54 protein-coding genes and 2 pseudogenes (2 of these 56 running past the window's edge) are annotated in these 54,599 nt (G+C 74.7%); 31 read left to right on the top strand and 25 right to left on the bottom strand.

What is annotated here, in order from left to right; translation table 11 throughout:
• Positions 1-1,290, bottom strand: the 5' portion of a protein-coding gene (locus tag ACFVS0_RS09920; protein WP_430587842.1) for an AMP-dependent synthetase/ligase. Its footprint begins 504 nt before the window's first position; 1,290 of the gene's 1,794 nt are visible here — the first part of the coding sequence; its start codon is at positions 1,288-1,290; its stop codon lies beyond the left edge, outside the window.
• Between the two features lie 153 nt (positions 1,291-1,443).
• Between ACFVS0_RS09920 and ACFVS0_RS09915 the strand changes: the two genes are divergently transcribed.
• Together ACFVS0_RS09915 and ACFVS0_RS09910 are read left to right on the top strand one after the other, a co-directional pair.
• Positions 1,444-1,833: a chorismate mutase gene (locus ACFVS0_RS09915; protein WP_430549821.1), complete on the top strand. Its 390-nt coding sequence runs from the start codon at positions 1,444-1,446 to the stop codon at positions 1,831-1,833.
• Between the two features lie 119 nt (positions 1,834-1,952).
• A complete protein-coding gene (locus ACFVS0_RS09910; protein WP_430587841.1) occupies positions 1,953-3,200 on the top strand; it encodes a hypothetical protein in 1,248 nt (415 codons plus the stop codon).
• A 149-nt stretch (positions 3,201-3,349) separates the two neighbouring features.
• On the opposite strand, the gene valS is transcribed toward ACFVS0_RS09910, so the two are convergent.
• Positions 3,350-6,136 carry a valine--tRNA ligase gene (gene valS, locus ACFVS0_RS09905; protein WP_430587840.1) on the bottom strand — a complete coding sequence of 929 codons (2,787 nt, stop codon included), beginning with the start codon at positions 6,134-6,136 and terminating at the stop codon, positions 3,350-3,352.
• A 103-nt stretch (positions 6,137-6,239) separates the two neighbouring features.
• Here valS and ACFVS0_RS09900 point away from each other — a divergent pair, with 103 nt between their 5' ends.
• The 4 genes from ACFVS0_RS09900 to ACFVS0_RS09885 all read left to right on the top strand — a co-directional run bounded on the left by ACFVS0_RS09900 (position 6,240) and on the right by ACFVS0_RS09885 (position 9,675).
• On the top strand, positions 6,240-7,205 hold the full coding sequence (locus ACFVS0_RS09900) for a GNAT family N-acetyltransferase (RefSeq protein WP_430587839.1): 966 nt from the start codon (positions 6,240-6,242) through the stop codon (positions 7,203-7,205).
• 76 nt (positions 7,206-7,281) lie between these two features.
• Entirely contained in the window at positions 7,282-8,292 is a 1,011-nt protein-coding gene (locus ACFVS0_RS09895; RefSeq protein WP_430587838.1) for a TIGR03557 family F420-dependent LLM class oxidoreductase, read from the top strand.
• Entirely contained in the window at positions 8,289-9,101 is an 813-nt protein-coding gene (gene cofE, locus ACFVS0_RS09890; RefSeq protein WP_430585431.1) for a coenzyme F420-0:L-glutamate ligase, read from the top strand. Before ACFVS0_RS09895 ends, cofE begins: the two co-directional genes overlap by 4 nt.
• A gap of 169 nt (positions 9,102-9,270) precedes the next feature.
• On the top strand, positions 9,271-9,675 hold the full coding sequence (locus ACFVS0_RS09885; RefSeq protein WP_430587837.1) for a hypothetical protein: 405 nt from the start codon (positions 9,271-9,273) through the stop codon (positions 9,673-9,675).
• A gap of 27 nt (positions 9,676-9,702) precedes the next feature.
• On the opposite strand, the gene ACFVS0_RS09880 is transcribed toward ACFVS0_RS09885, so the two are convergent.
• The gene (locus tag ACFVS0_RS09880) at positions 9,703-10,068 is read right to left on the bottom strand and encodes a VOC family protein (protein ID WP_430585430.1); all 366 of its coding nucleotides are present in this window, start codon (positions 10,066-10,068) and stop codon (positions 9,703-9,705) included.
• A gap of 216 nt (positions 10,069-10,284) precedes the next feature.
• Between ACFVS0_RS09880 and ACFVS0_RS09875 the strand changes: the two genes are divergently transcribed.
• On the top strand, positions 10,285-11,163 hold the full coding sequence (locus ACFVS0_RS09875) for an SGNH/GDSL hydrolase family protein (protein ID WP_430587836.1): 879 nt from the start codon (positions 10,285-10,287) through the stop codon (positions 11,161-11,163).
• Between the two features lie 28 nt (positions 11,164-11,191).
• On the opposite strand, the gene ACFVS0_RS09870 is transcribed toward ACFVS0_RS09875, so the two are convergent.
• The 5 genes and pseudogenes from ACFVS0_RS09870 to ACFVS0_RS09850 form a co-directional block, all read right to left on the bottom strand.
• Positions 11,192-11,707, bottom strand: coding sequence for a YbaK/EbsC family protein (locus tag ACFVS0_RS09870; protein WP_430587852.1), 516 nt, complete (start codon positions 11,705-11,707; stop codon positions 11,192-11,194).
• 96 nt (positions 11,708-11,803) lie between these two features.
• Positions 11,804-12,805, bottom strand: a pseudogene (locus tag ACFVS0_RS09865) (AI-2E family transporter); the annotation flags it as partial.
• A 74-nt stretch (positions 12,806-12,879) separates the two neighbouring features.
• Positions 12,880-14,067 (bottom strand): magnesium/cobalt transporter CorA, encoded by a 1,188-nt coding sequence (gene corA, locus ACFVS0_RS09860; protein WP_430549830.1) that lies wholly within the window; start codon positions 14,065-14,067, stop codon positions 12,880-12,882.
• Between the two features lie 387 nt (positions 14,068-14,454).
• Positions 14,455-15,498, bottom strand: a complete 1,044-nt coding sequence (locus ACFVS0_RS09855; RefSeq protein WP_430587835.1) for an alcohol dehydrogenase catalytic domain-containing protein — start codon at positions 15,496-15,498, stop codon at positions 14,455-14,457.
• A 116-nt stretch (positions 15,499-15,614) separates the two neighbouring features.
• Entirely contained in the window at positions 15,615-15,962 is a 348-nt protein-coding gene (locus ACFVS0_RS09850; protein WP_430587834.1) for a hypothetical protein, read from the bottom strand.
• On the opposite strand from ACFVS0_RS09850, the pseudogene ACFVS0_RS09845 reads away from it, so the two are divergent.
• A pseudogene (locus ACFVS0_RS09845) lies at positions 15,850-16,461 on the top strand (M28 family peptidase); the annotation flags it as partial. The gene ACFVS0_RS09850 and the pseudogene ACFVS0_RS09845 overlap by 113 nt on opposite strands.
• A 244-nt stretch (positions 16,462-16,705) precedes the next feature.
• Positions 16,706-17,947, top strand: a complete 1,242-nt coding sequence (locus tag ACFVS0_RS09840) for a hypothetical protein (RefSeq protein ID WP_430587833.1) — start codon at positions 16,706-16,708, stop codon at positions 17,945-17,947.
• 6 nt (positions 17,948-17,953) lie between these two features.
• On the opposite strand, the gene ACFVS0_RS09835 is transcribed toward ACFVS0_RS09840, so the two are convergent.
• Positions 17,954-18,349 carry an MmcQ/YjbR family DNA-binding protein gene (locus ACFVS0_RS09835; protein WP_430563287.1) on the bottom strand — a complete coding sequence of 132 codons (396 nt, stop codon included), beginning with the start codon at positions 18,347-18,349 and terminating at the stop codon, positions 17,954-17,956.
• 82 nt (positions 18,350-18,431) lie between these two features.
• On the opposite strand from ACFVS0_RS09835, the gene ACFVS0_RS09830 reads away from it, so the two are divergent.
• A complete protein-coding gene (locus ACFVS0_RS09830) occupies positions 18,432-18,788 on the top strand; it encodes a YybH family protein (RefSeq protein WP_430587832.1) in 357 nt (118 codons plus the stop codon).
• Positions 18,789-18,807: 19 nt separating this feature from the next.
• Here the strand turns inward: ACFVS0_RS09830 and ACFVS0_RS09825 are convergent, their stop codons facing one another.
• Genes ACFVS0_RS09825 through ACFVS0_RS09815 form a run of 3 tightly spaced genes read right to left on the bottom strand, consistent with a single transcriptional unit; the run spans position 18,808 to position 21,311 of the window.
• Positions 18,808-19,656 carry a hypothetical protein gene (locus ACFVS0_RS09825; protein ID WP_430563289.1) on the bottom strand — a complete coding sequence of 283 codons (849 nt, stop codon included), beginning with the start codon at positions 19,654-19,656 and terminating at the stop codon, positions 18,808-18,810.
• A 9-nt stretch (positions 19,657-19,665) separates the two neighbouring features.
• Positions 19,666-20,316: a histidine phosphatase family protein gene (locus ACFVS0_RS09820; RefSeq protein WP_430587831.1), complete on the bottom strand. Its 651-nt coding sequence runs from the start codon at positions 20,314-20,316 to the stop codon at positions 19,666-19,668.
• A 38-nt stretch (positions 20,317-20,354) separates the two neighbouring features.
• Complete coding sequence (locus tag ACFVS0_RS09815) at positions 20,355-21,311, bottom strand: NAD(P)/FAD-dependent oxidoreductase (protein WP_430587830.1); 957 nt, start codon at positions 21,309-21,311, stop codon at positions 20,355-20,357.
• A gap of 71 nt (positions 21,312-21,382) precedes the next feature.
• Here ACFVS0_RS09815 and ACFVS0_RS09810 point away from each other — a divergent pair, with 71 nt between their 5' ends.
• The 3 genes from ACFVS0_RS09810 (at position 21,383) to ACFVS0_RS09800 (ending at position 24,078) form a co-directional block, all read left to right on the top strand.
• On the top strand, positions 21,383-21,859 hold the full coding sequence (locus ACFVS0_RS09810) for a MerR family transcriptional regulator (RefSeq protein ID WP_430563292.1): 477 nt from the start codon (positions 21,383-21,385) through the stop codon (positions 21,857-21,859).
• Entirely contained in the window at positions 21,856-22,989 is a 1,134-nt protein-coding gene (locus ACFVS0_RS09805) for a P1 family peptidase (protein WP_430587829.1), read from the top strand. Before ACFVS0_RS09810 ends, ACFVS0_RS09805 begins: the two co-directional genes overlap by 4 nt.
• Before the next feature lie 93 nt (positions 22,990-23,082).
• Positions 23,083-24,078, top strand: coding sequence for a ScyD/ScyE family protein (locus ACFVS0_RS09800; RefSeq protein ID WP_430587828.1), 996 nt, complete (start codon positions 23,083-23,085; stop codon positions 24,076-24,078).
• Positions 24,079-24,108: 30 nt separating this feature from the next.
• Here ACFVS0_RS09800 and ACFVS0_RS09795 read toward each other — a convergent pair whose 3' ends face one another.
• Positions 24,109-24,705, bottom strand: a complete 597-nt coding sequence (locus ACFVS0_RS09795; protein WP_430563294.1) for an HhH-GPD-type base excision DNA repair protein — start codon at positions 24,703-24,705, stop codon at positions 24,109-24,111.
• A gap of 213 nt (positions 24,706-24,918) precedes the next feature.
• Here ACFVS0_RS09795 and ACFVS0_RS09790 point away from each other — a divergent pair, with 213 nt between their 5' ends.
• From ACFVS0_RS09790 to ACFVS0_RS09770, 5 genes are all read left to right on the top strand, one after another.
• Positions 24,919-25,995 carry a LacI family DNA-binding transcriptional regulator gene (locus ACFVS0_RS09790; protein WP_430587827.1) on the top strand — a complete coding sequence of 359 codons (1,077 nt, stop codon included), beginning with the start codon at positions 24,919-24,921 and terminating at the stop codon, positions 25,993-25,995.
• A gap of 81 nt (positions 25,996-26,076) precedes the next feature.
• A complete protein-coding gene (locus tag ACFVS0_RS09785) occupies positions 26,077-27,330 on the top strand; it encodes an extracellular solute-binding protein (RefSeq protein ID WP_430587826.1) in 1,254 nt (417 codons plus the stop codon).
• A 7-nt stretch (positions 27,331-27,337) separates the two neighbouring features.
• Positions 27,338-28,462 carry an ABC transporter ATP-binding protein gene (locus ACFVS0_RS09780; RefSeq protein WP_430587825.1) on the top strand — a complete coding sequence of 375 codons (1,125 nt, stop codon included), beginning with the start codon at positions 27,338-27,340 and terminating at the stop codon, positions 28,460-28,462.
• Complete coding sequence (locus ACFVS0_RS09775; protein WP_430585417.1) at positions 28,459-29,385, top strand: ABC transporter permease; 927 nt, start codon at positions 28,459-28,461, stop codon at positions 29,383-29,385. Before ACFVS0_RS09780 ends, ACFVS0_RS09775 begins: the two co-directional genes overlap by 4 nt.
• Positions 29,382-30,308: an ABC transporter permease gene (locus tag ACFVS0_RS09770; protein ID WP_430587824.1), complete on the top strand. Its 927-nt coding sequence runs from the start codon at positions 29,382-29,384 to the stop codon at positions 30,306-30,308. Before ACFVS0_RS09775 ends, ACFVS0_RS09770 begins: the two co-directional genes overlap by 4 nt.
• Before the next feature lie 18 nt (positions 30,309-30,326).
• Here the strand turns inward: ACFVS0_RS09770 and ACFVS0_RS09765 are convergent, their stop codons facing one another.
• The 3 genes from ACFVS0_RS09765 to ACFVS0_RS09755 form a co-directional block, all read right to left on the bottom strand.
• A complete protein-coding gene (locus ACFVS0_RS09765; RefSeq protein WP_430587823.1) occupies positions 30,327-31,184 on the bottom strand; it encodes an ABC transporter permease subunit in 858 nt (285 codons plus the stop codon).
• Positions 31,181-32,146 carry an ABC transporter ATP-binding protein gene (locus ACFVS0_RS09760; protein ID WP_430587822.1) on the bottom strand — a complete coding sequence of 322 codons (966 nt, stop codon included), beginning with the start codon at positions 32,144-32,146 and terminating at the stop codon, positions 31,181-31,183. The genes ACFVS0_RS09765 and ACFVS0_RS09760 overlap by 4 nt, the downstream gene beginning before the upstream one ends.
• 93 nt (positions 32,147-32,239) lie before the next feature.
• Positions 32,240-33,142, bottom strand: a complete 903-nt coding sequence (locus ACFVS0_RS09755) for an alpha/beta fold hydrolase (RefSeq protein ID WP_430563301.1) — start codon at positions 33,140-33,142, stop codon at positions 32,240-32,242.
• A 61-nt stretch (positions 33,143-33,203) separates the two neighbouring features.
• Here ACFVS0_RS09755 and ACFVS0_RS09750 point away from each other — a divergent pair, with 61 nt between their 5' ends.
• The gene (locus tag ACFVS0_RS09750; protein ID WP_430587821.1) at positions 33,204-33,902 is read left to right on the top strand and encodes a TetR/AcrR family transcriptional regulator C-terminal domain-containing protein; all 699 of its coding nucleotides are present in this window, start codon (positions 33,204-33,206) and stop codon (positions 33,900-33,902) included.
• A 114-nt stretch (positions 33,903-34,016) separates the two neighbouring features.
• Here the strand turns inward: ACFVS0_RS09750 and ACFVS0_RS09745 are convergent, their stop codons facing one another.
• Positions 34,017-34,487, bottom strand: a complete 471-nt coding sequence (locus tag ACFVS0_RS09745; protein WP_430563303.1) for a hypothetical protein — start codon at positions 34,485-34,487, stop codon at positions 34,017-34,019.
• Positions 34,488-34,536: 49 nt separating this feature from the next.
• Here ACFVS0_RS09745 and ACFVS0_RS09740 point away from each other — a divergent pair, with 49 nt between their 5' ends.
• Complete coding sequence (locus ACFVS0_RS09740) at positions 34,537-34,998, top strand: anthrone oxygenase family protein (RefSeq protein WP_430585411.1); 462 nt, start codon at positions 34,537-34,539, stop codon at positions 34,996-34,998.
• Positions 34,999-35,104: 106 nt separating this feature from the next.
• Complete coding sequence (locus ACFVS0_RS09735; RefSeq protein ID WP_430549851.1) at positions 35,105-35,542, top strand: CoA-binding protein; 438 nt, start codon at positions 35,105-35,107, stop codon at positions 35,540-35,542.
• A 9-nt stretch (positions 35,543-35,551) separates the two neighbouring features.
• Here the strand turns inward: ACFVS0_RS09735 and ACFVS0_RS09730 are convergent, their stop codons facing one another.
• Genes ACFVS0_RS09730 through ACFVS0_RS09720 form a run of 3 tightly spaced genes read right to left on the bottom strand, consistent with a single transcriptional unit; the run spans position 35,552 to position 38,516 of the window.
• Positions 35,552-36,427 (bottom strand): putative F420-0 ABC transporter ATP-binding protein, encoded by an 876-nt coding sequence (locus tag ACFVS0_RS09730; protein ID WP_430587820.1) that lies wholly within the window; start codon positions 36,425-36,427, stop codon positions 35,552-35,554.
• Positions 36,424-37,494, bottom strand: a complete 1,071-nt coding sequence (locus tag ACFVS0_RS09725) for a putative F420-0 ABC transporter permease subunit (protein ID WP_430563305.1) — start codon at positions 37,492-37,494, stop codon at positions 36,424-36,426. Before ACFVS0_RS09725 ends, ACFVS0_RS09730 begins: the two co-directional genes overlap by 4 nt.
• Entirely contained in the window at positions 37,491-38,516 is a 1,026-nt protein-coding gene (locus tag ACFVS0_RS09720; RefSeq protein ID WP_430587819.1) for a putative F420-0 ABC transporter substrate-binding protein, read from the bottom strand. The genes ACFVS0_RS09725 and ACFVS0_RS09720 overlap by 4 nt, the downstream gene beginning before the upstream one ends.
• 168 nt (positions 38,517-38,684) lie before the next feature.
• Here ACFVS0_RS09720 and ACFVS0_RS09715 point away from each other — a divergent pair, with 168 nt between their 5' ends.
• Positions 38,685-39,449, top strand: a complete 765-nt coding sequence (locus ACFVS0_RS09715; RefSeq protein ID WP_430585408.1) for a tyrosine-protein phosphatase — start codon at positions 38,685-38,687, stop codon at positions 39,447-39,449.
• A gap of 10 nt (positions 39,450-39,459) precedes the next feature.
• On the opposite strand, the gene ACFVS0_RS09710 is transcribed toward ACFVS0_RS09715, so the two are convergent.
• The gene (locus ACFVS0_RS09710) at positions 39,460-40,299 is read right to left on the bottom strand and encodes a class I SAM-dependent methyltransferase (protein WP_430587818.1); all 840 of its coding nucleotides are present in this window, start codon (positions 40,297-40,299) and stop codon (positions 39,460-39,462) included.
• 154 nt (positions 40,300-40,453) lie between these two features.
• On the opposite strand from ACFVS0_RS09710, the gene ACFVS0_RS09705 reads away from it, so the two are divergent.
• The 3 genes from ACFVS0_RS09705 to ACFVS0_RS09695 are packed head-to-tail and all read left to right on the top strand — an operon-like array spanning position 40,454 to position 43,370.
• Entirely contained in the window at positions 40,454-41,146 is a 693-nt protein-coding gene (locus ACFVS0_RS09705) for a winged helix-turn-helix transcriptional regulator (RefSeq protein WP_430549857.1), read from the top strand.
• 45 nt (positions 41,147-41,191) lie between these two features.
• Complete coding sequence (locus tag ACFVS0_RS09700) at positions 41,192-41,758, top strand: hypothetical protein (RefSeq protein ID WP_430585406.1); 567 nt, start codon at positions 41,192-41,194, stop codon at positions 41,756-41,758.
• Between the two features lie 4 nt (positions 41,759-41,762).
• The gene (locus tag ACFVS0_RS09695; protein ID WP_430563310.1) at positions 41,763-43,370 is read left to right on the top strand and encodes a molybdopterin-dependent oxidoreductase; all 1,608 of its coding nucleotides are present in this window, start codon (positions 41,763-41,765) and stop codon (positions 43,368-43,370) included.
• Positions 43,371-43,397: 27 nt separating this feature from the next.
• On the opposite strand, the gene ACFVS0_RS09690 is transcribed toward ACFVS0_RS09695, so the two are convergent.
• The 3 genes from ACFVS0_RS09690 to ACFVS0_RS09680 all read right to left on the bottom strand — a co-directional run bounded on the left by ACFVS0_RS09690 (position 43,398) and on the right by ACFVS0_RS09680 (position 45,779).
• Positions 43,398-44,039: a LysE family translocator gene (locus ACFVS0_RS09690; RefSeq protein WP_430587817.1), complete on the bottom strand. Its 642-nt coding sequence runs from the start codon at positions 44,037-44,039 to the stop codon at positions 43,398-43,400.
• A gap of 31 nt (positions 44,040-44,070) precedes the next feature.
• Positions 44,071-44,688 carry a YdcF family protein gene (locus ACFVS0_RS09685; protein ID WP_430587816.1) on the bottom strand — a complete coding sequence of 206 codons (618 nt, stop codon included), beginning with the start codon at positions 44,686-44,688 and terminating at the stop codon, positions 44,071-44,073.
• 344 nt (positions 44,689-45,032) lie between these two features.
• On the bottom strand, positions 45,033-45,779 hold the full coding sequence (locus tag ACFVS0_RS09680; protein ID WP_430587815.1) for a phosphotransferase family protein: 747 nt from the start codon (positions 45,777-45,779) through the stop codon (positions 45,033-45,035).
• Between the two features lie 361 nt (positions 45,780-46,140).
• On the opposite strand from ACFVS0_RS09680, the gene ileS reads away from it, so the two are divergent.
• Positions 46,141-49,530: an isoleucine--tRNA ligase gene (gene ileS, locus ACFVS0_RS09675; protein WP_430587814.1), complete on the top strand. Its 3,390-nt coding sequence runs from the start codon at positions 46,141-46,143 to the stop codon at positions 49,528-49,530.
• Between the two features lie 15 nt (positions 49,531-49,545).
• Here the strand turns inward: ileS and ACFVS0_RS09670 are convergent, their stop codons facing one another.
• Entirely contained in the window at positions 49,546-50,256 is a 711-nt protein-coding gene (locus ACFVS0_RS09670; protein WP_430587813.1) for an alpha/beta fold hydrolase, read from the bottom strand.
• 113 nt (positions 50,257-50,369) lie between these two features.
• Here ACFVS0_RS09670 and ACFVS0_RS09665 point away from each other — a divergent pair, with 113 nt between their 5' ends.
• The 5 genes from ACFVS0_RS09665 to dhaM form a co-directional block, all read left to right on the top strand.
• Positions 50,370-50,858: a nitroreductase/quinone reductase family protein gene (locus ACFVS0_RS09665; RefSeq protein WP_430549866.1), complete on the top strand. Its 489-nt coding sequence runs from the start codon at positions 50,370-50,372 to the stop codon at positions 50,856-50,858.
• Between the two features lie 41 nt (positions 50,859-50,899).
• Complete coding sequence (locus ACFVS0_RS09660; protein WP_430549867.1) at positions 50,900-52,336, top strand: bifunctional folylpolyglutamate synthase/dihydrofolate synthase; 1,437 nt, start codon at positions 50,900-50,902, stop codon at positions 52,334-52,336.
• Positions 52,337-52,467: 131 nt separating this feature from the next.
• Complete coding sequence (dhaK, locus tag ACFVS0_RS09655) at positions 52,468-53,463, top strand: dihydroxyacetone kinase subunit DhaK (protein WP_430549868.1); 996 nt, start codon at positions 52,468-52,470, stop codon at positions 53,461-53,463.
• Positions 53,464-53,504: 41 nt separating this feature from the next.
• The gene (dhaL, locus tag ACFVS0_RS09650; RefSeq protein WP_430587812.1) at positions 53,505-54,206 is read left to right on the top strand and encodes a dihydroxyacetone kinase subunit DhaL; all 702 of its coding nucleotides are present in this window, start codon (positions 53,505-53,507) and stop codon (positions 54,204-54,206) included.
• Positions 54,203-54,599: the 5' portion of a dihydroxyacetone kinase phosphoryl donor subunit DhaM gene (gene dhaM / locus ACFVS0_RS09645; protein WP_430587811.1), read on the top strand. The gene runs 314 nt beyond the window's last position; the window shows 397 of its 711 coding nt (coding positions 1-397); its start codon is at positions 54,203-54,205; the stop codon falls past the right edge of the window. Before dhaL ends, dhaM begins: the two co-directional genes overlap by 4 nt.

The following is a 54,599-nucleotide window of genomic DNA, read 5'->3' as shown; positions in this document are numbered from 1 at the left end:
GTCGGGGCGTCCGCGGTAGCCCCGGAACAGGTGCGGGCCCGCCACGAAGACCGCGCCGTCGTCGTCGATCCGCACCGAGGTGCCGGGGAACGGCGGGCCGACCGTGCCGATGCGCAGGTCGGAAGGCAGGTTCACCGCGGTCGGGGCCGTCGTCTCGGTGAGCCCGTAGCCCTCGAGCACGGTGAGTCCGGCCCCGCGGAAGAAGTGTCCGAGGCGGTCTCCGAGCGGCGCGCCGCCCGAGATCGCGTACCGCAGGTTCCCGCCCATCGCGGTGCGCAGCCGGGACAGCACCAGCCGGTCGGCCAGCGCGTGGCGGGCCCGCAGCGTCACCGGGACGCGTCCGGTGTCGAGCGCACGCGAGTACTGGCCCGACACGCGCGCCGCCCAGCCGAAGACCTGCCGCTGGGTGCGCGACGCGGCCCGCTGCTCGGCCGAGTTGTAGACCTTCTCGAACACGCGGGGGACGGCGAGCAGGAACGTGGGGCGGAACGTCCTGAGGTCGTCGGTGAGCGTCTTCACGTCGGGCAGGTGGCCGAGCACCGAGCCGCTGGCGATCACCGCGACCTGGATGAGGCGGGCGAAGACGTGCGCCAGGGGAAGGAAGAGCACCGTGCGCGCGCCGTCCGAGTCGAGAAGCTCGGGCAGGGCGAGGCGGGCGTTCATCGCGAGGTGCGCGAAGTTGCCGTGCGTGAGCTCGGCGCCCTTGGGGCGTCCCGTGGAGCCGGAGGTGTAGACGATCGTGGCGAGGTCGTCGCGGCGCACGGCGTCGCGGCGGGCCGCGACGTCCCGCGCGGGGACCGACGCACCGGCCTCGCGCAGCTCGTCGACGGCACCGGTCGCGATGACGAGCACCTCCTCGAGGTCGGGCAGCTCGTCGTCCACCTGGCGCACGGCGTCCGCGTGCGCGGGCGTCTCCACCACGACCAGGCGGGCTCCGGAGTCCTCGAGGATCCAGCGCACCTGGTCGGGGGAGGACGTCTCGTAGACGGGCACGACCACGGCGCCGGTGGCCCAGGCGGCGAAGTCGAGGAGCGTCCACTCGTAGCGGGTGCGCGACATGATCGCGACGCGGTCGCCGGGCTCGATGCCGTGCGCGACGAGCCCGCGTGCCACGGTCATGACGTCGGCCTGGAACTCGCCGGCGGACACCGGCACCCAGGGGCCGTCCGACGCGGTGCGACGCTCGATGAGGGTGCGGTCGCCCGTCCGGGCGACCCGGTCGGCCAGCAGCGTGCTGATGCTCGTGCCCTCGGGCACGTCCACGAGGCTCGGCGTCGTCGCGACCGTCATCTGCTCTCTCTCCGGGTGGGCGGCGTGGGCGGGCGGTGTGCGTCCCTGGCGTCGTGCCGCGTGGTGGTGGCCGGCGGTTCCCGACCAGTCTCCGGTCGGCGTTCGGGCCGACGTGGGACCTTACACGCTCGGCGCGCCTCGTAGGATCGAGTCATGCCCGACACCCCTCACGACGTCCCCCAGGACCCCGCCCCGCGCCCCGCGTCGGACGGGATGCCCCAGGAGATCCTGGACCTGCGCGCCAGCATCGACAACATCGACGCCGCACTCGTGCACCTGCTGGCCGAGCGCTTCAAGATGACGCGCCGCGTCGGCGAGCTCAAGGCGGTGGGCGGGCTGCCGCCCGCCGACCCGTCTCGCGACCGCCAGCAGGTCGACCGCCTCAAGGACCTCGCGGCGGGCGCCGGCCTGGACCCGGAGTTCACGGAGCAGTTCCGCAACTTCATCGTCTCCGAGGTGATCCGGCACCACGAGCGCATCGCCGAGGAGCACGCCGCCGGGCGCCTCAAGGGCGAGCTGCCGCCCCTGGACACCTACGCTTGAAGAGGTGAGATCTGACCTCGCGCGCGAGGTCGGGACCGCCGGGCCGAGGGGTGGCGTCCGCCGCGTTTCCGTCGCACGCTGGAGGACACAGCCGACGACGACATCAGGGGGATCCACGGATGAAGATCGACTGGCTCAAGCCCCTCGTCGGCCGCCCCGGACCGTTCGCGACCGTCTACCTGGACGCGACGCCCTCGGCCGAGGCGGGCGACAGGGACGTCGCGAACCGGTGGCGGGCGGTGCGACGTTCCCTCGAGCGACAGTCCGCACCCACCCGGGTGCTGGACGACCTCGAGGCCGCGGTGCTGCGGCCCACGCGCGTGGCCGGCGCGCACGGCCGGGTGCTCATCGCCGGGGACGGCGGCGTCGCGGTGGACCGCGTGCTGCGCAACCCGCCCGCCGTGGCCACGGGGGTCTGGCTGCCCGTCCCGGCGCTGCTGCAGGCCGCCCTGGCGGCCGACGAGACCGTCGACGCGCTGTGCGTCGCCGTCGACCGCAGCGGCGCGGACTTCTGGCCCTGCGACGCGGTCGGCCGGCCCGGCGGGGCGCGCGAGACGTTCGAGGGCCCGAACGACGAGGTCAGCAAGACCTCCAGCACCGGCACCAAGCGCGCCATCATCGAGTCGCGCGCCGAGGACTCCTGGAAGCGCAACGCCGCGGCGGTGGCGGCGGAGATCGACCGCCGCGTGGCCGAGGGCCGCCCGGAGGTCGTGCTGCTCACCGGCGACGTCCGGGCGGTGAACCTCGTGCGTGCCGAGCTCGGGCAGGACGCCGCGCGGCGGACCGTCGAGGTCTCGGGCGGCGGGCGGGGCCCGGGCGTCCGCGCGGACACGTTCGAGGCCAACGTCGAGGACGCCCTCGACTCCTACCGGGAGCGCCGGCGCGAGGTGGTCCTCGCCGAGTACCGCCAGGACCAGGGCCGGGAGGAGGGCGCGGTCTCGTCGGTCGACGACGTGGTCGCGGTGCTCTCCCGCGGGCAGGTGAAGGCGCTCGTGCTGTCGGAGCAGCTCGCCCTCGACGCCGCGGCGGTGCTCACGGCCCCGGGCAACGGCGTCGGGGGACCGGACCTCACGGGGCTGCTCGGCGGCCGCACGCTGTGGATCGGGCCGGACCCGATGCACGTGGCGACCTCGCGCGCCGACCTGGAGGACCTCGGCGTCACCGACGGACTGGAGGAGATGCCCGCGCCGTCCGCCCTGCTGCGCGCGGCGATCGCGCAGGACGCCGCCCTGACGTTCGCGCCCGAGGGGTCCGTGGACCTGATGGACGGCGTCGGCGCGACCCTGCGGTGGCACGACGACGGGACGCCGAAGGAGGTCGCCGCCACGATGAGCGGCGACGGCGACCGGTTCACCACGCCGAGGTAGTCCGGAAGTTGCCGAGGTAGTTCGACAAGTGCCGAGGTAGTCCGTGCGGGCCGCAGAACTGCGGCCGTCCACGAACTACCTCGGCACTTATCGAACTACCTCGGCAAGTCGGGGACTACCTCGGCGGGTTCGGAACTACCTCGCGCGGGTCAGGCCTTGGGCTTGCGGGCCGGGGGCTCGCCCAGCTCGGACGCGGTGACGACGATGCCGCCCTGCACGTCGGGGTTGCCCTGGCCCTCGGCCGCCTCGACGACGTCGAGGGTGCCCGTGGCGCGGCCGGCGCCGCGGACGTCGTCCAGCGCCGACCGGACGCCGTCGAGCATCGCGGCCGGCACGGCCATGGACGCCGTGAGGATCGGCGTGCGCATGGAGACCTTGGCCTCCGACTTGATCTTGCGGAGCGCCGCGAGGGCGTGCCCGGCGGCGGTGAGCTGCACCGGGTCGGCGTCGCCGGCCACCGCGCGCAGCGGCGCGGCCACCGGCCAGGCGGAGTGGTGCACCGAGCCGGTGCGCCACCACGACCAGACCTCCTCGGTCGCGAACGGCAGGAACGGCGCCAGGAGGCGCAGCAGCGCGTCCACCGCGAGGGCGAGGGCCGTGCGTGCCGACACGGTCTCGGCCGTCACCTCGGTGGCCGCGGCGCCGGCGCCGTACGCGCGGTCCTTGACCAGCTCGAGGTAGTCGTCGCAGAAGGTCCAGAAGAACGTCTCCGTGACCTCCAGCGCGCGGGTGTGGTCGTACGCCTCGAACGCGGCGGTGGCCTGCTCGACGACGTCCGCCAGGCCGGCGAGCATCGCGCGGTCCAGGGGGACCGTGACGCGGGCCGGGTCCAGCACGATCTCGCCGGCGCCGGTCTCCGGGTCCACGCCGAACGTCAGGGCGAACTTCGAGGCGTTGAGCACCTTGATCGCGAGGCGGCGGCCGATCTTCATTTGGCCGACCTCGAACGCGGCGTCCGTGCCCAGGCGGGCGGCGGCGGCCCAGTACCGCACCGCGTCCGCGCCGTGCTCCTCGAGCAGGCCCATCGGCGTGACGACGTTGCCCTTGGACTTGGACATCTTCTTGCGGTCCGGGTCGAGGATCCAGCCGCTGATGGCGGCGTGCTTCCAGGGCAGGACGCCGCACTCGAGGTGCGAGCGGACCACCGAGGAGAACAGCCAGGTGCGGATGATGTCCTGGCCCTGCGGGCGCAGGTCCATCGGGTAGACGCGCTCGAAGAGGTCCGCGTCACGCTCCCAGCCGGACACGATCAGCGGGGACAGGGACGACGTCGCCCAGGTGTCCATCACGTCGGCGTCGCCGACGAAGCCGCCCGGCGCGCCGCGCTGCGACTCCTCGTAGCCGGCCGGGGCCTGCGACGTCGGGTCGACGGGCAGCTCCGCCTCGGTCGGCACGATCGGGTGGTCGTGGTCGACGTCGCCCGCCTCGGTCACCGGGTACCACAGCGGCACGGCCACGCCGAAGAAGCGCTGGCGCGAGATGAGCCAGTCGCCGTTGAGGCCGTTCACCCAGTTCTCGTAGCGCACGCGCATGAAGTCCGGGTGGAAGTCGAGCTCCTTGCCGCGCGCGAGCAGCTCTGCCTTGAGGTCACGGGCCGCCCAGTCGCGCCCGCCGTTGCGGATGTACCACTGGCGGGAGGTGACGATCTCGAGGGGCTTGTCGCCCTTCTCGTAGAAGTTCGTCATGCGCTGGGTGGCCGACGGCTCGCCGTCGAGGTCGCCCGACTCGCGGAGGGCGTCGACGACGGCCTTGCGGGCGCTGAACGTCGTCTTGCCGGCGAGCTCCTCGGCGTACAGGGCCTCGCCCGGGCCGCCCGCGACCCACTCGGGCGTCTCGCGGGAGAGGCGGCCGTCGCGCTGGATGACCGAGCGCGTGGCGAGCTGCAGCTCGCGCCACCACTGCACGTCGGTGAGGTCGCCGAAGGTGCAGCACATGGCGATGCCGGCGCCCTTGTCCATCGCGGCGGCCGGGTGCGCGAGCACCGGCACCTCGACTCCGAACAGGGGGGAGGTGACGGTGGTGCCGAACAGGCCCTGGTACCGCTCGTCGTCCGGGTGGGCGATGAGCGCCACCACGGCGGGGATGAGCTCCGGGCGCGTGGTCTCGATGTACAGCGGGCTGCCGTCGGGCCGGTGGAACGCGACGCGGTGGTAGAAGCCGGGGTACTCGCGCGCCTCGAGCTCGGCCTGCGCGACGGCGGTCTGGAACGTCACGTCCCACAGACCCGGCGCCTCCGCCTGGTACGCCTCGCCGCGGGCGAGGTTGCGCAGGAAGGCGCGCTGCGACGCGGCGCGGGAGGTGGCGTCGATGGTCTGGTAGTTCTGCGCCCAGTCGACGGACAGGCCGAGGCGGCGCCACAGCTCCTCGAACTGGCGCTCGTCGTCGGCGGTGAGCCGCTCGCACAGCTCGATGAAGTTGCGGCGGCTGACCGGCACCTGGTCGCCCGGCTTGACGTTCTTGCCGTCGGTGCCCTGGTGCGGCGGCTCGAAGCCCTCGACGTAGGGCAGGGACGGGTCGCAGCGCACGCCGTAGTAGTTCTGCACGCGGCGCTCGGTGGGCAGGCCGTTGTCGTCCCAACCCATCGGGTAGAAGACCTTCTTGCCGCGCATCCGCTGGAAGCGGGCGACGGTGTCCGTGTGCGTGTAGCTGAACACGTGGCCCACGTGCAGCGAGCCCGAGACCGTGGGCGGCGGGGTGTCGATCGAGTACACCTGCTCGCGGGTGGCCGTGCGGTCGAACGCGTAGGTGCCCTCGGCCGACCAGCGCTCGTCGAAGCGCTGCTCCAGGCCCTCCAGGCTGACCTTGTCCGGTACCTCCCGGACCTCCGCGCGGACGACGTCGCCGGCTACCTGAGCAACAGGGTTGCCGGCGTTCGGGGTCGCTGCGGGGGTCTGCGCGGGCGCGGTCGGCGCCTCGGGGGTCGGGAAGTCGCTCATGGTCGGTCATTCTCCCAGATGCACGGGGCCCGCCGGGCAGGGGCGTCTCGATCGGCGGACGGCGCCGGAGCGTGGCCCATAACCTCTGACTAAAGTCAGAGGTATGCAGAGTTCGACGGGTGGGACGACGCCTGGGACGGGGGCGGAGACGGCCGCGCAGGTCGAGCGGCAGGTCGACGTCGTACGGCGGTTCAACCGCGGCTACACGCAGCGCGTGGGCGCGCTCGAGGACTCGTTCCTCGGGACCGGGATGCCGCTGGGCACCGCTCGCCTCCTGTTCGAGATCGGCACGGAGCCGGGCACCACGCGGGACCTGCGTGCCAGGCTCGGCCTGGACTCGGGGTACCTCAGCCGCCTGCTGCGCCGGCTGGAGTCCGACGGGCTCGTCGCCGTCGTGCCCGACGACGACGACCGGCGACGCCGCCGCGTCGACCTCACGCCCGCGGGCCGGCGCGCGTGGGACGACCTGGAGCGGCGGTCGGTGGACCGGGCGCGGGACCTGGTCGCGCCGCTCACCGCCCGCCAGCGGGCTCGGCTCGCCGCGGCCCTCGCGGAGGCCGACCTCCTCGTGCGGGCCGCGACCGTGACGCTCGAGCGCGCGGACCCGGCGTCGGACCTCGCCAGGCGCGCGGTCGCGGCGTACGTGGCGGAGCTCGACGAGCGTTTCCCCGGCGGGTTCGACCCCGGTGCCCTGCCCGCGGCGGGCGAACCCGACCCCGAGGACGCGCGTCTCGCGCCGCCGTCGGGTGCGTTCGTCGTCGCGACGAGCGACGGCGAGCCCGTCGCCTGCGGGGGCGTGCGCACCCTGTCGAGCGAGGTGTCCGGCGGCGTGGGGGAGATCAAGCGGATGTGGGTGCACCCGGGATGGCGGGGCGCGGGGCTCGGCTCCCGGCTGCTGCGCCACCTCGAGGGCGTGAGCCGCGACCTCGGCCACCGCGAGGTGCGCCTCGACACGAACGGGACGCTGACGGAGGCCGTCGCGATGTACGAGCGGGCCGGCTACCGGCGCATCGCCCGGTACAACGACAACCCGTACGCCGAGCACTTCTTCGCCAAGCGGCTGGGCTGACCGACCCTGCTCCCCGACCCTGCTGACCGACCCGGTACCACTTACCCGGGCCTCGGCCGGGGATAAGGTCGGAGCCATGGCTGCGAACCCCGACCTGACCATCGGCTATGCCGCGATGCTCGAGCAGTTCCACCCCACCGACGTGGTCGATTTCTCGGCCTACGCGGAGGAGCACGGCTTCTCCGGCGTCATGGCGGCCGACCACTTCCAGCCGTGGGTGCCGCAGCAGGGCGAGGCGGCCTTCGTGTGGAACGTGCTGACGGCGCTCGGCGAGCGCACCCGCGGCGACCTCGGACCCGGCGTCACGGCACCGACGTTCCGCTGGCACCCGGCGATGGTCGCGCAGGCGTCCGCCACGCTCGCCGCGATGTACCCCGGCCGGCACTGGCTCGGCCTGGGGTCCGGCGAGGCGCTCAACGAGCACGTCGTGGCCGGGTACTGGCCGGAGGCCCCCGAGCGGATCAACCGCATGTTCGAGGCCATCGACATCATCAAGAAGCTCTTCGCGTCCGGCATCGACGGCAAGGACGTCAAGCACTCCGGGCAGTACTACAAGATGGAGTCCACGCGGCTGTGGACCATGCCCGAGGTGCCGCCCGAGATCCTCGTCGCCACGGCCGGCCCGATCACCGCCAAGCGCGCCGGCAAGCACGCCGACGGCCTCATCACCGTCGGGGCGCCGCTGGAGAAGATCGAGATGCTGTTCGGCAAGTTCGACGACGGCGTCCGCGAGTCGGGTCGTGACCCGCAGGGGATGCCCAAGGTGCTCCAGGTGCACATGTCGTGGGCGGAGACCGATGAGGAGGCGCTCGCGAACGCGATGACCGAGTGGCCCAACGGCGGCATGAAGTTCCCCAAGGCCGACATCCGCTCCCCGCACGACTTCGCGCAGATGGCGAAGCTGGTCCGCCCCGAGGACTTCGAGGGGCGCATGGTCATCAGCGCCGACCCGGACGAGCACCGCGCCGCCATCCAGAAGTACGTCGACCTCGGCTTCGACCGGATCTACCTGCACAACGTGGGGCGCAACCAGAAGGAGTGGATCGAGGTCTTCGGCCGCGAGGTGCTCCCGAAGCTGGTGCGGTGAGCGCTCGGCTCACCGCCTGGGCGCCCGGCGGGTTCCCGGAGGTCCGGCCCGGGGACGACCTCGCGGGCCTGGTCGGCGACGCCCTGGCCGCCGACGGCGCGGCGTCCGGGGACCCGCTCGCCGAGGGCGACGTCGTCGTCGTCACGTCCAAGGTCGTCTCGAAGGCCGAGGGGCGCGTGGTGCGCGCCGCCGACCGCGAGCAGGCGATCACCGACGAGACCGTGCGCGTGGTCGCGACCCGCGCGCGGCCCGACGGCCAGCCGCCGCTGCGTATCGTCGAGAACCGGCTGGGGCTGGTGATGGCCGCCGCCGGGGTGGACGCGTCGAACACGCCCGAGGGCACCGTGCTGCTGCTGCCCGAGGACCCGGACGCCTCGGCGCGCGCGTTGCGAGCCGCCCTGCGCGCGCGGTTCGGCCTGGACCGCCTCGGCGTCGTCGTCACCGACACCGCCGGGCGGACCTGGCGGGACGGCCTCACCGACATCGCGATCGGCGCGGCCGGCGTGGACGTCGTCGACGACCTGCGCGGCGGGGTCGACGCGCACGGCCGCCCGCTGTCGGCCACGGTGACCGCCGTCGCGGACGAGGTCGCAGCCGCCTCGGAGCTGGTGCGCGGCAAGGCGGACGGCCGACCCGTCGCGGTGGTGCGCGGCCTCGCGCGGCACGTCCGCGCGGGGGAGGGGCCGGAGGCCGACGGCCCCGGTGCCCGCACGCTGGTGCGCCCCAGCGCCGACGACCTGTTCCGTGAGGGCAGCGCGGAGGCCTACGCCCGCGGGCTCGCCGACGGTCGCGCCGACCTCGCGAGGTAGCACCGGAACCCGCGAGGTAGCACCGGAACCCGTGAAGTAGCACCGGAACCCGCGAGGTAGCACCGGAACCCGCGAGGTAGCACCGGAACCCGCGAGGTAGCACCGGAACCCGCGAGGTAGTCCGGGATTCCGCTCGCGGAGGCCGCGCGCCGTCGCCTACGGTGCCGACATGCCTGCGCCGGAGAACCCCCTGCCCGCGGACTGGATCGAGCACCGCCGCCCCGACGACCGCGAGGCGCTGGGCTGGCTGCGCCCCGAGGGCGACGGCTGGGTCGCCGTGTCGATGCTCGGTCGGGACGTGAGCGGGCCGCTCGACTGGACGGATGCCGAGGAGGCGCTCGAGTCGACCGGGCTGTCGTGGATGGCCGACGTCTGGACGCTCGAGCGCGACGACGACGAGCCGCTGCGCGTGAAGCTCGTCGAGGTCACGCCCGACCGCGTCGTCGTGCAGACCGACGACCTCGGCGCGATCGACGTCGCCGTCGAGCGGTTCGCGCTGCCGTGGCCGGCCCCGTCGGCGCTGCGCCCGCGGCGGGAGGGCGACCCCGACGGCGGCGCCCTGTTCGCCCGCTGAGGCGCCGAGAAGCCGGCCCCGGTCGGCTCAGCCGGCGTCCGTCGTGCCCTCGTAGAGGCCGATCCGGTTGCCGTCCGGATCCTCGAGCACGGCCCACCAGCTGGTGGGGCTGATCTCGGACTTCTCCATGAGCACCGTGCCGCCCAGGTCGCGCACCCGGGCGAGGGTCTCGTCGATGGAGTCGACCTCGACGTAGCTGCGGGGCTGGTCGAACCCGTCGCCGCGCGGCGCCAGCCCGCCCCCGCTGATCTGGTTGGGTGCCCGCCACATCGGGTAGTCCTCGAACCCGGGCGGTGCCTCGATCTGCCAGCCGAACAGGCCGGAGTAGAAGCCCCTGGCGCGTTCCTTGTCCGTCACCGGGATGTCGATGTGCGTGATGTCGCCGTGAGCCATCGTCGTGCTCCTCGGTCGGGTGGTCGTGGGTGGTCGGGTGCGGTCCCGCTCGGGGAGCGGGGCGCTCTCACCACGCTAGCCGCGGCCCGGCGGCCGGCAGGGCGGGTGCCGGGGGCAAGGATCGTCGGCGCGTCGTCTGGTAGACGCCGTCGCACGTCGTGATACTCGGTCTCGGCGTTCACCGTCGAGCGCCTGCGGACACACAAGGGAGTTGTCATGCACCTCGCACGTCGCACTCGCCGTACCGCCCTCGCCGCGGCCTCCGCCGCCGCCCTCGCCGCCGCCGGCGTCGTCGCCGTCGCGGCACCCGCCGGAGCGGCGCCTGATCCGGTGCGGTACGTCGCCCTCGGCGACTCGTACTCGGCCGGGTCGGGCATCCTTCCGCCCGATCCCGACGCCCCGCTCGCCTGCCTGCGCACGACGCTGAACTACCCGCACTTCGTCGCCGACCGTCTCGGCGCGGACCTGGTGGACGTCACCTGCGGGGCGGCCCAGACCAAGGACCTCGGCAAGGCCCAGTATCCGGGCGTCGGGCCGCAGCTCGACGCCGTGACCGAGGACGCCGACCTGGTCACGCTCACCATCGGCGGCAACGACAACAGCACGTTCATCGGCGCGCTGCTGGCCTGCGGCTCGGCCGGCGCCGTCACGGCCGGGCGCGGCAACCCGTGCGAGCGCACCTACGGCGACCGCTTCACCGACCAGGTCGAGGAGTCCACGTACCCGGCCGTCCGGCAGGCGCTCGAGGACATCAAGGCCCGGGCGCCGCACGCCGACGTCGCGATCCTCGGCTACCCGTGGATCGTGCCCGCGGAGAAGGGGTGCTTCTCCAAGCTCCCCGTCGCGGCGGGCGACGTGCCCTACCTGCGCGACCTGCAGGCCACGCTCAACGGCGTCATCGAGCGGGCCGCCGACGAGGCGGGGGCGACGTTCGTCGACCTCGCGGAGCGCAGCGAGGGCCGCGACGCCTGCGCCCCGGCCGGCGAGCGCTGGGTGGAACCGTTGCTGTTCGGCACGAACGTGGTGCCCGTGCACCCGAACGCGCGCGGCGAGAGCGCGATGGCGGACGCCGCCCTGGACGCGCTGGGCTACTGAGCGGACCCGTGCCCGAGGACAGCCGGATTCACTCCGCGGGCGGCACGACCGGCGTCGGCGTGCCGCCCGTGATCCGCACCAGCTCGTCGTAGGACGTCGGGAACACGGTCCGCGCGTGCCCCGCCGCGGCCCACACGACGTCGTGGCCCCGGAGGTCGACGTCGACGAGCGTGCGCACGGGGGCGGGATGGCCCACGGGCGCGACGCCGCCGATCACCTGGCCGGTGGCGTCGCGCACGGTCTCCTTGCTCGCGCGCGCGAGCCGGCCGCCGAGGCGGGAGCCCAGGAACTCGGTGTCGACGCGGTGGGCGCCGCTCGTCAGGACGAGCACCGGCTCGTCGTCGAGCGTGAAGACCAGCGAGTTCGCGATGGCGCCGACAGGGACACCGAGGGCCTCGGCGGCCCGTGCGGCGGTGGTGGCGTGGTCGTCGAGCCAACGGATGTCGCCGTCCGCGCCGGCGCCGTCCAGCGCGTGCCGGACCCGGTCCACGGCGGGGTGCGAGGGGGCAGGTCCGGCGGGGACGTCGGCGACGGCGGCGGGCATCGGGGTGGCGGGGCGCTCGTCCTGGGGCGTGACGTCGTCGCCCGAGAGCCACCGGAGCCACACGGTGCGCGGGTCGCCCTCGAGGACGAGCGCCCGCACCAGCAGGGTGAGCGGGATCGCGAGGATGGCGCCGAGCGGGCCGATGACGAAGGTCCAGAAGACCACGGACATGAAGCTCAGCGTGAGGCTGAGGCTGACGGCGTCGGAGACGAACTTGGGCTGCACCAGCACCTGGAGCACCACGTTCACGACGCAGTAGACGGCCGCGACGGCCAGGGCCAGGGGCCAGCCGCCGACGACGAACGCCATGACGAGCGGCGGGACCAGGCCGAGCACGAACCCGATGTTCGGGATGAAGTTGGTGACGAACGCGAGGATCGCCCACACGACCGGGGCGGGGACGCCGAGCAGCGCGAGCGCGAAGCCGTCGACGATCGCGACGATCGCACCGAAGGTCGCGTTGACCACGAAGTAGCGGCGCACCCCGGTGCTGAACCGCGTCGCGCGACCGATCTGCTCCGCGTGCGTGGCGCCGAAGACGCGGGACGCGGTCGCGTACCGGGCGGCGTCGGCCGCCATGAAGATCGCGTAGGCGAGCACGAAGAAGAAGGCCGTCGCGATCGACAGGACCATGCCGCTCACGCTGCCTGCGAGGGACAGCAGCCGGGAGGGCTCCAGGAACGACGTCGCGGCGTCGGTGACCTGCGTGTCCAGGCCGAGCTCGGCGAGCTGCGCGGCGATCTGGGACACCGACTGCTCGAGGTCGCGGAAGTACTCGGTGACCAGGTCGGCGAACTGGAAGCCGGCGAAGACGAGCATCGCGAGCAGGGCCGCGAGGATGAGGTACGCGACGACGATCACGGCCGTGGTCGCCGCCCAGCGCGGCCACCCCCGGGCCTCGAGCGGGCGGCGAACGGGGTGGCAGATGATGACGATCACGGCGGCGAGGAACACCGGCGCCAGGACGTCCGATGCCCAGTGCACCCCCGCGAGGACGAGGACGGCCGCACCGAGCGACAGGAGCGTGCGGGTGGCGGGGTTGAGACCGCCGGGGTCGGTGGTCGGGCTGCCGGGCGCGGTCGTCGCGGTCGAGGTCACCCCGCGACCCTAGCGACCGCGCCCGGCGACGGCGCGCGCGACCACGCGGCGGCAGCCGCGCGGCGTGGCCCCGCTCAGATCCAGCGCTTCCAGCGGAAGACGGCGAAGAGCGCCACGCTCACGCTGAGCATGGCCACCAGCGCGGCCGGGTAGCCCCAGGCCCAGTGCAGCTCCGGCATGTCGTCGAAGTTCATCCCGTACACGGTGCCGACCAGGGTCGGCGCGAACAGGATGGCCGCCCACCCGGAGATCTTCTTGACCTCCTCGCCCTGGCGGATGCTCACCTCGGTGAGGTGCGTCATCTCCTCGTTCTGCCGCTGGGCCACGAGGGTGGCGTTCACGGTGAGGATGTCGCGCAAGGCGGCGCGGAACGACTCGACGCGGTCCGCGACCTCGGTGAGGTGGTCGGCGACGTCGCGCAGGTACGCCTGCATCTCCTCGGTGACGCCGTACTTCTCCGCGCCCTTGGCGAGCGAGCCGCACACGCGCTGCAGGGGGCGCACCGCCCGCTGGAACTCGACCACCTCGCGGGAGAGCTCGTAGATGCGGCGCGACACCGCCGCGTCGCCGCCGAACACCTCGGACTCGATCTCGTCGATGTCGCCGTCGAGCCCGGCCACGACGGGTGCGTAGTCGTCGACGACGCGGTCCACGATCGCGTACAGCACCGACTCGGGGCCGCGGGCCAGCATGGCCGGGTGCGCCTCGAGGTGGGTGCGCACGGCCGCCAGGTCGGGGCACGCGCCGTGCCGGACCGTGACGACGAAGTCGGGGCCCACGAAGACGTGCAGCTCGGAGAACTCCACCTCCTCCGCGTGGTCGAGGTAGCGGGCCGCGTGCAGGACGACGAACAGCGTGTCGCCGTAGCGCTCGATCTTGGGCCGCTGGTGCGCGACGATCGCGTCCTCGACGGCCAGGGGGTGGAGGTCGAACTCCCGCGCCAGCTGGGCGAGCTCGGTCTCGTCGGGTCGTTCGAGCCCGATCCACGCCATGCCGCCGGGGTGGGCGCGCAGCTCGCGGAACGTGTCCGCGAGGCGCGTGAAGCTCGCGACCCGGCGGCCGTCGGCGTCGTACAGGGCGGACTCGACGATCGACGAGCGGCCGGGCACGTCGCGCCGCGTCGCCGACGCGTCGGTGCGGGCGCTGCCGAGGTGGCCGCCCGCGCCGGAGGCCGGGGTGGCGCGGCGGGGGCGCAGCGCGCCGAGCAGGGGACGGGTGCGGACCGTGCGGGAGCCGGTGGCGCGGGGGGAGGTGACGGACATGGCGGACTCCGAGGGCGTGCAGGGACGAGGGACGGTCGTCGGTCCCGCGACTGCGGCTGGGGGCGCCCCGGATCGTCGGGGCGCTCGGAGAACGGTGGCGCCGGTCAGGAGCGCGTGCGCCACGGCCGCCCGGCGTCGTGGCCGGGCGGGGAGCCGTCAGTCGCGGCTCGGACTACTGGGAGGCTCGCTACGGGTCATGTGGCGCGCACCTCCCTCGTCGTCGTCGCGGCGGTCGCCGCTGCTGCTCAGGCCATCGGCCAGCATAGCCCCGACCGGGTGGCCGGGCCATGACCGGGAGGGTGCCGGCGGGGTGATCTCCGTGACGTCGACGTCGGTTCCCTGACGCCCCGCCTCGCCCGCCCCGCCCGCCCCCTGTCCGCCCCGGGTTCAGCGGCGCGGGTCGACGACGACCATCCCGGAGCGCGGGGTGCGGGGCAGGTCGGGGAGGAGCCGCGCCCCCTCGTCCAGGCCGACGACGCGGTCGACGAGGTCGGCGGGGCGCAGCGTGCCGTCGGCGACCCGCGCCAGCATCTCCGGGTAGTCGGCGGCGGCCATCCCGTGGCTGCCCAGCACGTCCAGCTCCCAGCCGATCACGCGGGACATGGGCACGCGGGGGTGGCCGTCGACCGGCGGCAGCAGGCCGACCTGCACGTGCCGCCCGCGGCGGCGCAGGCTGCCGATCGCGTCGGCGCAGGTGCGCTCGCTGCCGACCGCGTCGACGCTCACGTGGCAGCCGCCGGTGAGGTCCTGCACCACCGCGGCGACGTCGACGTCCTCGTCCGCGCGGACGGTGTGCGCGGCCCCGGCCCGGCGCGCGGCCTCGAGCGCGCCGTCGTGCCGGTCGACGGCCACCACCTGGGCGCCGAGCGCCGCGGCGACCATGACGGCGCTGAGGCCCACGCCGCCCGCGCCCAGCACCACGACGCGCTCGTCCGGGAGCACCCGGGCCCGGCCTGCGACGGCACGGTAGGCCGTGGCGAAGCGGCACCCGAGGCTCGCGGCGGTGGCGTCGTCCACGGCGTCGGGCAGGCCGACGAGGTTGGTGTCGGCGGCGTGCAGCACCACGAGCTCCGCGAACGACCCGGCGTGCGTGAACCCGGGCTGCGTCTGGTCGGGGCAGACCTGCGCCTGCCCGGAGCGGCACCAGTCGCAGTGCCCGCAACCGCAGACGAACGGCGACGTCACGCGGTCGCCCACGCTCCAGCGCCGCACGCCGTCGCCCACCGCGGCGACCACCCCGGCGAGCTCGTGGCCGGGCACGTGGGGGAGGGAGGTGATGTCCGTGTCGTGCCCCGCCCAGGCGTGCCAGTCGCTCAGGCACAGGCCGCTCGCGTGGACACGCACCACGACGCCGCCGGGCGGCGCCGCGGGGTCGGGCACCTCGCGGACCGTGACGGGCCCGCCGAACCGGTCGAACGTCATCGCGCGCACGGGGCGATCCAACCATCGATCCGCAGGTGGGTCCGCCTGTCGGTCCGGCGATGGTCCAGGCGGCGGTCCACCTGAGACGGCGCGTATCACGATTGGGCCACACCGCGCGGGCGCCGCTAGCGTGCCCGGGTGACCCAGACCCGGTCGCGGGCGACGTCGCTCGCGTGCTCCCTTTTCCTGCTCGTCCTGACGGCGCTCGCCGTCTGGGCGGTGCTGCCGCCGTCCGCCCGGTCGGCGGGCGCCGCCGCGGACGAGTTCAGCGCCGAGCGGGCGTTCGCGACGGTCGAGACGGTCGGCGGCGAGGTGCACCCGCACGGCACGGCCGCCGCGGCCGCCGTCCGCGACACGATCGTGGCCGACCTGGAGGAGCTCGGGCTCGACCCGGAGGTGACCGACGGTGTCGGCGTGTCCGGCCGGCTGGGCGACCAGAGCCGCGTCGCGGCCACGAAGAACGTCGTCGCCACGATCCCGGGGACCGACTCGACCGGTCCGGTCTTCCTCGTCGCGCACTACGACTCCGCCGAGGTGTCGCACGGCGCCAACGACGACGGTGCCGGCGTCGCGACCCTGCTGGAGACCGCCCGCGCGCTCGGCGCCGGCGAACCGCTGCGCAACGACCTCGTGCTCGTGTTCACCGACGCGGAGGAGGCGTGCCTGTGCGGCGCGGAGGCGTTCGCGGACTCCGACCCGCGCGCGGCCGACGGGGGCGTCGTGGTCAACGTCGAGGCCCGCGGCTCGTCCGGCCCGGCGATCATGTTCGAGACGTCGGACGGCAACGCGGCCCTCGTCGACGCCTACTCCCACGTGCCGTACCCCGTGGGCAGCTCGATGGCGGTCGAGGTGTACCGCATCCTGCCGAACGACACCGACTTCTCGCCGTTCCTCGACGACCCGGAGGGCCGGTTCACCGGCCTCAACTCCGCGTACATCGACGGCTCGGCGACCTACCACGCGCCGCAGGACACCCCCGAGCGGATGTCGACGGCGAGCCTGCAGCACCACGGCGCCAACATGCTGGCGCTAGCGCGCGAGCTCGGGGACGCCGACGCGGCGGCGCTCGCCACGCCGTCGGCCGACGACGCCACCTACTTCCCGCTGCCGGGAGGGGTGCTCGCGCGCTACCCGGGCTGGCTGGTGTGGCCGCTCGCCGTCGCCGCCGTGGTCGCGGTCGGCGCCCTCGGGGTGACCCTCCCCCCGTCGGCGCGAGGTGCGCGGCGAGCGGACCACGGCCGGCACCCTCGCCCTCGGCTTCGCGTCCGCGCTGCTCCCGCTCGCCGGTGCCGTCGCCGGGTCCGTCGCGCTGTGGTGGGTCATGGGCCTGGTGCGGCCCGGCTATGGCGAGATGCTCGACCCGTGGCGCCCCTGGGGCTTCCGCGTCGCCCTGCTCGGCATCGTGGCGACCGTGTGGACCGCCTGGTTCCTCGGGCTGCGCCGGTCGCTCGGCGGGGCCGCGCTCGCGTTCGGGGCGCTCGGCTGGCTCGCCGTCCTCGGCGTCGTCCTCGCCGCCGTCACCCCCGGCGGCTCGTACCTCGCCGCGCTGCCGGCGCTCGCGGGCGCCGTCGCCGGGCTGCTGACCCTGCGGGTGGCGCGCGGCGTCGTCGGCCGGCGGGTGGCCGTGACCCTGGGCGCGGCCGTGGGGGTCGTGGTCCTCGTACCGATCGTGCTGCTGTTCTTCCCGGCGCTGGGCCTCGCGACGGGTGCCGCGCCCGCGGTCGTCGCCGCGCTGCTCGGTCTGGCGCTCACGCCCGTCCTCGCCGCGCTGTGGCCCCGCGGCCGACGACGTGCGCTCGGCCTGGTGGGCGCGTGCGCCGCGGTGGGCGTCGTCGCGCTCGTCGTCGGATTCGTCGCCGACCCGTTCGACGCCGAGCACCCCGAGCCCACCCGCCTCGCGTACGCGCTGGACGCCGACACCGGCTCGGCGCACTGGGTCTCCGACGAGGGCACCCCGAGCAGGTGGACCGCGCAGTTCGTGGACACCGAGACCGACCTGTCCGAGCCGTTCCCGATGTTCGCGGGCGAGGTGCACGCCGGCGACGCCGAGGCGGCCGACCTGCCCGCCCCCGTCGTCGACGTGCTGGACGCCGAGCCGGCGGGCGACGCCCGCGTCCTCACCCTGCGCGTGACCCCCGGTGCGGGGGCGCCGATCGGCACCGCGGGAGCCCTGCGGTACGTGCAGCTGAACGCCTCGAGCGTGGAGAGTGCGAAGGTCGCCGGCCGGACGGTGCCGGTCGAGGGCGGCGCCCTCGACACCCGCTTCTACGCCCCGGGCGACGACGGCTTCGAGGTGCGGCTCGTCGTGCCCGCCGGGCAGCCGCTGGACCTGCGGGTCGTCGCCGCCGGCGGCGGGCTGGAGGACCTGCCCGGGTTCCGCCCGCGGCCCGCCGACGTCGGCGTGGCCGGGTCGCACACGTCCGAGCTGGTGCTGGTCGGGACGTCCGTCTCCCTCTGACGGGCGTCAGCCGGCGGTCGCCGCGCCGTCGTCCGGCGGCTCCGGCCGGTCGACGGCCTCGGCCAGCGTGCGTGGCGCCTGGAGGCAGTAGGAGTCGGTGAGCAGCTCGGCCATCTCGTCCCAGTCGGTGCGGTCGTCGAGGACCACGCCCACGACGTTGCCGCCCCAGCCGGCGCGGAAGTACGGGTGACCGAGGTGCTCGAACGCCCGGACCTCCTGCGGCTCGGCGCGGAAGGTCACGCGGAAGAGCTGGTCCTCGCCGCCGAAGACGTGCGCCACGGTGGCCTTGCGCACCCGCCACCGGACACCGGTCCAGGCGTCCTCCCGCGCGCACTCCGGGAAGTCGAGCAGGCTCCCCAGGTGCTCGACGAGCGAGGGAGGGACGTCGGGGCGATCGGGCATGACCCGAATCTCGCACGCGGCACCGACAGGCGGGCCACCCAGGACCGTGGACGGACGTCGGTGGCGGTGGCACGATCGCCGCATGGTCAACGATGAGCATGTGCCGGCGCTCGAGCCCGACGACCTCGGACGGCTGTTCGTCGAACGGTTGAACGCCGGCGACCTCGAGGGCCTGGTCGCCCTCTACGAGCCCGACGCCGTGTTCGCGTTCCCGCCCGGGGAGCAGCAGGTCGGTCGCGAGGCGATCCGGGCGGCCCTCGGGCTGATCCTCGCCGCGCGGCCGCAGCTCGCCCCGGGCGTGCCGGCGCGGGCGCTGGTCCAGGGCGACCTGGCGCTGACGTCCACCCGGCTGGAGTCGGGGGCGGTGACGGCCGAGGTGGCCCGTCGTCAGGCCGACGGGACCTGGCGGTGGGTGCTCGACCAGCCCGCCGTCGCCTGACGTCCCGCCGTGCGCGCGCTCAGCCCAGCCGGGCCGTGAGCACGAGCTCCTCGCCGACGTCGAGGCGCACGTCCGCGAGCCGGACCCCGGGCGGCAGCGCGGCCGCGAGGTCGATGCGGCGGTTCGCCGCGGCCTCGACGCGGCCCCGGACGGCGCCGAGCATCGCGGCGACGAGCGGGTTGCCACTGGAGATGCGCACGTCGCCGACGGTCAGCACCATCGCCGCGTCGACCGAGGCCGACGCCGTGGCGGAGACGCCCGCGGAGAGGAACCCCTTGCGGATCTTCGCCTCGATGCGCAGGCCTGCCGCGCGCGGGCCGTGGGAGTCGAGCTGCACGTCCAGGTCGCTCAGCGTGATGCCCTGGGACTGCAGCGAGACGGCGAGCAGGCCGTGCACGGTCGCGACCAGGCCGGCGCGGGAGACCGCGACGCGGGCGTGTCCGGTCACCGGGTGCGCATCGTCGGGCTCGACCGGCTCGAACCCGACCTGGCCGTCGGCGCCCTCGACCCAGGTGAACCGCAGCCCCTCGGCCTCGGCGGTGACGTCCACGGGCAGGTCGACGGCGGTGAGCGGGTGGGCGTCGACGCGCAGGCGGCGCACCGTGCCGTCCTCGCGCGCGGTGATCGTGCCGGGCTGCCACCCGACGCCCGGGGCCTTCTGCTGCGCGCCGAACGCCACGCCGGTGAGGTCCGCCTCGAGCGTCGCGACGTCCGCGCCCTCCAGGGTGGCGGTGACGCGCGCCCGGTCGAGGCCGGCGACGCCGGCGCCGGCCGCCCGCGTCGCGAGGGCGCGGAGCCGGTCGGCGAGGTCGTCTCCCGTGGTGGGTCGCGGGGCAGGGCCGAGCGGCAGGGGGTGCGCTGAGGTCATGCGGCGAGCCTAGTGGGCGGCCGCGAGGTGGGACGTCGCGCCGAGCTCCACGAGCGTCCGGTTGCCCCACCCGTCGTCGTGGGTGAGGTGGGTGATCGCTCCCGGTGACGTGGCGAAGGCGGCGAAGCCCGCCGCCTCGACGGGGACGTGCAGCCACGCCGTCACGACGAACGTGTGCGCGAAACCGTGCGTCACCACCACGTGGTCGTGGTCCGTGTCCGTCATCAGCCCGGCGACGCACGCGTGGACCCGGTCGGCCACCTCGCGTCGCGTCTCCGCGCCGGGCACGGGGCCGCGGTGGTCGAGCCTGTCGTCGTCGGGCGCGTGGACCCGCCGCGCGGCGAGCCACGCGTTCGGTCGGCCCTCGGCGGTGCCGAAGCTGATCTCCCGCAGTCGCCGGTCGCGCGCGACCGCGACCCCGAGCGCCGCGCCGACGACGTCCGCGGTCTCCGCCGCACGGGCGAGGTCGGAGGTCGTGACGCGCACCGGACGCCGGGGATCCGGACGGGCGTCGAGCCGCCGGCCGAGCTCCGCGGCAACCCGGTGCGCGTCGGCGAGTCCTCGGTCCGTGAGACGCGAGTCGTACCACCCGCCGACGAGGTCGGCGGCGGTGTGCTCGGCCTGCGGATGGGCGACGACGAACAGGTGGTGGCGGATCATGCCGCCATCCTGCCCGTCGTCCCGAGCGTGCGAGACGGTCAGCGCGGGGCGACCAGCAGGTCGGCGTCGATCGACGCCGCGGCGAGCTGTCCGGCCGCCATCGCCGCGGTCACGGAGCTCACGGGCATGGGGAAGTCGGCGGTGTGGGCGAGGTCGCCGGCCGCGAGGACCCCGGGCATGCTGGTGCGGGCCATGGCGTCGACGGCCACGCAGCCGGACTCGCGCAGCTCGAGCCCGAGGCGGGTGGCGAACGGCGCCGCCTGGTGCAGCGTCGGGGCGACCATGATCCCGCCGAGCTCCTCCGCCGCGGCGCCGTCCAGCACGGCCCGTGCGCCCGGGTGCCCGCCGGGCAGCGTCAGCGGCTCCAGGCGGAGCACCTTCTCCGGCCGGACGGCGACGCCGCGGGCGTCGAGCGCCGCGCGGACCTGCGGGTCGACGTCCCCGCCGTCGGCCAGGACGACGACGCGGGTCGCGATCCGCTCGACCAGGCCGGCGACGCGCGGGGCGTGCGGCCCGGCGCCGAGGATCGCGACCGGGGTGCCGGAGAACTCGTGACCGTGGCAGTACGGGCAGTGTGCGGCGACGGTGCCGAACAGCCGCTCCAGCCCGGGCGTCGGGGGCAGCTCGTCGCGCACGCCGGTGGCGAGCAGCAGGCGGCGGGCGGCGACGTCGCCGTCGTCGGTGCGCACGACGAACCCGTCGGCCGGCGACGCGGGGTCGAGCGGGGCGACGTCGTGGGCGGTGGCGCGGCGCAGCTCGACCGTGTCGTACGCGGCCAGCGTGCGGTGCGCGGCGCCGCGGAACTCCGCCGGCGCCACGCCGTCGAAGCCGAGCACGTTGTGCATCGCGTCGGTGGGGTCGTTGCGGTAGGTGCCGGAGTCGAGCACGACGACGTCGCGGTGGGTGCGGCCGAGCATCAGAGCGGCCGCGAGGCCGGCCGGTCCGCCGCCGATGATCACGGCGTCGTGCAGGTCGTGGCGGGTGGTGTCGCTCATGGCGTCTCCTTCGGGTCGGGTTGCGTGCTGACCCCAGGCTGTGACTTCATGTCGACATGAAGTCAAGTGGGATGGCGTCGAGCGGTGCGGCCCAGCAGACGTGGAGCGTGGGGGAGCTGGCCGAGCGCTTCGGCCTGGAGACGCACGTGCTGCGCTACTGGGAGGACGTCGGTCTGCTGGACCCGGTCCGCGACGGCGCGGGGCGGCGGCGCTACGGGCCCGACGACGTCGTGCGGGTGGCGACGATCCTCAGCTCCAAGGTCGCGGGCATGAGCCTCGAGCAGATCCAGGTGCTGCTCGACGCCGGGTCCACGGGGCGCGGCGCCCGTGACCGCCACGAGGTGCTCACCGCGCACCTGGCCGAGCTCGACCGGCGCCAGGAGGAGATCGACCGCTCCCGGCACATGACGGAGCACGCCCTGTCGTGCCGGGCGCACGACATCGCCACGTGCCCGCGGTTCCGCGAGCACGTGCAGGACCTGGTCGACGGCTCCCGCACCTGGCGCGACGTCCACCCGGCGCGGCTCGTCCCCACGGGGCGGGCATGAGCGGCGCGCGGCCGGGGCCCCGCGAGCTCGGCGTCGTCGTCGGCGGTCTGCCCACGGGCCCGGCGAACGCGATCACCGACGTCCCGGGGGTGCGCGTCGGGCACACCACCCTGCACGAGGGCGAGCATCTGCACACGGGCGTCACCGCCGTCGTCCCCGACGCGCTCGGCGCCGGGCCCGGGCAGCGGCGAGCGCTGCCGTGCGGGCTGTTCGTGGGCAACGGGTACGGCAAGCTCGTGGGCGCGACGCAGCTCGAGCAGCTCGGCGCGATCGAGACGCCGATCCTCCTCACCGCGACGCTCTCCGCGTTCCGCGCCGCCGACGCGCTCGTCACCCACGTGCTCGCCTGGCCCGGCTACGAGGACGTGCGCACCCTCAACCCGGTGGTGGGGGAGACGAACGACGGGTACCTCTCGGACATCCGCGCCCGGCCGATCACCGAGGCGCACGTGCTCGCCGCGCTCGACGGCGCGACGTCCGGCCCGGTGGAGCAGGGCTGCGTCGGTGCGGGGGCGGGGACCGCCACGCTCGGGTACAAGGGCGGGATCGGGGCGTCGTCGCGCCGGGTCGACGTCGCGGGCCGGCCGCGCACGGTGGGCGTGCTGGTGCAGTCCAACTTCTCCGGCACCCTCACCGTGCAGGGCGTGCCGCTGCCCGCGGCAGATCTGCTCGGCACGGAGTCGATCTCTTCGGCAGTTCCCCGTGCCGAAGAGATCGACGCGGTGCCGAAGGGATCCGGTCCGGCGGAGGGCAACTCGTGCATGATCGTCGTGGCCACCGACGCCCCGCTCGACGCCAGGCGGCTCGAACGGGTCGCCCGCCGCGCGGTGTTCGCCATGGGCCGGGTGGGCTCCGACTTCGCGCACGGCAGCGGCGACTACGGCCTCGCGTTCACGACGGCGGACCCCGCCGACCCGCTCGTGCCCGACGACTGGCTGGACCCGCTGTTCGCGGCCGCGACGGACGCCGTCGAGGAGGCGCTGCTCGCGTCGGTCTTCACCGCCACGACGACCGTCGGGCACCGCGGGACCCGGCACGCGCTGCCCCACGACCGCGCGCTCGGACGGCTGCGCGCCGCCGGGTGGTCGCCGGGGCGAACGGCCCGTGACGGCGAGGGGCATCGGGCGTAGCGTCGATCACGGCGAGGGGAGCGCCACGTCCCGACCCGGCCACCGCGCCGAGCCTCACCGTCCGTGCAACGACGCACCTCGGGAGGGGTCCCCATGCGCACCCCACGCATCATCGCCGTCCTGCTGTCCACCATGCTCGCCGCGACCACGGTCGCGACCGCTGCCGCGACTCCGTCGCACCACGGCCACGACCACGGCCACCATCACGCCGACCCGTCGCTCCTGACCACCGGGCTGTCCGGCGGCGCCGGCTCCACCGTCGGTCCCGACGGGGCCCTCTACGTCACCGAACCGGTGTCCGGGGAGGTCTCCCGGATCGACCGCCGCACCGGCGCCGCCTCGACCTTCGTCTCGGGGCTGCCCGTGCAGCAGGCGGGGACGCCCGGCGGCGCACTCGACGTCGCGTTCCGCGGCCGCACCGCGTACGTCCTCGTGTCGCTCGCGGACCCGCAGGTCTCCGGCCTGTACCGGGTCGGACGGGACGGCGTCGCGCGTCCCGTCGCCGACATCGGCGCCTGGTCGATCGCCCACCCGCCGAAGACCGACTTCTTCGTGCCCTCCGGCCTGCAGTACGCCATGGAGCCGTACCGCAGGGGGTTCCTCGTCACCGACGGCCACCACAACCGGGTGCTGTACGTGACGCCCGACGGCTCGATCACGCAGGTCCGCGCGTTCGGCAACGTCGTGCCGACGGGCCTGGAGACCATCGGCCGGACCGTCCTGGTCGCCCAGGCGGGTCCGGTGCCCCACCTGCCGCGCGACGGCCGGGTCGTCGCCTTCACCCCCTGGAGGCACGGCGTCCACGAGGTCGCCTCCGGCGGCCGCCTGCTCGTCGACGTCGAGCGCGGACGGGGCGGGCTCTACGCGCTCGCCCAGGGCCACTTCACCCCGGGCAACCCCGAGGGGTCGCCCGCCGACCCGGACACCGGCCAGGTGATGAAGGCCGGGCGGCACGGCGTCCTGCGAGCCGTGGCGACCGGCCTCGACCGCCCGACGTCGTTCGAGATCGTCGGGCGCACGGCCTACGTCGTCACCCTCGACGGCGAGGTGTGGAAGGTGCCGCTCCCGCACGGGCACCACGGCCGCTGAACCGGCGTCCCGCGGCGGCCGAGCGGGGCCTCAGCCCTGCTTGGCCGCCTTCGCCGCCGCCTTCTGCGCCTTCTTGAAGGTCCGCACCTCGGCGAGGGACTCCGCGCTGGTCACGTCGGCGATCGAGCGGCGCGAGCCGTCGTCGCCGTAGTGCCCGGCGGCCTCCTGCCAGCCCACGGGCCGGACGTCGCGTTGCTTGCCGAGCATGGCGAGGAAGATCTTGGCCTTCTGCTCGCCGAAGCCCGGTAGCGCGCGCAGGCGAGCCAGCACCTCCGCGCCGGTGGCCGGCCCCTCGGCCCCGGCCGTCGTCCAGAGCTTCGCGACGTCGCCGTCGTAGTCGTCCACGATCACCCGCGCCAGCGCCTGCACGCGGCCCGCCATGGACCGGCCGTACCGGTGGATGGCCGGGGGAGTGGTGGCGAGGGTGACGAACTCGTCCGGGTCGGCGTCCGCCACCGCGTGCGGGTCGATGCTGCCCAGCCGGTCGCGGATCTTGCGCGGCCCCGCGAACGCGTGCTCCATCGGGTACTGCTGGTCGAGGAGCATGCCCACGAGCAGCGCGAACATGTCGTCGCTCAGCAGTGCGTCCGTCTCGGGGTCGCCGGTGATCCAGAGCTGTGCCGTCATGGGGCCATTGTGCCGCGCCCCCGTCCGCCGTGGCCCCTCGACGGTCGCCCGTGGCCGGGATCGATTGCGCACCGACGCGCTGCGCCCGGCGCTGCGCGCAGGCCCACGTCGGCCCCAAGGAGGACGGCCAGGGGGTTGACCCGCCTGCAATCGTTTGCCACTGTTGCGGCACGGCGGGTGCGACGGCGCACCGGTCCGACCTGAAGGGGTGTCATGGCGAGCGCGCGTGACGTGGCCGAGTCGGCGGGGGTCTCCGTGTCGACCGTCTCCCGTGCCCTGGCGTCGACGGGCCGGGTCTCTCCTGCCACGCGCGACCGGGTCGTCGCCGCGGCAGCCCGACTGGGGTACCAGCCCGACCCGACGGCCCGCGGGCTGCGGATGGGACGGACCCACGCCATCGGGCTGCTGGTCCCCGACCTGGAGAACCCCTACTTCGCCTCGGTGACGAAGGGCGTCCAGGCGCGCGCGAGGGCGCTCGGCTACGCCGTCTTCATCGTCGACTCGGAGGAGGACGCGACCTCGGAGACCGCGCTCGTCCGCGAGCTCGCGCGCCGGGTCGACGGCGTGCTCCTCGCGTCGCCCCGCTCGAGCGACCACGACGTGCTCGGCCTCGCGGGCGACGTCCCGACGGTGCTCGTGAGCCGGGAGGTCGGTGCCCTGCCGTCGGTCGCCGTCGACGACCGTGACGGCGTCTCGCAGGCGCTGCGCCACCTCTACGTCCTCGGCCACCGCCGAGTCGCGGTGGCGGCGGGCCCGGTCAGCTCCTGGTCGAGCGAACGCCGCTCGGACGGTCTGCGGCGCGCCGCCGAGAGCCTGGACGGTCTGTCGCTCGTCGAGCTCGGTGCCTTCAGCCCCTACTTCTCGGGGGGCTTCGCCGCGGCGGACCACGTGCTCGCGCAGGACGTGACGGCCGTCGTCGCCTTCAACGACCTCATGGCGCTCGGGATGCTCGGCCGCTTCCGGGAACGCGGGGTGAAGGTGCCCGACGACGTGTCGGTGGTCGGGTTCGACGACGTCGCGGTCGCCACGCTCGTGTCCCCGGCGCTGACCACCATCCGCGTTCCCCGCACGAGACTGGGCCGCCGCGCGGTGGACCTGCTGGTCGGGGAGCTCGGCTCCGAGGACCCCCCGGCCCGGGTCGACGCCGGGGCGCGTCCCGGTCCGACCGTGGACCGCCTGCCCGTCGAGCTCGTGGTCCGTGGCTCCACGGGCGCCGTCCACGAGGTCGTGGACCGCCGGACGGGCGCCCCCACGAGGACGTCCGCCGGCCCCCCTGTACCCCTCGAGTAGCACCACCCCCTCGCCGACGTCGACGAGGGCTCCTGACGTCCCCGGGCCAACGTCGCCCCGAATCAGAAGGAAGCAGGTCTCATGCGTACCTCCGTCATGCGGTCATCCAGCGTGTCCCGTACTGCCGCACTCCTCTGCCTCGCCGGTCTCGGCGTCGTCACCGTGGCGGGCTGCGCCCCACCGGCGGCCGAGGGCGACGGCAGCGGTCCCGCCGTGACCGACGCGGCCGACGTCCCCGACGCCCCGTCGGAGCCCGTCGAGCTGCACATCCTCGACGTCGCGGGGAACCAGAAGCTCACCGAGCCGATGGTCGACGCGTTCGTCGAGGCGAACCCCGACGTCGTCTCGTCCGTCACCTGGGAGACCGGCGGCGCGCCGGACGTCACGGGCATCGTGAAGCCCCAGGTGGACTCCGGGAACCTCTCGGTGGACCTCGTGCTGACCGGCAACGACGGCCTGTCCGCCGGCATCGCGCAGGACCTGTGGGTGCCCGTCATCGACGACTTCGGCGACCGCCTGTCGAACCAGGAGAACTACCTCGAGCCGGCGGCGGCCATGCAGGACCTCGCCGAGGGGTACGGCGTCGTCGTCACGTACTACCCGTCCGGGCCGCTGCTCCAGTACGACCCGGAGGTCGTGACGGACGTGCCGTCGACACCCCAGGAGCTGCTCGACTGGGCGAAGGCCAACCCGGGCAAGTTCGGGTACGCGCGACCCGCGAACTCCGGCCCCGGCCGCACGTTCCTCATGGGCCTGCCGTACATCCTGGGCGACAAGGACCCGAAGGATCCGGAGAACGGCTGGGACAAGACGTGGGCCTACCTCAAGGAGCTGGGCCAGTACGTCGACAACTACCCGACCGGCACCGGGCAGGTCGTCACCAACGTCGGCGACGGCACCTGGAGCATGATCCCCACGACGACGGGCTGGGAGATCGAGCCGCGCACCGACGGCCGGTTGCCGAACACGCTCGAGGCGGCCCCGTTCGACGACTTCACCTGGGTGACCGACGCGCACTACGCCGCGATCCCGAAGGGGCAGTCGGCGGACAAGATCTCGGCGATCCTCCTGCTGCTGCAGGACGTCCTCACGCCGGAGCAGAACGCCAAGGCCTACGACCACGGCTACTTCTACCCCGGCCCCGCGGTCGAGGGCGCCACGCTCGACAAGGCCCCGCAGGAGTCGCAGGAGACCATCGAGAAGTATGGCCGCGACTGGTACGACGACCTCATCGAGTCGGCCCCGTCGACGACGCCGCTCGCCCCGGACGCGATGGTCAAGGCCTTCGACCTCTGGGACCGCGAGGTCGGTGCCGGCAAGTACACGGAGGAGTGAGGGCTCGATGGCGATCACGGCCGGCACGTTCGAGTCGTTGGAGCTGCGCGACGTCGGGCGCAGCTTCGGCGGCCACCAGGCCCTGGCGGGCCTCGACCTGACGGTCCGGGCGGGCGAGTTCATCGCCCTGCTCGGCCCGTCGGGCTGCGGCAAGTCGACGGCGCTCAACTGCCTCGCGGGCCTGCTCCCGCTGACCCACGGACAGATCCTGCTCGACGGGCGTCGGGTGGACACGGTGCCGAGCGAGAAGCGCGGCTTCGGGATGGTGTTCCAGAGCTACGCGCTCTTCCCGCACCTCACCGTGGAGAAGAACGTCGCGTTCGGGCTGCAGATGCGGGGCCTGCCGCGCGCGGACGTCACGCGGCGGGTCGCCGAGGCCATCGCGCTGGTGAAGCTGGAGCAGCACGCCAAGAAGCTGCCGGGCCAGCTCTCCGGCGGGCAGCAGCAGCGCGTCGCGATCGCGCGCGCGGTGGTGCTGGAGCCGTCGCTGGTGCTCATGGACGAGCCGCTGTCGAACCTCGACGCGAAGCTGCGGCTCGACATGCGCACGGAGATCCGGCGGCTGCACCAGGAGCTGGGGCTCACGACGATCTACGTGACGCACGACCAGGAGGAGGCGCTGTCCCTGGCCGACCGCCTCGTCGTGCTGCGCGAGGGCAGGGTGCAGCAGATCGGTGCACCGGACGACCTCTACGACCACCCGCGCAACTGGCACGTCGCGGACTTCATGGGCTACCGCAACATCCTCGCCGGGACCCTGGGCGGCGAGGGCGCCGTCCGCGTCGGCGGGCTGACGCTGCACGGTCGCACGGTGGGCGACGTCGCGGCGGGCGACGAGGTCCGGGTGGCGGTGCGGCCGGACGACCTCACGGTGCTGGCCGACGGCCACGCGCCGCGCGACGGCAACGTCGTCGAGGGCGTGGTCGCCGTCGTCGAGTACCACGGTCGGGAGTTCGCCGTGGTGGTGCAGACGGCGGACGGCGCCACGCTGCACGTGCGCACGCCGACGGCGCCCGCGGTGGGCGACGCCGTGCGCCTCACCGCGGCCTCCGACCGGGTGCTCGTGTTCCCGGCGGAGCTCTCGGCGGCGCCGGCGGCCGCCGACCGGGCGGAGGCGGTGACGGTGGCATGACCGCCGTCGCCGACCACCCCGCGCGCAGCACCGCGAGCCTGCGGCACCGGCTCGCGGAGCGCGGCATCGACTCGTCGCTGTGGCTCATGGTGCCCGCGCTGGTCTTCGCGCTCGCGCTGTTCGTGTACCCGTTCTCGTACGGGATCGGGCTCACCTTCCAGCCGAGCGCCGCCACCCAGGAGCAGTGGGGCGGCGGGATCCTGGCGAACTACGTGGCGTTCTTCCGCGACCCGTTCGTCTTCGACTCGATCTGGATCACGATGCGCCTCGCCCTGCCGGCGGCGCTGTTCAACGTGCTCGCGTCGATCCCCGTGGCGATGGTGCTGCGCCGCAAGTTCCGCTTCAAGCGGTTCATGACGTCGGTGCTGGTGCTGCCGATCACGCTCGGCACGGTGCTCACGGCGCAGGGGCTGCTCATCTTCGCCGGGCGCCAGGGGTGGCTCAACCGGTTCCTGCTGGCGACGGGGCTCGTCGACGAGCCGGTGCAGCTCGTGAACAACTACACCGGCGTGATGTTCTCGCTGATCATCACCGGGTTCCCGTTCGCTTTCCTGCTGGTGTCGAGCTACCTGTCGGGCATCGACCCGTCGCTCGACTCGGCGGCGCGCACGCTCGGCGCCGGCTGGTGGCAGCGGTTCCGGCGGATCACCCTGCCGCTGCTCGCGCCCGGGCTGGCCACCACGTTCATCCTCACGTTCGTGCTGGCGTTCTCGGTGTTCCCGTCCGCCCGCCTCGTCGGTGACGCGATGGGCTCCACGCGCGTGATGTCGCTCATGGCGTTCCGCGCCTTCGGCGAGCAGAACGACTACGCGATGGCCTCGACCATCGCCCTCATGATGGGCGTCGTCGAGCTGATCGTCATCGCGGTCGTGCTCGCCTGGCGGTCGCTGCTCTACAAGGGATCGACGGGAGGCAAGGGATGAGCACGCTCGAGAGCCCGACGACGACGTCGGGCGCGCCGCAGGACGCTCCGGCCCGCGCGCGGGGCGCGGCGGGCAGGCCCCCGGGCGAGCGGTCGTTGGCGGCGTCGCCGTCGACGTGGTTCGTCTGGGCGGGCATGGCAGCGTTCCTGGTGTTCCTGCTCGGCATCATCACGGCCGTGGTCGTGGACTCGTTCGGGCGGTCGTGGTTCGACACGTGGCTGCCGGCCGAGTGGACCACCGAGTGGTACGCGAGCTCGTGGGACCGGTTCGACCTCACGCACGTGGTGGGCGTGACGGTGGGGGTGGCGCTCGCCGTCGTCGTGCTGTCCGTGCTGATCGGCGTGCCGGCGGCGTACCTGCTGGCACGGCGGAGCTTCCCCGGCAAGCGTCTGGTGAACCTGCTCTTCCTGCTGCCGATCCTCATGCCGCCGATCACGTTCGGCATCCCGCTCGCCACCGTGATGTACGCGTTCGGACTGGGCCGGTCGGTGATCGCGGTGATCCTCGTCAACCTGGTGCCCTCGGTGCCGTTCGTGATCCTGACCATGACGCCGTTCATCGAGCAGATCAACCCCGCGATCGAGTCCGCGGCGCGCATGTGCGGCGCCGGGATGCGGCAGGTGTTCACGCGCATCCTGGCCCCGCTGCTCGTGCCCGGCATCCTCGCGGCGTCGATCCTCGTGCTGGTGCGCACCGTCGGCATGTTCGAGCTGACGTTCCTCGTGTCCGGGCCGCAGTCCGACACCCTCGTCGTGGCGATCTACCGCGCCATGACGTCGGCGGGCGGCGGCGAGGCCCGCCAGCTCGTCTCCGCCATGGCCGTCATGTACACGGCGACGATGCTCGTCATGCTCGTCGCCGCCCTGAGGTTCGTGAACCCGACCCAGCTGGTCGCCCAGGTGAAGGAGGCGCGCGACGACTGAGCCCGGCCGCGAGCGCGGTCACGCGTCGCGGCGCCGGACGGCGACGGCGGCCGCGGCGATCACCGCCGTCGCGTAGGCGGCCAGCACCGCGAACCCGGCGCCGGGGGAGAGGAGCCCGTCCGGGGCGGGCCCGGTGGCGACGAGGCGCTCGCCGGCCACGGTCGGGAGGTAGGCGTAGACGTCCTGCGCCCAGGCGGCCGAGCCGGCGAGCACCTGGAACAGCAGCGGCAGCACCATCAGCAGGCCCAGGGTGGTGGCGATCCCGGCCGCGGTGCTCCGCCAGAGGGCGCCGATGCCCAGCGACAGCGCGGCGACGGTCACCAGGTACGCGACCGTGCCGCCCAGGGCGCGGAGATGCTCGCCGTCGGAGAGGTCCAGCGCGAGTCCGTCGGCGGACAGCGAGGACGCCGTCGCGAGCCAGGCCGCGGCCAGGCCGACGACGGCCAGCAGCGCCGTCGTCGCCGCGACGACCAGGAGCTTGGCCCACAGGACGGGCAGCCGCCGGGGCACGGCGGCGAAGGTCGCGCGGATCATCCCGGTGGAGTGTTCGCCGGTGATGGTCAGGACGGCGAGCACTGCCACGGTGAGCTGCGCGAACCCGTACCCGAACGTCACCGCGACGGCGCCGCTCGGGGTCGCGAGCCGCGGGTCGGCGCTCATGGTCTCCTGCATGCCGGGCGAGCTCGCGGCCGACCCGAGCGTCGCGGCCATGAGCGCCGCGAGCCCCGCCATGAGCAGCACCGTCAGCGCCACGCCCCACCAGGTGGAGCGCAGCGACCACAGCTTGAGCCGCTCCGAGCGCAGCACGCGCGCGAAGGTCACGTGGGCGTCGGCTTCCGGCGCGCGGTCCGCGACCAGGGTGGTGGTGGCGCTCATGACGGGTCTCCCGTGCTCGTCGTGCCGGCGGCCGCCAGCTGGTCGGAGGTGTCGTCGGTGCGGTACTCGACGGCGTCCGCCGTGAGCTCCAGGTAGGCGTCCTCGAGGGTCGAGGCGACCGGGGTCAGCTCGTGCAGCGCGACGCCGGCGGTGAGGGCGATCTCGCCGATCGCGGCGGCGTCCAGGCCCGTGACCTCCAGCGAGCCCTCGTGGGCGACGTCGGGCACGACGACGGCGGCGCCCGCGCGCTCCAGCGCGGTGCGCAGGGCCGATGGGCCGGGGGTGCGGACGGTGACCGCGCGCCGCGACGCGGCCTCGACGACGTCGCTGACCGGAGCGTCGGCGAGGATGCGGCCGCGCCCGATGACGATGACGTGGTCGGCGGTGAGCGCCATCTCGCTCATGAGGTGGCTGGACAGGAAGACGGTGCGGCCCTCGCCCGCCAGGAAGCGCGCGAGGTTGCGCACCCACAGCACGCCCTCGGGGTCGAGGCCGTTGACGGGCTCGTCGAGGATGAGCGTGCGCGGGTCGCCCAGCAGTGCCGACGCGATGCCGAGCCGCTGGCCCATGCCGAGCGAGAACCCGCCGACCCGCTTGCGGGCCACGGAGGCCAGGCCGGTCATGTCGATGACCTCGTCGACCCGCCGGTCGGGGATGCCGTGCGTGGCGGCCAGCGCGCGCAGGTGCGACCGCGCCGTCCGGCCGGGGTGCACGGCACGGGCCTCGAGGAGCGCGCCCACCTCGGTGAGCGGGGACCGGTGCCGCGCGTACGCGCGGCCGTTGACGGTGACCGAGCCCGCGGAGGGCCGGTCGAGCCCCATGATCATGCGCATGGTGGTGGACTTGCCCGCCCCGTTGGGGCCGAGGAAGCCGGTGACGACGCCGGGCCGCACCGTGAAGGTGACGCGCTCGACGGCGGTCGTGCTCCCGTAGTGCTTGGACAGACCCTGTGCCTCGATCATGCCGTCGAACGTACGGAAGGTGACCGGCGTCACAGAACCGGGAGGTCCCTGAAACCGGCCCTGGTGCCGCGCCCGGCGCCCAGGGGGGTTCACCTAGGCCGCTGCCCTCGCCCGGTCCGCCAGCCGCCGCAGGTCCGCGACGAGCGCCGGCCAGACCCTCTCCGGGAGCGTGTGCCCCATCCCCGGGTGGGTCCGGAAGACGGCGCCCGGGACCTGACGGGCGACGTCGCGCCCGCCCGACACCTTCATGAGCGGGTCGTCCTCGCCGGAGACCACGAGGGTCGGGACGCGGAGGGTCGAGAGCGCGGGCAGGCGCTCCCGGGACCACGCGGCGAGCTGCCGCTGGGTGGTGCGCGGGTCCCGGGGCGCGCGGTCGTGGCTCACGGTCGCGGCCTGGCGGGCCCACTCCTCGTCGATCGGCGCCGGGTCGGAGAGGGCCCGCCAGATCGCCACCAGGACGTCGACGGCCTCTGCGGACGTGGTCGGCTCGCCGAGCCTCGCCAGCTCGCGGAAGATGCCGAACCGCACGTACGCCAACCTGCGCCACGCGGGGGCGGTGCACGGCAGGCCGCAGCAGCTGGTCAGGCTGCGGACCCGGGTCGGACGTCGGAGCGCGGCCGCCTGCGCGACGCCGGCGCCGAGCGAGATGCCCAGCAGGTGCGCCGACGTCCATCCGACGGCGTCCAGCACGGTCTCGACGTCGTCGAGCATGTCCGTGCCGGTGTACGCCGGGGCCGTCCCGCCGAGCATCGCCCGCCAGGGGTTCTGTCGTGCCGGCGACGTGAAGTGCGTGGAGAGCCCGGTGTCGCGGTTGTCGAATCGCACGACGGCGAACCCTGCGTCGACCAGCAGCTCGCAGAGGGCGTCGGGCCACCACACCATCTGGAAGTCCAGCCCCATGATCAGCAGGAGCGGCTCGCCGGAGGCCGGGTCGCCGAACGTCTCGTACGCGATGGTGACGTCGTCATGGGTGGCAAAGCGGGTCGGCGGGGTCATCGGGCGCCTCGGCTCTCTGTGAACAGTGTTCGCTGAACTCCAGGCTACTAGACTGCGAGCGATGTACGCAGAGAGCGAGCGGCCCCGCAGCATCTGGCTGCGGACCGAACGGGCGGGCCGCGGACCGGCACCCGGGCACGACCGCGCCGGCATCGCGGCCGCTGCGGTCCGACTGGCCGACGCCGGGGGCCTCGGAGCCGTGTCGATGCGCAAGGTGGCGGCCGCGATCGGAGCCGGCGCCACCGCGCTGTACCGGTACGTCGACAGCCGCGACGAGCTGATCCAGCTCATGCTCGACGCGGTGCTCGCCGACGTCCGGTACCCCTCCCTCACCGGGGGTTGGCAGGCCGACGTCCTCGCGCTCGCCCGCGCGCTGGACTCCCTCTGCCGGAGTCACCCGTGGACCGTCGACGTCCTGCAGGCGCAGCCGCCGATGACGCCCCACGGCGTCGTCCTCCTCGAGCGGGCGCTCGCCGCGCTGGACCCGGTCGACGCGCCCGGCCAGGTCAAGCTCGAGGCCGTGGGCCTGACGATCGGGCTCGTGGCGACGCTCGCCGCGACCGAGCTCGCCGCGGACCGCTCGACCGAGGAGTGGCGGTCGGCGCAGGAGGAGTACCTCCGCGCGGTCGTCGTCGCCGGGGAGCATCCGCACCTCGCGCGGGCGATCGCGACGTCGGCCCCCGCGACGGGCGACCAGGACCTGCTGGGTCGTCTGCTGCCCCGGATCCTGACGGGGCTGCTCGACGGCGCGGACGCCTGACGCGCCACCGGCCGAGTGCCGCGCGGTGTTCTGCTCGGGGCGCGCGCGGACGGACCGTCGGGCGCCGGCCTCGTGTCCGGGGAGCTGCCCCGCGCCGCCGACGCCGTCGGGTCCTCAGCCCTGCCCTGGCTCGTCGACCGGCCAGCGGTGCAGCCGCCCGACGAGGAACGACTCGATGCCGATCAGCCCCGACGCCGCGCCGACGAACCCGCCGAGCATCCCGCGGGCGTCGTCGGCGTCCACGACGCGGAGCTGGTCCGCGCGGTAGTCGACCCCCTTGCGGGTGAGCCGGTACGAGCCCGCGGCGCGCACGTTGCGGCACCAGTCCACGTCCGGGCCCCAGGGCAGCGGTGTCAGCACGAGGATGTCGCGGTACTCCCCGATCTCGACCGGGTCGCCGGGCCGAGCGACCCGCGTGTCGATCGGCGCCCGGGCGGCGAACGCCACCACGGGGGTGCGGTACTCGCGGCCGCTCTTGCGGCCCGTGTGGTGCAGCGTGACCCACGGCGGCACGCGCGAGCTCACCTTGAGGGCGTACGGGTTGAAGCGCTTGGTGGCCTTGGAGACGGCCGGAGGCACGGGCATGCGGTCCATCCTGCTGCGGCCGGGGCCGTCCCGCTGGTTGGATGGGCCCATGGACCCCTGGGGCGTGCTCCTCGTGCTGACCGTGCTGACCACCGGTCTGGCGGGCGGGGTGTTCGCGGCGTTCTCGACCTTCGTCATGCCGGGGCTGCGCAGGCTCGACCCCGCGGCGGCGGCCGCCGCGATCGCGGCGATCAACGAGGACGCCGTCCGGCCACCGTTCATGACCCTGTTCGGCGCGGCCGTGGTCGTGCCCGCGGGCTCGGCGGTGGTCGGTCTCGTCGGCGGGTATGACGGCGCGTGGCTGGTCGTGGCGAGCGCCGTGCTGGTGGTCGTGGGCATGCTCGGGGTGACGGCGGTGGGCAACGTGCCGCTGAACAACCACGTCATGGCGCACCGGGACGCCGCCGGGTGGGCCGCGTTCGACCGGCCCTGGAGCCGGCTCAACCACGTGCGGACCGTCGCCTGCGCCGCGTCGTGCGCGCTCGCGGGCGTGGCGCTGGCGGTCGCATGACGGCTCGGACGAGGGCTCGGACGGAACGGACGACGAGGGGGCACGCATGAGGATCAGGGACCCGCGCGACTGGAACAGGCCGATCGAGGTGCCGGTTGCACGAGGCATGAGCAGCTCAGAGGTCAGCGAGACCACCACCGACGTCGACGCGACCATCGACCGCGTCCTCGACGAGACCACCACCTGGGCCGTCGTCGGGCTGTCCACGAACACGGAGCGGGCCGCGTACGGCGTCGCGGGGGTGCTGCAGCGCGCGGGCAAGCGGATCGTGCCCGTGCACCCGCGCGCCGAGACCGTGCACGGCGAGCAGGGTTACGCGAGCCTGGCGGACATCCCGTTCCCGGTCGACGTCGTGGACGTCTTCGTCCGCTCCGAGCTGGCCGGGGCCGTCGCCGACGAGGCGATCGCGATCGGCGCCAAGGCGGTGTGGTTCCAGCTCGACGTCGTCGACGAGGCCGCCGCGGCCCGCGTCCGCGCCGCCGGACTCGACATGGTGATGGACCGTTGCCCGGCCATCGAGCTGGGGCGGCGTCCGCGGGCCTGATGCAGCGGATCAGTCGGCCGGCTCGAACGTCAGCACCGGGCGACCGGTGCGCGGGTGGGTGAGCACCTCGGTGCGCACGCCGTAGACGGGGTCGAGGACGTCGGGCACGAGGACGTCGCGCACGTCGCCGGCGACGACGACGCGGCCTCCGGACAGCAGCACCACGTGGTCGCAGTGCTGGGCGGCGAGCTGGAGGTCGTGCAGGGCGGCGAGCACGGTGACGCCCCGGTCGGCGAGGTCGCGCAGGATGCGTAGCGCGTCGAGCTGGGCGGCGATGTCGAGGTGGTTGGTCGGCTCGTCCAGCAGGACGAGCGCGGGCTCCTGCGCCAGGGCGCGCGCCATGTGCACGCGCTGGCGCTCGCCGCCGGAGAGGGTCGTGACCTCGCGGTCGGCAAGGTGCGCCGCCCCGACGTCGTCGAGGGCGCGCCGGGCGGCGGCGCGGTCGTCCGCGGAGTCACCGGCCAGCAGGGAGCGGTGGGGGATGCGGCCGAGCAGGACGGCGTCGAGCACCGTCACCGGCAGGTCGGTGGACGCCTCCTGCTCGACGAACGCGAGCGTCCGTGCGCGACGACGCCGCGGCAGGGCGAGGAGGTCGGCGCCACCGAAGACGACGCGTGCGCCGCCCGAGGGCCCGTCGTCCGTCGGCGCCTGCACCCCGGCGAGCACGCGCAGCAGCGTGGACTTGCCCGAGCCGTTCGGACCGAGCAGCCCGGTCACCGCGCCCGCGGGTGCGGTGACGTCCACGCCGTCGAGGATCAGGCGGCCGCTCGTCGACCACGAGACCCGGGCGGCGTCCAGGCCGTCGGCGGCCGGAGCCGCGGCGTCCCGGGCGGGGGTGCCGGTGCGGGTCTCGGTGCGAGCCTGGGAGCGGGTCTCGGTGGTCATGCGATCCTCCGGCCGCGCCACAGCAGCAGGGCGAACACGGGCGCGCCGATCGCGGCGGTGACGATGCCCACGGGCACCTCGCGGGGGGCGAAGACCGTGCGGGCGAGCGTGTCGGCCCAGACGAGGAACGACGCCCCGCACAGCGCGGACAGCGGCAGGAGCAGCCGGTGCCGCGCACCGGTGAGCAGCCGTACGGCGTGCGGCAGGATCAGGCCGACGAACCCGATCGACCCGCTCTGGGACACCAGGGCGCCCGTGAGCAGCGCGACGCCCACCAGCAGCAGCCACCGCACCCGCGCGACGGGCACGCCGAGCGTGGCGGCCGCGGTGTCGCCGAAGGTGAACGCGTCGAGGATCGAGCCGGTCGAGGCGAGCAGGGTGCCCAGCACCAGCACGGCCACGCCGGTGATCGCGACCGAGGTCCAGGTCGCGCCCGCGACCGACCCCATGAGCCACGACAGGATCTCGCGGTACGAGTCGCCGGTGGCGGACCAGAAGATGACGAAGCTCGTCGCGGCCGCGGCGAGCTGACTCACCGCCAGCCCGGCCAGCACGGTGCGGGTCGGCGTGATCGTGCCGATCGCGCCGGCCAGCCCGAGGGCGGCAGCGAGCGCCGCGACCGCGCCGCCGAACGCGGCGACCGGCAGCAGCACCGTCAGCCCGGCGACCAGCACGAGCACCGCTCCCAGCGACGCCCCGGACGACAGTCCCAGCAGGTAGGGGTCCGCGAGCGGGTTGCGCGTGAGGGACTGCATGACGACGCCGCACACCGCGAGACCCGCCCCCACCGCCGCGGCGGTGAGCACGCGGGGCAGCCGCAGCTCCCAGACCATGCCGTCCGGCAGCGCGTCGAGCGGCTCGAGGCCCAGCGCGCCGCCGAGGCCGACGTGCGTCGCGATCGAACGCCACACGTCCGCGACGGACAGGTCCGCCGGGCCGACCGTCACGGTCACGAGGACGGTCGCGACGAGCACGACCACCGACGCGGGCAGCCACCAGGCCGCGCCCCGCCGCGCCGTCGACGACGTCGACGGCGGGGTGCGGACCGGCTCGGCGACGGTGGTCACAGGTCGAGGCCCGCCAGCTGGTCGGCGAGGTCGACGACGGCGTCGACGTTGCGCACGCCGGCCTCGGACGCGGGGAACGGCACGATGAGGTAGCGCCCCTCGCGCACGGCCGTCATCCGGGCGGTGGCGGGGTTCGACTCGAGCCGCTCGATCTTCTGCTCCGCGCTGTTCCACGTCGCGTCGACGAGCACGACGACGTCCGGGTCCGCCTCGATCGCCTGCTCCCAGGAGAACGACGTCCAGGTGTCGTCCACGTCGCCCGCGACGTTCTCCAGGCCGACGGCGTCCATGATCATCTGCGGCGCGCCGATGCCCGCCCCGACGTAGGGGATGTCGTCGCCCGAGGAGTACCAGAGCGCGGTGAGGCCGCGGTCGTCGGGGGCGACGGACGCGAGCGCGTCCTTCTGCGTCGCGACGAGGTCGTCGGCGGCGTCGGAGGCGTCGAAGACCTCGCCCACCTCGTCGATCTCGGCGAAGACGTCGTCGAAGGTCAGCGGGTCAGGCATGTACTCCGGCGCCTTGCAGGCGGCGGGGGAGACGTAGGTCGCCACGCCGAGCTTCGCCAGCGTGGCACGGTCGCCCGCGCCGTCGGCGGTGAGGTTGGACTCCCAGCCGGCGTAGACGAGGTCGGGCTCCAGGCCGAGCACGGCCTCCGCGCCGGGCACCTGCTCCGCCATCGGCTCGGCGACGGCGGGCACGTCGGCGGCGGCGTCGGCCAGCGAGTCCGGCACGGGGCCGTCGAGGAACGCCGACCCGACGATGCGGTCGCCGAGCCCGAGGGCGAGCAGCATCTCCGTGGTGCTCGACTTGATCGTCACCACGCGCTGCGGTGCGCCGTCGACCGTCGTCTCGACACCGCAGTTGTCGAGCGTCAGCGGGTAGGTGGTCCCCCCGGCGGACCCGTCCGCCGGGGCGGCCGAGGGCGCGGCGTCGGCAGGGTCCTGGCCGCAGCCGGTGAGGGCGGCGAGGGACAGGGCGAGCAGGGCAACGCCGGGCACGGCGGTACGGGGGAGTCGGGGCACGCGGAAGCTCCAGGGGTCGTCGTCGGTGGTGTCGTCCGACGGCGCGCCATCTCGCGCCGGTGGAACCGCGGCCCACAGCCCGGGTCGCGCCGACGGGCCAGAGTCGTGCCCGTGATCCGGCGTCGAGCCTAGTACGCCCAGCCGACGACGTGTGGTTGCCTGACGCCCGTGAGCATCCCGACCGACACCTCGCCCGCGGGGGCGGCCCCCGCCTCGACCGGCCCCGACGCCCGCGCGGTGCACTGGGGCGCGCTGCCGAACGCCCGCGACCTGGGCGGGCTGCCCACCGCCGACGGCGGGCGCACCCGGACCGGGAGCCTCTACCGGACGTCGCGGCTCGACGACGCCGGCCCCGAGGGTCTCGCGGCGATGGCCGCCGCGGGCGTGCGCACCGTCGTCGACCTGCGCAACGCGGCCGAGATCGAGCCGCTGGAGCTGCCGCCGACCGTGACACGGCACCACCGCCCCGTCGAGGACCCGGACGACGAGGAGTTCATGCGCGCCTGGGCGCCGCACCTCGACACCCCGCGCTACTACGCGACCGTGCTCGAGCGCTGGCCCGGGCTCGTCACCGACGTGTTCCGCACGATCGCCGACGCGCCCGACGGCGCCGTCGTCTACCACTGTGCAGGCGGGCGCGACCGGACCGGCATGGTCACCGCCCTGCTGCTGACCCTCGTCGGCGTCCCCCGCCCGGTCGTCGTCGACGACTACCTGCGGGCCGTGCGCGCGAACAACGACCGGGCCGTCACCGAGCCGGGATGGAGCGAGCCGCACCGCGCGCCCGACGCGCTGGCGGCCTGGTGCGACGCCGTCGCCGCGGCGCTCGGGGACTTCCTCGACGGCGTGGACCCGGCGGACTACCTGCGCGCGCACGGCGTGACGGACCCGGAGCTCGACCGGGTCCGTCACCGCCTCATCGCCGCGGGGTGAGGGCGCGGGCTCACGCCCGGGTCGCGCGCACCAGCAGGTAGTCCCAGACCATCGTGCCGTCGTCCCGCAGGTGCCGGTCGCCGAGCGCGGCCAGCGCGTCGTCGAGCTCGGCCGCCCGGGCGTCGTCGTCCCCGAGGTGCCGGTACGTCACGATGGTCGGCCCGTAGGTGGCCTTGAAGAAGTCGCGGAACGCGGCGCCGTCGGAGAAGCGGTCGACGACGAGCCCGTGCACCTCGGCCCGGACGTCGGTGACGCGGTCGCCGAAGAGCGCGAGCACGTGCTCCTCGGTGCCCCACAGCGGCGGCGGGAGGGCCCCGGGCGGCGGCGGGGGCGCGTAGGGCTTGAGGGTCGCGAACATCTGGCCGATGAACCCGTCCGGCGTCCACGCGACGTTCCCGATCGTGCCGCCGGGGCGGGTCACCCGTGCGAGCTCGGTGGCCGCGAGCTGGTGGAACGGCGCGAACATCACGCCCACGCACGACAGGGTGACGTCGAACGCGCCGTCGTCGAACGGGAGCGCGTGCGCGTCGGCCGGCTCCCAGCGCAGGGTGGCGCCCGTGGCCTCGGCGCGTCGTCGGCCCGCCTCGAGGAGCTCGGGGGACAGGTCGGAGGCGATGACGTCGGCCCCCGCCAGCGCGGCCGGGATCGACGCGTTGCCCGAGCCGGCGCCGACGTCGAGCACCCGGTCGCCCGGGCCGACGTCGCACGCCTCCACGAGGACGGCCCCCAACGAGGGGATGACCTGGTCCGCGACGGCTGGATAGTCGCCCGACTCCCAGACGGCGCGGTGCTTGGTGCGGACCGTCTCGAGCAGCTCGGCGGGGACGGTCCGGGGATCGGTGACGCTCATGAGGGGCTCCTTCGCTCCACGGTGACCGGCACGGGACCGTGCCGACCCCTTCACGGTGCGCCCGGCGCCGGCCGCGATCCAGTGCCGGATCTGGACCGGGCGAAGTCCTGGATCTGTACTGGCCCGCCGCGCGTCGCGGGCGTTCACTGGGGGGATGGCGGGCTACGGGCAGTTCTGCCCCGTCGCCAAGGCGATGGAGGTGCTCGACGAGCGGTGGACGCTGCTCGTCGTGCGCGAGCTGCTGCTCGGCAGCTCGCGGTTCAACGAGCTGCGGCGCGGCAACCCGAAGATGTCGCCCACGCTGCTGTCGAAGCGGCTGCGGACCCTGGAACGTGCGGGCGTCGTGCGACGCGCCGGTGACGAGGGCCACGTCCGCTACGTGCTCACGCCCGCCGGCGAGGAGCTGCGGCCGGTGGTCGAGGCGCTCGGCGCCTGGGGCACGCGGTGGGTCGGCGGGCTCGGTGAGGAGGACCTCGACCCGCACCTGCTGCTGTGGGACATGCGCCGCACGATCGACGTCGCCGCCTGGCCCCGGGAGCGGACCGTCCTCGGGATCGTGCTCACCGACGTGGCCCCCCGGGTGTCCCGGTGGTGGATCGTCGTGCGCGACGGGCAGGTCGAGGTGTGCGACTACGACCCCGGCTACGACGCTGCGGTGGTCGTGACGACGCCGCTGCGGGCCCTCACCCGCCTGTGGCGGGGGGACGTGACCTGGGCGAACGCGCTGCGCTCGCGCGAGGTGGACCTCGTGGGCCCCGAGGTGGCACGGCGCCAGGTGCCCCGCTGGCTGGGGCAGTCGGTCTTCGCGCACGTGCCCCGGCCGGACCCGGCGGTCGCCGGGGCGTGACGTCGCCGGGCGTGGCGTGACCGTGGTGGCGCTACGGTCGACGCCATGACGAGTCCCCGGGTCCAGGACGTGATCTCGTGGCGACGCCCGCGCCGGCAGCGGCGCGGGGTGCGCGAGAGCGCGGGCGCGGCGTCGGGCCTCGTGCGCGCCGCCGTGGACCTCGCGCTGTCGATCGCGAACGGGAACGCGCCGACGGGCGACGTGGCGAGCCTCGGGGACGAGCCGCCGCGGGTGCCGCGCGACCCCGCCGAGCCCGTCGCCGAGCTGCCCTGCGCCGTCGTCGGCGGCACCGCGGACGGGCTCGCCGAGGTCGACGGCGAGCGCCCGACCCTGTGGACCTCGCGCCGGCGGACCTGGGCCGCGCTGCCGGCGACGTCCGGTGCGGCGCCCGCCGACGTCGAGCTGGACCGCACGACGCTGACGCTCCGGTCGCTGACGCTCGCGCCGGCGGAGCAGGGACCGTGGACGCTGGACGCACTCTGCTCCGCGCGCGTCACGGGTCCGGGGACGGAGCTGGACCTCGAGGGGTCGTGGCTCGCCCTCGCGTGGCTCGGGCACCTCGCCGGCTGGCCGGACCCCGGTGCCCCCGCCAGCCCCGTGGTGGGACGCTGAGGTCATGAGCAGCTCACCGGGAGACGCCGGGGGCTGGGACGCCGAGTCGTGGGTCCCGCCCGAGCCGAAGCGGCGCGACGGCTGGTGGGCGGCGCTCGCGGGCGTGGTCGCGACGGCGGCGGGCCTGGCGGTCGCGGAGCTGGTCGCGGCGTTCGTCGACCCGTCGTCGAGCCCGGTCGTGGCGGTCGGCGGGGCGGTGGTGGACGGCGTCCCCGGCTGGCTGAAGGACCTGGCGGTGTCGTGGTTCGGCACGGCCGACAAGGCCGTGCTGCTCGCGACGATGGGCGCCGTCTCCCTCGCCGGGGCGGCGCTCGTGGGGTTCCTGGAGCGGCGTCGCCCGCCGTGGGGCGCCGTCCTGCTGGGCGCCGTGGGCGCGGTGGCGGCCGTCGTGGCCGCCGGACGTCCGGGGGCGAACATCGCCTGGGCGCTGCCGAGCCTGCTCGGGGTGGTGGCCGCGATCGCCCTGCTCAGCGCCCTGCTGCGGCGGGTCGAGACGTGGTTCGCCGAGGACGAGCGGCCCGGGGCCGACTGGCGGTCCGCGATCGACCGGCGCCGCTTCCTGCAGTGGACCGGCGTCACGGCGGCGGGCGCCGTGGTCGTGCTCGGCGTCTCGCGCGTGGTCTCCGCCGGCGGTCGCGCGGTGACGGCCGCGCGGGAGGCGATCCGGCTGCCCCGGCCCGCGACGTCGGCGCCGCCGGTGCCCGCGGGCGCCGACCTCGGCGTCGAGGGTGCCGCTCCGTACGTCACGCCGAACCCGGAGTTCTACCGCATCGACACGGCCCTGGTCGTGCCGCAGGTGGACCCCGACGACTGGTCGCTCACCGTGACCGGCCTCGTGGACGAGCCGTTCACGATCACGTGGGACGACCTGCTCGCGCTGCCGCTCGAGGAGCACCACGTCACGCTGGCGTGCGTCTCCAACGAGGTGGGCGGGAGCCTCATCGGCAACGCGCTGTGGCTCGGCTACCCCGTGCGGGAGCTGCTGGCCCGGGCGAAGCCGCAGGCCGGCGCGGACATGGTGCTCTCGCGCAGCACCGACGGCTTCACGGCGGGCACGCCGCTGGAGGTGCTGCAGGAGCCCGACCGCGCCTGCCTCGTGGCGGTCGGCATGAACGGCGAGCCCCTGCCCACCGAGCACGGCTTCCCCGCGCGCCTCGTGGTGCCCGGCCTGTACGGGTACGTGTCGGCCACCAAGTGGGTCACCGAGCTCAAGGTCACCCGGTTCGCCGACGAGCAGGGCTACTGGACGCCGCGCGGCTGGTCCGCGCTGGGTCCGATCAAGCTGTCGTCGCGCATCGACGTCCCGCGCCCGGGCGACGACCTGCCCGCGGGCACCGTGACGCTCGCGGGCGTCGCCTGGGCCCAGCACACCGGGATCTCCGGCGTCGAGGTGCGGGTGGACGACGGCGACTGGGTCGCGGCCGAGCTCGCCGAGACCGTCGGCCCGGACACGTGGCGCCAGTGGCGCCTGGACTGGGACGCGCCCCCCGGCGACCACCTCGTGGCGGTACGCGCGACGGACGCGGACGGCACCGTCCAGGTCGAGGCGGAGGCACCGCCCGCGCCGGACGGCGCCACCGGCTGGCACACGATCGAGCTGACGATCACCTGATCGGGCGCAGACTGGCCCGGGGCGGCGTCAGACGCGCGCGGTGGCCGCCAGCCGGGCGCCGAACAGGACCAGCACCCCGCCGGTGACGCGGTCCACCCAGCGCACGGCGCCGGACCGGCGCAGCCGGGGCCCGAACCAGCCCGCCCCGAGGGCGACGAGCGACAGCCAGACGGTCCCGAGCACGCAGTGCACCAGGGCGAGCAGCAGGCCCATGAGCAGCGGGTTGACGCCGTCGGGCACGAACTGGGGGATCGCGGCGACGTAGAAGACGCCGACCTTCGGGTTCATGAGGTTGGTGCTGAGCCCCAGCCCGAAGTCGCGCCAGCGGCCGCCTGTCGGCAGCGGCACGTCGACCTCGCCGGCGGCGTCGCGGGGGGACCGGAAGGACCGCCAGAGCATCGACGCCCCCATCCAGACCATGTATGCCGCGCCCGCCAGGGTGAGCACGCGGTACGCCGTCTGGCTGGCGGCGAGCAGCGCCGCCGCGCCGCCCGCGGCGGCGGCGCCCCACACGAGGGTGCCGACCTGGATGCCGCCGAGCGCCGCGAACCCGTGCGAGCGCGAGCGGGTCACGGTGCTGCGCAGCACGAGCGCGGTGTCGAGTCCGGGGACGAGGGTGAGGAGGCCCGCGACGAGCGCGAAGGCGAGCAACGCCTGGGTGACGGTCACGACGTCACGATACGAGCCGGGCGGCGGGGTGTCACCGCCCGCGCAGGTCGCGCCGGACGCCCCGCAGCGTCCACAGGCCGTAGGCGGCGAGGGCCGGCTTGAGCGGCAGCCACTCGCCCCAGCGGTGGTCGGCCGCGCGGGTCAGCCGGCCCACGAGGTCCGGCCGCTGACGGGCCACGTAGACCCGGGCCTTGAGCGCGTGCGCCGGCTGCGAGACGAACGTGATCCGGTCGGCGTCCTCGACCAGCGGGAGGACGCGCGCGACGTTCTCCCAGGTGGTCCGGCTCTCCTCCTCCAGCACCAGGGGCCCGTCGTAGCCCAGGACGCCGACGGCGTGGTCGGCCAGCACCCTCGCCTCGGAGCGGCGGGACGTCGTCGTGCCCCCGCTGAGCACGAGCCGCGCGCGTGCCGCCGGGTCGATCGACCGCAGCCCCGCGCGCACCCGCCAGCGGTTGACGACGTTCGCCGCCGGGCCGGGATTGCGGAACCCCAGGACGACGACGGCCTGCGTCGGCCCCGCGGCGTCGGCCACGAGGGTGCGCGACCAGCGCCGGTTCAGCCACTCGCTCCAGGCCAGCACGGCGGCGAGCCCGGAGACCCCGGCGAGCCCGGAGACCCCGGCGAGGGCGACGATCGGTCCGCGGCGCATGCGAGGGACTGTAGACCGCGGCGTCCGCCGCGGTGGGACCCGGGAATACCGGAGACGACGACGGCGGGCCGATGCCACCATCGGCCCATGCCTCTCCGCGCGTCGAGGCACCGACGTAGCCACCGACGCTCACCACCCGGACCTCGTCCGCCAGGTCGATCCGGCGGAGTTGCAGCTCGCCCAGAGCCTCGCGCCTGGTAGGCGTCAGCTCCTCGTCGATGGCCTCGGGGCCGAGCACGATCACCCCCTGGGCCGTCAGCCGACGCCGCTCCGACTCGAACAGGTCGCGGAAGCGCAGCGAGCCGCACAGGCACACCACCTGGGGGCGTTCGACGTCCATGGTTCTAAGACTCCCGCATCCGGGCTCTGAGCACGTCGAGCTCGGCTCCCGGCGCGTCCGGGTCGAAGCTGTGCTCGATCAGCCAGCGCGACGCCGTCAGGCTCCGCAGCGACCACCAGGCGCGGATCACGGCCCGGTCCGCGCCGGGGCCGTAGCCGGCCAGCACGTCGTCCAGGCGCTCCTCGTGCCCGAGCGTCAGGATGGCGATGTCGAACATCGCGTCGCCGGGCGCGGCCTCGGACCAGTCGATGATGCCGGTGAGCTCGTCGCCGTCGACGAACACGTGGGTGAGCTGGAGGTCGCCGTGGACGAACACCGGGGACCAGGGCCGCAGGGCGGCCTCGGCGATCTCGCGGTTGTGGCGGATCACCTCGGGGGGCAGGACATTGTGATCGAGCAGCCAGGCGCATTCGGCGTCGAGCTCGGCCCTGATGTCGTCGAGCGGGCGTCCCGGCCACGGCGGCAGCGGTGCGTCGTGCAGCGTGCGGGCGGCGGCACCGGCCGCGGCCCAGGCCGCCGACGACGCCGGTGATGGTTCGCCGAGGACGCCGAGCGCCTGTCCGGGCACGGCGGCGATGGCGAGCACGGGCGGCTCGCACCAGAGGATCGCCGGGGTCGGGACCGGAGCCAGGGCCATCGCCCGCGCCTCTCGCTCGGCGTGCCCCGGGTCGCCGTCGACCTTCAGGAACATGTCGCCCACGCGCAGCGTCGCGCGCTGGCTGTGGGCCACGACGACCTCGACCTCGTCCATACCCGCCATCCTGGCGAGAACGTCCGCGATGCCGCCCGGGTTTTTCCTCCTGCTGCCGAAGCCGCCCCTCGACGACCGCACTTGCGCGGCTGGCTACCATGGACGCACAGGCGTCGACCCGGCCATCACCGGTGAGCCTCCGGAAGAACCGAGCGCACCCGCGCTCTCAGTAGAACCGGACGGGTAGGCCCGTCACAGCCGTGAACGAGCGGCGGAGGTCAGCGCGAGCGGCGTCCGCAAGCGAGGTGGTACCGCGGGACCCGCGCCCTTCGGGGCGGGGGCGTCGTCCTTGCACAGCACCAGCCCAGCAGCACCGACGTCGTACCACCGACCGCCAGCTCGTCCGCACAGGAGCCCACCCATGGCCTATCCGCAGCACCGTTCGTCCGACCAGCCCCAGCAGGGCGCCGCCTTCGGCATCGCCGGGGTCCCCGCGTCCCCGGACCTGCCGGCGATCGAGCGCGAGGTCCTGGACTTCTGGGCCGCCGACGACACGTTCCGCGCGTCCGTCGCGAAGAACCCGGCGGGGGAGAACGGCAGCAACGAGTTCGTGTTCTACGACGGCCCGCCGTTCGCCAACGGCCTGCCGCACTACGGCCACCTGCTCACCGGCTACGCGAAGGACGTCGTCCCGCGCTACCAGACGATGCGCGGCAAGCACGTGGAGCGCCGGTTCGGCTGGGACACGCACGGCCTGCCCGCCGAGCTCGAGGCGATGAGCCAGCTCGGCATCAAGACCAAGGACGAGATCCTCGAGCTCGGCATCGAGAAGTTCAACGCCGCCTGCCGCTCGTCGGTGCTGAGGTACACGTCCGAGTGGCGCGACTACGTCACCCGCCAGGCGCGCTGGGTCGACTTCGACCACGACTACAAGACGCTCAACGTCACCTACATGGAGTCGGTGCTCTGGGGCTTCAAGAAGCTCTACGACGCGGGCCTCGTGTACGAGGGCTACCGCGTGCTGCCGTACTGCTGGAACGACCAGACGCCGCTGAGCAACCACGAGCTGCGCATGGACGACGACGTCTACCAGACCCGGCAGGACCCGGCCGTGACCGTCGGCTTCGACGTCACCACCGTGCCCGCGGGCCAGGACGTCGTGCGCCCCGGCGACAAGCTCCTCATCTGGACCACGACGCCGTGGACGCTCCCGTCCAACCTGCTCGTCATGGTCGGCGAGGACATCGAGTACGTCGTCGTGGAGTCGTCGTTCACGGGCGCGCCGCAGCGCTACGTGCTCGCCGCGGCGCGCGTGGACGCGTACGCCCGCGAGCTCACCGACCCGGACGAGGACGCGCCGCGCGTCGTCGGTCGCCTCTCCGGCCGCGACCTGCTCCAGACCTCCTACACCCCGCCGTTCTCGTACTACGAGGGGCGCGAGCGCGCGCACCGGGTGGTGGAGGCCGACTTCGTCACGACGACGGACGGCACCGGTCTGGTGCACAGCGCCGGCGCGTTCGGCGAGGACGACAAGGTCGTGTGCGACCGCGAGGGCGTCGCGTCCGTCATGCCGGTGGGCGCGGACGGCAAGTTCATCCACCCCGTGGACGAGTACGCCGGGCTGCAGGTCTTCGACGCGAACCTGCCGATCATCGACCACCTCAAGGCGCGCACCCGCGGGGAGGCCGACGCCGGGTCGGTCACCGCCGGCACGGTGCTGCTGCGCCGCGAGTCGTACGCGCACTCCTACCCGCACTGCTGGCGCTGCCGGCAGCCGCTGATCTACATGGGCGTGTCCTCGTGGTTCGTCGAGGTGACGAAGTTCAAGGACCGCATGGTCGAGCTCAACCAGGAGATCGCCTGGACCCCCGAGCACATCAAGGACGGCCAGTTCGGCAAGTGGCTCGCGAACGCCCGCGACTGGTCGCTGAGCCGCAACCGGTTCTGGGGATCCCCGGTGCCGGTGTGGAAGAGCGACGACCCGGCGCACCCGCGCATCGACGTCTACGGTTCGCTGGCGGAGATCGAGCGCGACTTCGGCCGCCTGCCGCTGGGCCCTGACGGAGAGCCGGACCTGCACCGCCCGTTCGTCGACGAGCTCACCCGCCCGAACCCCGACGACCCGACCGGGAAGTCCACGATGCGCCGCGTCGAGGACGTCATGGACGTGTGGATGGACTCCGGCTCCATGCCGTACGCCCAGGTGCACTACCCGTTCGAGAACGCCGACTGGTTCGAGCACCACTACCCGGGCGACTTCATCGTCGAGTACATCGGCCAGACGCGCGGCTGGTTCTACCTGCTGCACGTGCTCGCCACCGCGCTGTTCGACCGGCCCGCGTTCCGCACCGCCGTCTCGCACGGCATCGTGCTCGGGTCCGACGGCCGCAAGATGAGCAAGTCCCTGCGCAACTACCCGGACGTCTCCGAGGTGTTCGACCGCGACGGCTCCGACGCGATGCGCTGGTTCCTCATGGCCAGCCCGATCCTGCGCGGCGGCAACCTCGTCGTCACGGAGGAGGGCATCCGCGACTCCGTGCGCCAGGTGCTGCTGCCGCTGTGGAGCACCTACTACTTCTTCACCCTGTACGCGAACAGCGCGACCGGCTCCGAGGCGGACGGCGCGGGCTACACGGCGCAGCCCGTCACGGCCGAGCGCGTCCCCGGCCTGCCCGCCCTCGATCGCTACCTGCTGGCCCGCACCCACGACCTGGTCGCGAAGGTCACCGCACAGCTCGACGCCTACGACATCGGAGGCGCCTGCGAGTCGGTGCGCGAGCACCTCGACGTCCTGACCAACTGGTACGTGCGCACCCAGCGCGACCGGTTCTGGGCCGAGGACGCCGACGCGTTCGACACGCTGTACACGGCGCTCGAGACGCTGACGCGCGTCATGGCGCCGCTGGCGCCGCTGCTCACCGAGGAGGTCTGGCGCGGCCTCACCGGCGGCCGGTCCGTGCACCTCACGGACTGGCCGGCGACCGCGCAGGACGTCGGCGAGCGGTTCGAGGGCGCCGACGGCGCCCACGCCGTCGCGGTCCACCAGGTCCCCGAGGCCGCGCTCGTGCGCGACGACGAGCTCGTCGCGGCGATGGACGAGGTGCGCGCGGTCGTGTCCAGCGCGCTCGCGCTGCGCAAGGCGCACCAGCTGCGCGTGCGCCAGCCGCTGGCCCGCCTCACGGTGGCCGTGCCGGACCCGGCGGCGCTCGCGGACTACGTCGGCCTGCTGACGTCGGAGCTCAACGTCAAGGCGGTCGACCTCGTCGAGGCGGACGCCGACGCGTCCGAGCGGTTCGGCATCACCGAGCGACTGGCCGTCAACGCCCGGGCCGCCGGCCCGCGTTTGGGCCGCGGCGTCCAGTCCGTCATCAAGGCGGCGAAGGCGGGCGCGTGGCGCCGGGACGACGACGGCACCGTCGTCGTCACGACCGACGCCGGCGACGAGCCCCTCCTCGAGGCGGAGTACGAGCTCACCACCGTCGTGGGCGACGCGGCCGGCGAGCACGTCGCGGCGTCCGTGCTGCCGGGCGGCGGGTTCGTCGTCCTGGACCTCGCGCTCGACGACGCGCTGCGCGCCGAGGGCTACGCCCGCGACGTCATCCGCGACGTGCAGGACGCCCGCAAGGCCGCGGGCCTGGAGGTGAGCGACCGCATCGCCCTGGAGCTCGACGTGCCCGCCGAGCACGTCGCCGCGGTGGAGACCTACCGGGAGCTCATCGCCCGCGAGACCCTCGCCCTCGACCTCGCCGTGGCGGCGGGCGACGGCGAGCGCGCCGTGCGCGTGAGCAAGCGGGAGACGCCGGCCGGCTGACCCGCGGACCAGCCGTCACGAGCCGCCCTGCGCGAGGTCGAGGAACCCCTCGACCTCGCGCAGGAACGCGTCGGGGGAGTGCGGGTGCACCAGGTGGCCGCCGGACAGCGTGACGAACCGGGCGTCGGGCAGCCGGGCCGCCGTGCGGGCCATCGCGTCCTGCGGCAGGTGGCTGTCGGGGCCGCCTCCGATCACCAGCGTCGGCGCGGCGACGGCGGCCAGACCGTCCACCCAGGCGGGGTCCGGGGCGGCGAGCGCCGCCAGCACCGCGGGGCGGATCTCCCGCTCGTAGAACGACGCGTCGTCCGGGCGCCTGGCCGGCGCGGGGAGGCGGAAGGGCTCCAGGGGCGGGGGCTCCTCGAGCACCAGCGCCGCGACGCGGTCGGGCCGCTCGAGGGCGACCAGCAGCCCGACGAGTGCGCCCAGCGAGTGCCCGACCAGCACCGCGCGGTCCAGGGCGAGGTCGTCGAGCAGCAGCAGCACGTCGTCCCGCAGCTCGGTCACCGACCCGACGCCGCGCCGCGGGCTGCGCCCCGCGCCCCGCAGGTCCGGCACCACGACCGGGCCGCGGCGGGAGAGCGGGCCGAGGAACGGGTCCCACGTCGAGCCGTCACCGCCCCCGCCGTGCAGCAGCACCAGCGGCGAGGCGTCCGACCCCGGAGGGCCGGGGACGACGCGACGAGCGAGGCGGACGGGACGCTCGGGAGCGTCGGAAGCGGTGGCCACGACCCGACCGTAGCCCCGGCCGACGACAGCGGCGCGGCGCCCACCCCGGGGCTAGCCTGGTGCCCCGGCGTGCCGCGCCGGCCCGCTGCGAGGAGTTCGCCGAGGAGTCCGCCATGGGCAGCACGCACGCGACACCGGCCCCCGAGTCCCGCCCGCCCTTCGTCCCGCCGCGCTGGTTCGTCCGCTCGGCGTGGGCGGTCCAGCGCGCCGGCTACCGGATCAGCGGCGGCCGGTGGCCGCTGCGGCGGCCCACCCCCGGCGGCAAGTTCGGCATGCTGCGCCTGCGCGTCGTCGGGCGCCGCAGCGGCCAGGAGCGTGCCGTGATCCTCGGCTACGTCGAGGACGACGGCCGGTACGTGACCCTGGCGATGAACGGCTGGGGCGACCCGCCGCCCGCGTGGTGGCTCAACCTGCGCGCGCACCCGGACGCCGAGGTGGACACCGTCGACGGCCCGCGACCCGTCCGGGCGACGGCGGCGCAGGGCGAGGAGCGCGACCGGCTCTGGACGCTCGTCGGCCGCCACCAGGGCTGGGGCGAGATCGACCGGTTCGCCGCGCACCGCGCCGGGGAGACCCCGGTCGTGGTGCTCGCGCCGCGCTGACCGGCCGTCGTCGGCGGGCGCGCAGCGCCTATCCTTCGGGGGTGACCCCCGACGCTGAGAACAAGCCCTCGTCCGCCGTGCGCAAGGCCCGTGCCGCCGAGCGCCAGGCCGCCCGCGCGGCGGCGGAGGACGCCGTGGCGCAGGAGTCGCTGCGCGAGGTGTACGCGGAGATCATGTCGCGGGCGCCGGAGCACGACATCGACCCGACGCTCGACCGCGTGCGGCGCGTGCTCGAGCTGCTGGGCGACCCGCAGCACGCGTTCCGCGCGATCCACCTCACCGGCACCAACGGCAAGTCGTCGACGGCGCGCATGACCGAGCGGCTCGTGCGCGAGCACGGCCTGCGCACCGGCCTGTTCACGTCGCCCCACCTCACGAGCGTCACCGAGCGCATCCAGGTGGACGGCGAGCCGCTGAGCGCCGCCCGCTTCGTCGAGGTCTGGGAGGACGTCGCGCCGTACATCGGCGTGGTCGACCGCGAGTCGCAGGAGGCGGACGGGCCGCGGCTGAGCTTCTTCGAGGTGCTCACCGTCATGGCGGTCGCGGCCTTCGCGGACGCCCCGGTCGACGTCGCGGTCGTCGAGGTCGGCATGGGCGGCCGGTGGGACTCCACCAACGTCGTCGACGGCGAGGTCGCGGTGCTCACCCCGGTGGGCATCGACCACGAGCGCTGGCTCGGCTCGACGCTGGCGGAGATCGCCACGGAGAAGTCCGGCATCGTCAAGGAGGGCGCCACGGTCGTGAGCGCCGAGCAGGAGGTCGTCGTCGACGAGATCCTGCGCGAACGTGCGGCGGAGGTGTCGGCGCACCTGCTGCGCGAGGGCGTGGAGCTCGAGGTCGCCGGCCGTCGGCCGGCCGTCGGTGGGCAGCTCGTCGACCTGCGTACCCCCGCCGGCCTGTACACCGAGGTGCTGGTGCCGCTGCACGGCGCGTACCAGGCCCACAACGCGCTCCTCGCGCTCGCCGCGGTCGAGGCGCTGCTCGGCGGCCGGGCCCTGGACGGCGGCGTGGTCGAGACGGCGTTCGCCGACGTCGTCGTGCCCGGGCGCCTCGAGGTGGTGCGCTCGAGCCCGACCGTCCTGGTGGACGCGGCCCACAACCCGCACGGGGCGCAGGCCCTCGTCGACGCGCTCGACGAGGAGTTCGACCTGCCGCGCCTGGTCGGCGTCGTCGCCGTGATGGCGGACAAGGACGTCGAAGGGCTGCTCGCGACGCTCGAGCCGGCGCTCACGGAGCTCGTGCTCACGAAGAACTCGTCGGCCCGCTCGGCCGACCCCGAGGACCTGCTCGAGGTGGCCCACGAGATCTTCGGCGAGGACCGCGTACGCACCGCCGCCCGCCTCGACGAGGCGCTGCAGATGGCGGCCGACCTCGCCGAGAGCGGCGACCAGGTGGGCGTCGGCACCGGCCGCGGCGTGCTCGTCACCGGCTCGGTCATCACCGTCGCGGACGCCCGGATCCTGCTCGGCCGCGGCTGACGCGCCCGTCCGGGACGCGCGCACGATCACCCGCCCGCCACCCCCCGGGGGTGCTGCGTGGCGTGCCGCCCGGGTGTTGGATGGGGACAGGCCGCCGCGGTGCACGGCGGTGCCAGGCGAGGAGGCACGACATGAAGAAGCTGCTCGACGACCCCGCGGACGCGGTGACCGACTCGCTCGCGGGATTCGGGCTCGCCCACGCCGACCTGGTCGAGGTGCACGACGAGCCCGTGTACGTGACGCGGGCCGGCGGGCCCGTCCCGGGCAAGGTGGGGCTGGTCAGCGGCGGAGGCTCGGGGCACGAGCCGCTGCACGCCGGGTTCGTCGGGGACGGGATGCTCGACGCGGCGGTCCCGGGCGCGGTGTTCACCTCGCCCACGCCGGACCAGATCGTCCCGGCGATCCTGGGCGCGGACTCGGGCGCCGGCGTCGTCGCGATCGTGAAGAACTACACGGGCGACGTGCTCAACTTCGAGACGGCCGTGGAGCTCGTCGAGGCGGAGGGGTCGCAGGTGGCGACGATCCTCGTCAACGACGACGTCGCCGTCGAGGACTCGCTGTACACGGCGGGCCGCCGCGGCGTCGCCGGCACCGTCTGCGTGGAGAAGATCGCGGGCGCCGCCGCGGCCCGCGGCGACGACCTCGGCGCCGTCACCGAGATCGCCGGCCGCGTCGTGGCGAACGTGCGCAGCATGGGCGTCGCGCTCACGGCCTGCACGGTGCCGCACGTCGGGAAGCCGTCCTTCGACCTGCCCGACGACGAGGTCGAGATCGGCATCGGCATCCACGGCGAGCCCGGCCGCCACCGGATCCCGTTCGCCGGCGCCGCCGAGATCACGCGCAGCCTGCTCGACCCGGTCGCCGACGACCTGCGGCTGGGCGGCGGCGACGACGTGCTGCTGTTCGTCAACGGGATGGGGGGCACGCCGCTGTCGGAGCTGTACGTCGTCTATGGTCGAGCGCGCGGGCTGCTCGAGGAGCGCGGTGTCACCGTCTCCCGGTCGCTCGTGGGCAACTACGTGACGTCGCTGGAGATGCAGGGCGCGTCGATCACGCTGCTGCGGCTGGACGACGAGCTGCGGGGGCTGTGGGACGCGCCGGTGCGTACGGCGGCGTTGCACTGGTGACGGGCGCCGCGGGGCGCCCCGAGGCGAGGAGGCGTGCGGTCATGGGGCTCGACGTGGCTTGGGCGGAGCGTTGGGTGCGGCGCACCGCCGACGTCGTGGCGGGGTCGAAGGACGAGCTCACGGAGCTCGACCGGCAGATCGGGGACGGCGACCACGGGGAGAACCTGCACCGCGGGTTCCAGGCCGTGGTCGCGAAGCTGGACGAGCCGGGCGCCCCGGAGCGCGCGGAGGTGGGCGACGTGCTGATGCTCGTCGCGACGACCCTGATGTCGAAGGTCGGCGGCGCCTCGGGGCCGCTGTACGGGACGGCGTTCCTGCGGGCGGCGAAGCGGTCCGCCCGCCCCAGCGTGGACGGGTCCGGCGTCGTGGTGCTGCTCGACGCCGCGCTCGAGGGCGTGACGTCGCGCGGCAAGGCGCAGGTCGGGGAGAAGACGATGGTCGACGCCCTCGCCCCCGCGGTCGAGGCGGCGACCACCGCCGCGGACGCCGGTCGGGACCCTGTCGACGTGCTCCGAGCCGCCGCGGAGGCGGCCGACGCGGGGGCCACCGGCACGATCCCGCTCGTCGCGACCAAGGGGCGCGCCTCCTACCTGGGGGAGCGGAGCGCCGGCCACGAGGACCCGGGCGCGCGCTCGACGGCGCTGGTGCTGCGCGCGGCGCTCGACGCGGCGCTCGACGCCACGCCCGATTCCACGCCCGACTCCACGGCGGGCGAGAGCGAGGCGGAGGCGGTCGCGGAGTGAGCGTCGGGCTGCTGCTGGTCTCCCACTCGACGCGGCTCGCCGAGGGTGCGGTCGAGCTGGCCCGCGAGATGGCGCCGGACGTCGTCCTGGAGAGCGGGGCGGGGGACGGCGACGGCGGCCTGGGCACGTCGCTGGAGGTCGTGCAGGACGCTCTGGGGCACGCGCTGCCGCGGGTCGACGGCGTCGTCGTCCTGGCGGACCTGGGCTCCGCCGTGCTGACCGTCGAGACGGCGCTGGAGCTCGACGCCGACCTGGCGGACCGGGTGCGCCTCGCCGACGCGCCGTTCGTCGAGGGCACCGTCGCCGCGGCGGTCGCGGCGCAGCAGGGCGGCGACCTGGACGCGGTGCTGGCCGCCGCCGAGGGGGCGGGCGCGCCCGTCGCCCCGCCCGTCG

The sequence above is a fragment of the Isoptericola sp. NPDC058082 genome (genome assembly GCF_042885055.1).
Classification (GTDB): domain Bacteria; phylum Actinomycetota; class Actinomycetes; order Actinomycetales; family Cellulomonadaceae; genus Isoptericola.
This window is presented reverse-complemented; position numbering and strand designations above follow the sequence as displayed.

Coding starts and splice junctions, on each gene's coding strand:
- ACFVS0_RS09915 (WP_430549821.1), top strand. CDS start 1,444: ATGCCCGACACCCCTCACGACGTCCCCCAGGACCCCGCCCCGCGCCCC.
- ACFVS0_RS09910 (WP_430587841.1), top strand. CDS start 1,953: ATGAAGATCGACTGGCTCAAGCCCCTCGTCGGCCGCCCCGGACCGTTC.
- valS (WP_430587840.1), bottom strand. CDS start 6,136: ATGAGCGACTTCCCGACCCCCGAGGCGCCGACCGCGCCCGCGCAGACC.
- ACFVS0_RS09900 (WP_430587839.1), top strand. CDS start 6,240: ATGCAGAGTTCGACGGGTGGGACGACGCCTGGGACGGGGGCGGAGACG.
- ACFVS0_RS09895 (WP_430587838.1), top strand. CDS start 7,282: ATGGCTGCGAACCCCGACCTGACCATCGGCTATGCCGCGATGCTCGAG.
- ACFVS0_RS09885 (WP_430587837.1), top strand. CDS start 9,271: ATGCCTGCGCCGGAGAACCCCCTGCCCGCGGACTGGATCGAGCACCGC.
- ACFVS0_RS09880 (WP_430585430.1), bottom strand. CDS start 10,068: ATGGCTCACGGCGACATCACGCACATCGACATCCCGGTGACGGACAAG.
- ACFVS0_RS09875 (WP_430587836.1), top strand. CDS start 10,285: ATGCACCTCGCACGTCGCACTCGCCGTACCGCCCTCGCCGCGGCCTCC.
- ACFVS0_RS09870 (WP_430587852.1), bottom strand. CDS start 11,707: ATGCCCGCCGCCGTCGCCGACGTCCCCGCCGGACCTGCCCCCTCGCAC.
- corA (WP_430549830.1), bottom strand. CDS start 14,067: ATGTCCGTCACCTCCCCCCGCGCCACCGGCTCCCGCACGGTCCGCACC.
- ACFVS0_RS09835 (WP_430563287.1), bottom strand. CDS start 18,349: ATGCCCGATCGCCCCGACGTCCCTCCCTCGCTCGTCGAGCACCTGGGG.
- ACFVS0_RS09830 (WP_430587832.1), top strand. CDS start 18,432: ATGGTCAACGATGAGCATGTGCCGGCGCTCGAGCCCGACGACCTCGGA.
- ACFVS0_RS09825 (WP_430563289.1), bottom strand. CDS start 19,656: ATGACCTCAGCGCACCCCCTGCCGCTCGGCCCTGCCCCGCGACCCACC.
- ACFVS0_RS09820 (WP_430587831.1), bottom strand. CDS start 20,316: ATGATCCGCCACCACCTGTTCGTCGTCGCCCATCCGCAGGCCGAGCAC.
- ACFVS0_RS09815 (WP_430587830.1), bottom strand. CDS start 21,311: ATGAGCGACACCACCCGCCACGACCTGCACGACGCCGTGATCATCGGC.
- ACFVS0_RS09810 (WP_430563292.1), top strand. CDS start 21,383: ATGGCGTCGAGCGGTGCGGCCCAGCAGACGTGGAGCGTGGGGGAGCTG.
- ACFVS0_RS09805 (WP_430587829.1), top strand. CDS start 21,856: ATGAGCGGCGCGCGGCCGGGGCCCCGCGAGCTCGGCGTCGTCGTCGGC.
- ACFVS0_RS09800 (WP_430587828.1), top strand. CDS start 23,083: ATGCGCACCCCACGCATCATCGCCGTCCTGCTGTCCACCATGCTCGCC.
- ACFVS0_RS09795 (WP_430563294.1), bottom strand. CDS start 24,705: ATGACGGCACAGCTCTGGATCACCGGCGACCCCGAGACGGACGCACTG.
- ACFVS0_RS09790 (WP_430587827.1), top strand. CDS start 24,919: ATGGCGAGCGCGCGTGACGTGGCCGAGTCGGCGGGGGTCTCCGTGTCG.
- ACFVS0_RS09785 (WP_430587826.1), top strand. CDS start 26,077: ATGCGTACCTCCGTCATGCGGTCATCCAGCGTGTCCCGTACTGCCGCA.
- ACFVS0_RS09780 (WP_430587825.1), top strand. CDS start 27,338: ATGGCGATCACGGCCGGCACGTTCGAGTCGTTGGAGCTGCGCGACGTC.
- ACFVS0_RS09775 (WP_430585417.1), top strand. CDS start 28,459: ATGACCGCCGTCGCCGACCACCCCGCGCGCAGCACCGCGAGCCTGCGG.
- ACFVS0_RS09770 (WP_430587824.1), top strand. CDS start 29,382: ATGAGCACGCTCGAGAGCCCGACGACGACGTCGGGCGCGCCGCAGGAC.
- ACFVS0_RS09765 (WP_430587823.1), bottom strand. CDS start 31,184: ATGAGCGCCACCACCACCCTGGTCGCGGACCGCGCGCCGGAAGCCGAC.
- ACFVS0_RS09760 (WP_430587822.1), bottom strand. CDS start 32,146: ATGATCGAGGCACAGGGTCTGTCCAAGCACTACGGGAGCACGACCGCC.
- ACFVS0_RS09755 (WP_430563301.1), bottom strand. CDS start 33,142: ATGACCCCGCCGACCCGCTTTGCCACCCATGACGACGTCACCATCGCG.
- ACFVS0_RS09750 (WP_430587821.1), top strand. CDS start 33,204: ATGTACGCAGAGAGCGAGCGGCCCCGCAGCATCTGGCTGCGGACCGAA.
- ACFVS0_RS09745 (WP_430563303.1), bottom strand. CDS start 34,487: ATGCCCGTGCCTCCGGCCGTCTCCAAGGCCACCAAGCGCTTCAACCCG.
- ACFVS0_RS09740 (WP_430585411.1), top strand. CDS start 34,537: ATGGACCCCTGGGGCGTGCTCCTCGTGCTGACCGTGCTGACCACCGGT.
- ACFVS0_RS09735 (WP_430549851.1), top strand. CDS start 35,105: ATGAGCAGCTCAGAGGTCAGCGAGACCACCACCGACGTCGACGCGACC.
- ACFVS0_RS09730 (WP_430587820.1), bottom strand. CDS start 36,427: ATGACCACCGAGACCCGCTCCCAGGCTCGCACCGAGACCCGCACCGGC.
- ACFVS0_RS09710 (WP_430587818.1), bottom strand. CDS start 40,299: ATGAGCGTCACCGATCCCCGGACCGTCCCCGCCGAGCTGCTCGAGACG.
- ACFVS0_RS09705 (WP_430549857.1), top strand. CDS start 40,454: ATGGCGGGCTACGGGCAGTTCTGCCCCGTCGCCAAGGCGATGGAGGTG.
- ACFVS0_RS09700 (WP_430585406.1), top strand. CDS start 41,192: ATGACGAGTCCCCGGGTCCAGGACGTGATCTCGTGGCGACGCCCGCGC.
- ACFVS0_RS09695 (WP_430563310.1), top strand. CDS start 41,763: ATGAGCAGCTCACCGGGAGACGCCGGGGGCTGGGACGCCGAGTCGTGG.
- ACFVS0_RS09685 (WP_430587816.1), bottom strand. CDS start 44,688: ATGCGCCGCGGACCGATCGTCGCCCTCGCCGGGGTCTCCGGGCTCGCC.
- ACFVS0_RS09680 (WP_430587815.1), bottom strand. CDS start 45,779: ATGGACGAGGTCGAGGTCGTCGTGGCCCACAGCCAGCGCGCGACGCTG.
- ileS (WP_430587814.1), top strand. CDS start 46,141: ATGGCCTATCCGCAGCACCGTTCGTCCGACCAGCCCCAGCAGGGCGCC.
- ACFVS0_RS09665 (WP_430549866.1), top strand. CDS start 50,370: ATGGGCAGCACGCACGCGACACCGGCCCCCGAGTCCCGCCCGCCCTTC.
- dhaK (WP_430549868.1), top strand. CDS start 52,468: ATGAAGAAGCTGCTCGACGACCCCGCGGACGCGGTGACCGACTCGCTC.
- dhaL (WP_430587812.1), top strand. CDS start 53,505: ATGGGGCTCGACGTGGCTTGGGCGGAGCGTTGGGTGCGGCGCACCGCC.